This window comes from Nonomuraea sp. NPDC023979 (genome assembly GCF_040639085.1).
GTDB lineage: Bacteria > Actinomycetota > Actinomycetes > Streptosporangiales > Streptosporangiaceae > Nonomuraea > Nonomuraea ceibae.
On the sequence record NZ_JBEZZG010000015.1, the window covers coordinates 1 to 57,671 of the forward strand.

At 72.9% G+C, this 57,671-nt stretch carries 46 protein-coding genes (1 of these 46 running past the window's edge); 20 read left to right on the forward strand and 26 right to left on the reverse strand.

The window, feature by feature from the left end; translation table 11 throughout:
- Window positions 1-80 precede the first annotated feature (80 nt).
- The 3 genes from AB0G11_RS24975 to AB0G11_RS24985 all read right to left on the reverse strand — a co-directional run bounded on the left by AB0G11_RS24975 (window position 81) and on the right by AB0G11_RS24985 (window position 4,851).
- Complete coding sequence (locus tag AB0G11_RS24975; RefSeq protein WP_219510283.1) at window positions 81-1,751, reverse strand: RNA polymerase sigma factor; 1,671 nt, start codon at window positions 1,749-1,751, stop codon at window positions 81-83.
- 242 nt (window positions 1,752-1,993) lie between these two features.
- Window positions 1,994-4,087 carry a SpoIIE family protein phosphatase gene (locus AB0G11_RS24980; protein WP_219510284.1) on the reverse strand — a complete coding sequence of 698 codons (2,094 nt, stop codon included), beginning with the start codon at window positions 4,085-4,087 and terminating at the stop codon, window positions 1,994-1,996.
- A gap of 194 nt (window positions 4,088-4,281) precedes the next feature.
- A complete protein-coding gene (locus tag AB0G11_RS24985; protein ID WP_219510285.1) occupies window positions 4,282-4,851 on the reverse strand; it encodes an HhH-GPD-type base excision DNA repair protein in 570 nt (189 codons plus the stop codon).
- A gap of 153 nt (window positions 4,852-5,004) precedes the next feature.
- Between AB0G11_RS24985 and AB0G11_RS24990 the strand changes: the two genes are divergently transcribed.
- The 6 genes from AB0G11_RS24990 (at window position 5,005) to AB0G11_RS25015 (ending at window position 10,267) form a co-directional block, all read left to right on the forward strand.
- Entirely contained in the window at window positions 5,005-5,229 is a 225-nt protein-coding gene (locus AB0G11_RS24990; protein ID WP_219510286.1) for a hypothetical protein, read from the forward strand.
- Between the two features lie 123 nt (window positions 5,230-5,352).
- Complete coding sequence (locus tag AB0G11_RS24995; protein ID WP_219510304.1) at window positions 5,353-6,852, forward strand: hypothetical protein; 1,500 nt, start codon at window positions 5,353-5,355, stop codon at window positions 6,850-6,852.
- On the forward strand, window positions 6,852-7,610 hold the full coding sequence (locus tag AB0G11_RS25000) for a thioesterase family protein (RefSeq protein WP_357588528.1): 759 nt from the start codon (window positions 6,852-6,854) through the stop codon (window positions 7,608-7,610). Before AB0G11_RS24995 ends, AB0G11_RS25000 begins: the two co-directional genes overlap by 1 nt.
- 22 nt (window positions 7,611-7,632) lie before the next feature.
- Window positions 7,633-8,388, forward strand: a complete 756-nt coding sequence (locus AB0G11_RS25005; protein WP_219510288.1) for a 5-oxoprolinase subunit PxpA — start codon at window positions 7,633-7,635, stop codon at window positions 8,386-8,388.
- Window positions 8,389-8,776: 388 nt separating this feature from the next.
- Window positions 8,777-9,394 carry an allophanate hydrolase subunit 1 gene (locus tag AB0G11_RS25010; RefSeq protein ID WP_357588530.1) on the forward strand — a complete coding sequence of 206 codons (618 nt, stop codon included), beginning with the start codon at window positions 8,777-8,779 and terminating at the stop codon, window positions 9,392-9,394.
- 24 nt (window positions 9,395-9,418) lie between these two features.
- Window positions 9,419-10,267, forward strand: a complete 849-nt coding sequence (locus tag AB0G11_RS25015; RefSeq protein ID WP_357588532.1) for a biotin-dependent carboxyltransferase family protein — start codon at window positions 9,419-9,421, stop codon at window positions 10,265-10,267.
- Here AB0G11_RS25015 and AB0G11_RS25020 read toward each other — a convergent pair.
- The 9 genes from AB0G11_RS25020 to AB0G11_RS25060 form a co-directional block, all read right to left on the reverse strand.
- Window positions 10,257-11,087: a PhzF family phenazine biosynthesis protein gene (locus AB0G11_RS25020; RefSeq protein WP_357588534.1), complete on the reverse strand. Its 831-nt coding sequence runs from the start codon at window positions 11,085-11,087 to the stop codon at window positions 10,257-10,259. The genes AB0G11_RS25015 and AB0G11_RS25020 overlap by 11 nt on opposite strands.
- Window positions 11,088-11,100: 13 nt before the next feature.
- A complete protein-coding gene (locus AB0G11_RS25025) occupies window positions 11,101-12,648 on the reverse strand; it encodes a phospholipase D-like domain-containing protein (protein WP_357588536.1) in 1,548 nt (515 codons plus the stop codon).
- A gap of 9 nt (window positions 12,649-12,657) precedes the next feature.
- Entirely contained in the window at window positions 12,658-13,761 is a 1,104-nt protein-coding gene (locus AB0G11_RS25030) for a winged helix DNA-binding domain-containing protein (RefSeq protein ID WP_357588538.1), read from the reverse strand.
- Window positions 13,762-13,797: 36 nt separating this feature from the next.
- Window positions 13,798-15,483, reverse strand: a complete 1,686-nt coding sequence (locus AB0G11_RS25035) for an ABC transporter family substrate-binding protein (RefSeq protein WP_246646121.1) — start codon at window positions 15,481-15,483, stop codon at window positions 13,798-13,800.
- A gap of 11 nt (window positions 15,484-15,494) precedes the next feature.
- Window positions 15,495-17,522 (reverse strand): ABC transporter ATP-binding protein, encoded by a 2,028-nt coding sequence (locus AB0G11_RS25040; RefSeq protein WP_219510294.1) that lies wholly within the window; start codon window positions 17,520-17,522, stop codon window positions 15,495-15,497.
- The gene (locus AB0G11_RS25045; RefSeq protein ID WP_357588540.1) at window positions 17,519-18,424 is read right to left on the reverse strand and encodes an ABC transporter permease; all 906 of its coding nucleotides are present in this window, start codon (window positions 18,422-18,424) and stop codon (window positions 17,519-17,521) included. Before AB0G11_RS25045 ends, AB0G11_RS25040 begins: the two co-directional genes overlap by 4 nt.
- Entirely contained in the window at window positions 18,421-19,407 is a 987-nt protein-coding gene (locus tag AB0G11_RS25050; protein WP_219510296.1) for an ABC transporter permease, read from the reverse strand. Before AB0G11_RS25050 ends, AB0G11_RS25045 begins: the two co-directional genes overlap by 4 nt.
- A 126-nt stretch (window positions 19,408-19,533) precedes the next feature.
- Window positions 19,534-21,873 (reverse strand): AAA family ATPase, encoded by a 2,340-nt coding sequence (locus AB0G11_RS25055; protein ID WP_357588542.1) that lies wholly within the window; start codon window positions 21,871-21,873, stop codon window positions 19,534-19,536.
- A gap of 64 nt (window positions 21,874-21,937) precedes the next feature.
- On the reverse strand, window positions 21,938-22,834 hold the full coding sequence (locus tag AB0G11_RS25060; RefSeq protein WP_357588544.1) for a haloalkane dehalogenase: 897 nt from the start codon (window positions 22,832-22,834) through the stop codon (window positions 21,938-21,940).
- A 163-nt stretch (window positions 22,835-22,997) separates the two neighbouring features.
- Here AB0G11_RS25060 and AB0G11_RS25065 point away from each other — a divergent pair, with 163 nt between their 5' ends.
- Window positions 22,998-24,527 carry an MFS transporter gene (locus tag AB0G11_RS25065; RefSeq protein ID WP_219510300.1) on the forward strand — a complete coding sequence of 510 codons (1,530 nt, stop codon included), beginning with the start codon at window positions 22,998-23,000 and terminating at the stop codon, window positions 24,525-24,527.
- A 35-nt stretch (window positions 24,528-24,562) separates the two neighbouring features.
- Window positions 24,563-25,339, forward strand: a complete 777-nt coding sequence (locus AB0G11_RS25070) for a DoxX family membrane protein (RefSeq protein ID WP_357588546.1) — start codon at window positions 24,563-24,565, stop codon at window positions 25,337-25,339.
- Here the strand turns inward: AB0G11_RS25070 and AB0G11_RS25075 are convergent.
- The 3 genes from AB0G11_RS25075 to AB0G11_RS25085 form a co-directional block, all read right to left on the reverse strand.
- Entirely contained in the window at window positions 25,336-26,259 is a 924-nt protein-coding gene (locus tag AB0G11_RS25075) for a DMT family transporter (protein WP_308125900.1), read from the reverse strand. The two genes, AB0G11_RS25070 and AB0G11_RS25075, sit on opposite strands and share 4 nt — an antisense overlap.
- A gap of 100 nt (window positions 26,260-26,359) precedes the next feature.
- Window positions 26,360-26,611, reverse strand: coding sequence for a hypothetical protein (locus AB0G11_RS25080; RefSeq protein WP_219508345.1), 252 nt, complete (start codon window positions 26,609-26,611; stop codon window positions 26,360-26,362).
- A 72-nt stretch (window positions 26,612-26,683) separates the two neighbouring features.
- On the reverse strand, window positions 26,684-27,796 hold the full coding sequence (locus AB0G11_RS25085; protein WP_357588548.1) for an MFS transporter: 1,113 nt from the start codon (window positions 27,794-27,796) through the stop codon (window positions 26,684-26,686).
- 453 nt (window positions 27,797-28,249) lie between these two features.
- On the opposite strand from AB0G11_RS25085, the gene AB0G11_RS25090 reads away from it, so the two are divergent.
- Window positions 28,250-28,408: a hypothetical protein gene (locus AB0G11_RS25090; protein WP_357588550.1), complete on the forward strand. Its 159-nt coding sequence runs from the start codon at window positions 28,250-28,252 to the stop codon at window positions 28,406-28,408.
- Here AB0G11_RS25090 and AB0G11_RS25095 read toward each other — a convergent pair.
- Window positions 28,405-29,028: a pyridoxamine 5'-phosphate oxidase family protein gene (locus AB0G11_RS25095; protein ID WP_219508343.1), complete on the reverse strand. Its 624-nt coding sequence runs from the start codon at window positions 29,026-29,028 to the stop codon at window positions 28,405-28,407. The genes AB0G11_RS25090 and AB0G11_RS25095 overlap by 4 nt on opposite strands.
- A 48-nt stretch (window positions 29,029-29,076) precedes the next feature.
- On the reverse strand, window positions 29,077-30,174 hold the full coding sequence (locus AB0G11_RS25100; RefSeq protein WP_357588552.1) for a PrsW family intramembrane metalloprotease: 1,098 nt from the start codon (window positions 30,172-30,174) through the stop codon (window positions 29,077-29,079).
- 53 nt (window positions 30,175-30,227) lie between these two features.
- Between AB0G11_RS25100 and AB0G11_RS25105 the strand changes: the two genes are divergently transcribed.
- The 3 genes from AB0G11_RS25105 (at window position 30,228) to AB0G11_RS25115 (ending at window position 34,123) form a co-directional block, all read left to right on the forward strand.
- Entirely contained in the window at window positions 30,228-30,623 is a 396-nt protein-coding gene (locus AB0G11_RS25105) for an ester cyclase (protein ID WP_219508341.1), read from the forward strand.
- 77 nt (window positions 30,624-30,700) lie between these two features.
- Window positions 30,701-33,271 (forward strand): glycosyl hydrolase family 18 protein, encoded by a 2,571-nt coding sequence (locus AB0G11_RS25110; RefSeq protein ID WP_357588554.1) that lies wholly within the window; start codon window positions 30,701-30,703, stop codon window positions 33,269-33,271.
- 69 nt (window positions 33,272-33,340) lie between these two features.
- A complete protein-coding gene (locus AB0G11_RS25115; protein ID WP_357588556.1) occupies window positions 33,341-34,123 on the forward strand; it encodes a maleylpyruvate isomerase family mycothiol-dependent enzyme in 783 nt (260 codons plus the stop codon).
- Window positions 34,124-34,178: 55 nt separating this feature from the next.
- On the opposite strand, the gene AB0G11_RS25120 is transcribed toward AB0G11_RS25115, so the two are convergent.
- The 4 genes from AB0G11_RS25120 to AB0G11_RS25135 all read right to left on the reverse strand — a co-directional run bounded on the left by AB0G11_RS25120 (window position 34,179) and on the right by AB0G11_RS25135 (window position 38,701).
- The gene (locus AB0G11_RS25120; RefSeq protein WP_219508338.1) at window positions 34,179-36,992 is read right to left on the reverse strand and encodes a vitamin B12-dependent ribonucleotide reductase; all 2,814 of its coding nucleotides are present in this window, start codon (window positions 36,990-36,992) and stop codon (window positions 34,179-34,181) included.
- Window positions 36,989-37,444, reverse strand: coding sequence for a transcriptional regulator NrdR (nrdR, locus tag AB0G11_RS25125; RefSeq protein ID WP_219508337.1), 456 nt, complete (start codon window positions 37,442-37,444; stop codon window positions 36,989-36,991). Before nrdR ends, AB0G11_RS25120 begins: the two co-directional genes overlap by 4 nt.
- A 364-nt stretch (window positions 37,445-37,808) precedes the next feature.
- A complete protein-coding gene (locus AB0G11_RS25130) occupies window positions 37,809-38,156 on the reverse strand; it encodes a LysM peptidoglycan-binding domain-containing protein (RefSeq protein ID WP_357588558.1) in 348 nt (115 codons plus the stop codon).
- 326 nt (window positions 38,157-38,482) lie between these two features.
- Window positions 38,483-38,701, reverse strand: coding sequence for a hypothetical protein (locus AB0G11_RS25135; RefSeq protein WP_357588559.1), 219 nt, complete (start codon window positions 38,699-38,701; stop codon window positions 38,483-38,485).
- A gap of 674 nt (window positions 38,702-39,375) precedes the next feature.
- Between AB0G11_RS25135 and lexA the strand changes: the two genes are divergently transcribed.
- The 4 genes from lexA to AB0G11_RS25155 all read left to right on the forward strand — a co-directional run bounded on the left by lexA (window position 39,376) and on the right by AB0G11_RS25155 (window position 43,409).
- Window positions 39,376-40,083 carry a transcriptional repressor LexA gene (gene lexA / locus AB0G11_RS25140; RefSeq protein WP_357588561.1) on the forward strand — a complete coding sequence of 236 codons (708 nt, stop codon included), beginning with the start codon at window positions 39,376-39,378 and terminating at the stop codon, window positions 40,081-40,083.
- A 721-nt stretch (window positions 40,084-40,804) separates the two neighbouring features.
- Window positions 40,805-41,191, forward strand: coding sequence for a DoxX family protein (locus tag AB0G11_RS25145; protein ID WP_357588563.1), 387 nt, complete (start codon window positions 40,805-40,807; stop codon window positions 41,189-41,191).
- A 387-nt stretch (window positions 41,192-41,578) separates the two neighbouring features.
- Window positions 41,579-42,691: an aminotransferase class I/II-fold pyridoxal phosphate-dependent enzyme gene (locus tag AB0G11_RS25150; protein WP_357588565.1), complete on the forward strand. Its 1,113-nt coding sequence runs from the start codon at window positions 41,579-41,581 to the stop codon at window positions 42,689-42,691.
- A gap of 40 nt (window positions 42,692-42,731) precedes the next feature.
- Window positions 42,732-43,409 carry an NPCBM/NEW2 domain-containing protein gene (locus AB0G11_RS25155; protein WP_219508332.1) on the forward strand — a complete coding sequence of 226 codons (678 nt, stop codon included), beginning with the start codon at window positions 42,732-42,734 and terminating at the stop codon, window positions 43,407-43,409.
- A gap of 107 nt (window positions 43,410-43,516) precedes the next feature.
- On the opposite strand, the gene AB0G11_RS25160 is transcribed toward AB0G11_RS25155, so the two are convergent.
- The gene (locus AB0G11_RS25160; RefSeq protein WP_357588567.1) at window positions 43,517-46,672 is read right to left on the reverse strand and encodes a PDZ domain-containing protein; all 3,156 of its coding nucleotides are present in this window, start codon (window positions 46,670-46,672) and stop codon (window positions 43,517-43,519) included.
- A gap of 90 nt (window positions 46,673-46,762) precedes the next feature.
- Here AB0G11_RS25160 and AB0G11_RS25165 point away from each other — a divergent pair, with 90 nt between their 5' ends.
- Window positions 46,763-47,185, forward strand: a complete 423-nt coding sequence (locus AB0G11_RS25165) for a hypothetical protein (protein WP_357588569.1) — start codon at window positions 46,763-46,765, stop codon at window positions 47,183-47,185.
- A 50-nt stretch (window positions 47,186-47,235) separates the two neighbouring features.
- Entirely contained in the window at window positions 47,236-48,204 is a 969-nt protein-coding gene (locus AB0G11_RS25170; protein ID WP_357588571.1) for a TIGR03557 family F420-dependent LLM class oxidoreductase, read from the forward strand.
- Between the two features lie 3 nt (window positions 48,205-48,207).
- Here the strand turns inward: AB0G11_RS25170 and leuS are convergent, their stop codons facing one another.
- Window positions 48,208-50,661 carry a leucine--tRNA ligase gene (leuS, locus tag AB0G11_RS25175; protein WP_219508328.1) on the reverse strand — a complete coding sequence of 818 codons (2,454 nt, stop codon included), beginning with the start codon at window positions 50,659-50,661 and terminating at the stop codon, window positions 48,208-48,210.
- Window positions 50,662-51,108: 447 nt separating this feature from the next.
- Here leuS and AB0G11_RS25180 point away from each other — a divergent pair, with 447 nt between their 5' ends.
- On the forward strand, window positions 51,109-52,737 hold the full coding sequence (locus tag AB0G11_RS25180; protein ID WP_357588573.1) for a hypothetical protein: 1,629 nt from the start codon (window positions 51,109-51,111) through the stop codon (window positions 52,735-52,737).
- 9 nt (window positions 52,738-52,746) lie between these two features.
- On the opposite strand, the gene AB0G11_RS25185 is transcribed toward AB0G11_RS25180, so the two are convergent.
- Window positions 52,747-53,988, reverse strand: coding sequence for a cytochrome P450 (locus AB0G11_RS25185; RefSeq protein ID WP_357588575.1), 1,242 nt, complete (start codon window positions 53,986-53,988; stop codon window positions 52,747-52,749).
- Between the two features lie 229 nt (window positions 53,989-54,217).
- On the opposite strand from AB0G11_RS25185, the gene AB0G11_RS25190 reads away from it, so the two are divergent.
- Window positions 54,218-55,504 (forward strand): methyltransferase domain-containing protein, encoded by a 1,287-nt coding sequence (locus tag AB0G11_RS25190; protein WP_357588577.1) that lies wholly within the window; start codon window positions 54,218-54,220, stop codon window positions 55,502-55,504.
- On the opposite strand, the gene AB0G11_RS25195 is transcribed toward AB0G11_RS25190, so the two are convergent.
- Both AB0G11_RS25195 and AB0G11_RS25200 read right to left on the reverse strand, forming a co-directional pair.
- Window positions 55,461-56,303 (reverse strand): alpha/beta hydrolase, encoded by an 843-nt coding sequence (locus AB0G11_RS25195; RefSeq protein ID WP_219508324.1) that lies wholly within the window; start codon window positions 56,301-56,303, stop codon window positions 55,461-55,463. The genes AB0G11_RS25190 and AB0G11_RS25195 overlap by 44 nt on opposite strands.
- Window positions 56,304-56,306: 3 nt before the next feature.
- Window positions 56,307-57,671 carry the 3' portion of a GMC family oxidoreductase N-terminal domain-containing protein gene (locus tag AB0G11_RS25200; protein WP_219508323.1) on the reverse strand. It continues 177 nt past the right edge of the window, so the window shows 1,365 of its 1,542 coding nt (coding positions 178-1,542); the start codon falls outside the window, past its right edge; it ends in the stop codon at window positions 56,307-56,309.

The window sequence follows — 57,671 nt, forward strand, 5'->3', positions numbered from 1 at the left end:
TCCTTTCCTACACCAAACCCATAAACTCGTGGGGGGGGCCCCCGCGCGGGCCCCCACCCCCCTTTTCTCCGTGCTGGGACCTAGTCCAGGTAGTCGCGCAGGACCTGCGAGCGCGACGGGTGACGCAGCTTGGACATGGTCTTGGACTCGATCTGCCGGATGCGCTCGCGCGTCACCCCGTAGACCTTGCCGATCTCGTCCAGCGTCTTGGGCTGGCCGTCGGTGAGGCCGAACCGCATCGACACGACGCCCGCCTCGCGCTCCGACAGCGTGTCGAGAACGGAGTGGAGCTGCTCCTGCAGCAGCGTGAAGCTGACGGCGTCGGCCGGCACGATGGCCTCGGAGTCCTCGATGAGGTCACCGAACTCGCTGTCGCCCTCCTCACCCAGCGGGGTGTGCAGGGAGATCGGCTCGCGGCCGTACTTCTGGACCTCGACCACCTTCTCGGGGGTCATGTCCAGCTCGCGGGCGAGCTCTTCCGGCGTGGGCTCGCGGCCCAGGTCCTGCAGCATCTGCCGCTGGACGCGGGCCAGCTTGTTGATCACTTCGACCATGTGGACCGGGATGCGGATGGTCCGCGCCTGGTCGGCCATGGCCCTGGTGATCGCCTGCCGGATCCACCACGTGGCGTAGGTGGAGAACTTGTAGCCCTTGGTGTAGTCGAACTTCTCCACCGCGCGGATCAGGCCCAGGTTGCCCTCCTGGATCAGGTCCAGGAACAGCATGCCTCGGCCGGTGTAGCGCTTGGCCAGCGAGACCACCAGGCGGAGGTTGGCCTCCAGCAGGTGGTTCTTGGCCCGGCGGCCGTCCTCGGCGATCCACTCCAGCTCGGCGCGCACGTCGACCGGAAGGCCGTCGCTCTCGCCGCCCAGCTGCTCCTCGGCGAACAGGCCGGCCTCGATGCGCTTGGCCAGCTCGACCTCCTGCTCGGCGTTGAGCAGGGGGACCTTGCCGATCTGCTTGAGGTAGTCCTTGACCGGGTCGGCGGTGGCGCCGGCGGCGGCGACCTGCGCGACCGGGGCGTCATCGTCGTCGTCGGACAGGATGAGGACCTCGTCCTCGCTCTTCTCGGCGGTCACGGCGGCGGCCTCGGCGACGACCTTGGGCTCGTCGTCGGAGTCGTCGTCGTCGGAGTCGGCCTCGTCGGTGGAGTCGGCGTCGTCGGCGATCTCCTCGACGTCGATGTCCTCGAGGTCGTCCAGCTCCACGTCGCCGTCGAGCTCGATGTCCTCGTCGTCGTCGGCGTCGGCCTTGGGACCCTCGGGGCCCTTCGGCTTGTTGTCGGCAGGCCCAGCGCTGTCCGGCTTGGCCTTCTTGGCAGGCGCGGCCTTGGCGGGCGCGGCGGCCTTCTTGGCCGCCGGAGCGGCCTTCTTGGCGGGAGCCGGCTTCTTGGCCGCCGGCTCTGCTTCGGCGGTGCCCACGACCGCGGTCACGGTCTCGGGTTGCTGCTCTTTGGCGGCCGCCGCCGTCTTGGTCTTGACGGGCGCGGCGGTCTGGCGCTTTGCTGAGCCTCGAGACTTCTTCTTCGGCGCAGCCGAATCCGCGGCGGTCACCACCACGGTCACGCCCTCTTTGCTGAGGTTCCGCAAGAACGCGGCGGCGTGCGACATGGGGATGTCCGCCTCCTCGAAGGCCTGACGGACGTCCTCAGACTCGAGGAAACCCTGCGAGCGCCCACGCTCGAGCAGTCGCTGAATGACGGGCTCGTTCAGCTCTTGTGGCTTCGAGCGAGTCGAACTTGCAGGCGACACGAACACCTCTCGAACGAACGCGTGGCGACAATGGACCCAGATGCCCGCTGGGGGGCTGATGCCTCTCTCGGAGATCGGTGAGGCCGTGCGGATCGCGACGGACCTGTCCAGCATTCTGGCACGACCACGCACTCCATACGGCCACCTCCCGGCGGTTGACCTCCACCCTAGGCCGACCAAGAGAGTAGTGCGTACGTAAGCGCGCCACTGATATCCGAAAGCAACCCTTATGACTGTTTCATTCAGTCACTCTTCGTGGCGGGCGGCACGTGAATGGCCAGGGCGGTAACGTCATCATCTTGCTCATATCCCGACAACATCCGGTCGACCAGGAAGTCCAGCAACATGTGTGGACTTCTCACGACCTCAGGCGGCGCTTCGGTCACAACACTGCAAATCTCTGCGAGACCGGCATCCAGCCCGCGCTTCCGGTTCTCGACGAGGCCGTCGGAGTAGAGCACGGCGGTATGGCCGGGCGGCACCACGAACCGGAACTGCCTACGGCTGGTCGGCCAGCCTAGCGGGGTGCCCGGCTCCGCGTCGCAGAGGATCGCCGTGCCCTGCGGAGAAACCAGCACGGGCGGCGGGTGACCGGCCAGCGCCAGCGTGCCCTCGCCCGTCGACGGCTCGACGACCATGTAGGCCAGGGTGGTGACCTGCTCTTCCTCCTCGGTCGCGTCGAAGACCCGGTCCAGGCCGGTGAGAACGGCGGCGGGCGGCGGGTTGGTCAGCGCCAGCGCCCGCATGGCGTTGCGGATGCGGCCCATCCCGGCCGCCGCCTTGACGCCCTTGCCCATGACGTCGCCGACGACCGCGGCCACGCGGCCGTCCTGCAGCACGAACGCGTCGTACCAGTCGCCGCCGACCTGCACGTGGCGGCTGCCCGAGCGGAAGCGCTGGGCCAGCTCCAGGCCCCTGACCACCGGCAGGCGGTCGGGCAGCAGGCTGCGCTGCAGCGTCTCGGCGGTGCGGTGCTCGCGCTCGAACAGCGTGGCGCGCTCCACGGCCAGCGCGCACTGCCCGGCCAGCGCCTCCAGGAAGACGCCGTCCTCCTGGGAGATCTTCTGCGGCCGGGTGAAGGAGAACCGCAGCGCGCCCAGCGCCCGGCCCGCCGCCAGCAGCGGCAGCCCGACCCAGGCGCGCTCGTCGCTGCTGGCCAGGTAGTTGGTCAGCACCTGCTCGTCGCCGCCCGCCTCCAGCAGCTGGGCCTTCAGGCTCTCGGGCGACTCGGCGAACACCGGCCGCCGGCTGTTGACCGCCATCGTCATCACGCTGGAGCTCGACAGCGGGATCTCCTCGCCGGCGGCGCCGGACGCCTCGGGGACGCCCTCGCCGTTGATCAGCTTGAGCGCCGCCCGGTCGGTGTCGAGCAGCGCCACGGCCGACCGGTCGGCGGCCAGCGCCGTGCGGCCGACGTCGATGATGACCTGCACCACCTGCTCGACGGTGAGCGCCTCGGCCAGTATGGCGGTGGCGCCCTGGAGCCGGGCGGTGCGCAGCGCGGCGGCGCCGAGCTGGTCGGTCAGCCTGCCGCGCATCTCCTCGGCCTCGCGCTGCGGCGTGACGTCGGTGTTGGCGCCCACCCACTCCACGACCCTGCCGTGCCGGATGATCGGCACCGCGCGGACCTCGAAGTGGCGGTAGCCGCTGGCCCGGGTGCGCACGCGGTAGTTCCACTCGAACATGGTGCGGCCGCGCAGCGCCTCCTTCCAGGCCTCCTCGGTCTGCTGGCGCTCCTCCGGGTGGACCACGTCCAGCCAGCCGGCCGCCAGGTATTCCTCCAGGCCCTGGCCGGTGATGGCGCGCCACTGCGGGGCGTCCTCGACCACCGTGCCGGTCGGCGAGGTGATCCAGACGAGCTGCGACTGCGCCTCGACCAGCGAGCGGTAGCGCTCCTCGCTGCGGCGCAGGTCCTCCTCGACCAGGCGGCTCTCGGTCACGTCGAGCCCGGCCAGGGCGACGGCCTGCAGCGCGCCGTCGGCGTCGTGGACCGGCGAGAACGAGACCGACCAGTAGCGGGCCTCGCCGCCGGTCGCGCGCACCCGCACGGGCCGCTCGGAGACCGGCGCGTCGCTGCCGATGACGGCCTGGACGCCGTGCGTGATGAGCTGGCTGAGGTCGGCCGCGAGCGTCTCGGACGGCGCGCGTCCCAGCAGCCGCTCGGCGGGCACGCCGACGACCTCGGCGAACACGTCGTTGACCCGCAGGACGCGGGTCTGGGTGTCGAAGAAGGCAAAGGCGAACTCTGCCTCGGACAGCAGGCCCTCGAAGAGGGCGGAGTCTGAGACGTCCACATCCGACTCCCGGGGACGGGGAACGGAGGTCTCGGCGCTCATGGTCGGCACCTCCGTCGCGTGCCAGGGTCTCCCACGCGGCACATCTCCATAATCGTGTATCGGCGTAGCGCAGCTCCGGGCGACCGGATTCTGCAGTACATCATCTGCGATGGGCGGGCGCGGACGGAAGCCCCGGCCGCCATACGGTCAACGCATCCTGTCAAAATCGCTCCACGTTGCGCAGCAAGATCAGGCTACTCGGCCTTCGCCGCCCGCTTGGCCGCCTGCTTGGTGGCGCGCACTCTGCCCAGGCTGTCGGCGTCGACCACGTCCGCGACCGAACGGTAGGACCCCTGCTCGCCATAGGGGCCGGCCGCCTCGCGCCATCCTTGCGGCTGGACCCCGAGCTGCTTGCCCAGCAATGCCAAAAATATCTGGGCCTTCTGCTTGCCGTATCCCGGAAGGTCCATCAGTCGTTTGAGCAACTGCTTGCCGTCGGCTGCCTCGGTCCAGATGCGCTCGGGCTTGCCGTCGTAGTGCTCGACGAGGTAGGCGGCGAGCTGCTGGACGCGGGCCGCCATCGACTTGGGGTAGCGGTGGACCGCCGGTTTGGCGGCCAGGAGCGCGGTGAACGCCTCGGGGTCGCAGGCCGCGATCTCCTCGGCGGTGAGCTCGTGCCCGAGCCGTTCGGAGATGGTGTAAGGGCCCGTGAACGCCCACTCCATCGGCACCTGCTGATCGAGCAGCATGCCGACGAGCAGGGCGAGCGGACTGCGGCCGAGCAGTTCGTCGGCCTCCGCGCGCTGGGTGAGCTGGATGCGCATGGGAACAGCTTCGCACGAAAGCCGCTCCCGAGAAGCGAAGACAGCCGTCGTGGAGGCTTGACACCAGCCCGAGAAAAGATGAAATGAGAGCGCAAGTCACCTGCGTCCATTCCTGGGGGTTTGCCCTGGGGCATCCAGAGGAATCTCACACCTATGCTCGCTCTGGCCACACGCTTCCTCAAGGAGCCGGTCAGTCTCAGGCTGGCCGAGGAGTTCCTGACCGTGCCCGTGGACACCATCGACCGGTGCGTCGAGGACGTGTGCGTGTGCGCGCAGCACCTCGGCATCACCGCGACACCCGAGATCGTGGAGCGGATCGCCCGCGAGCACCTGCTCGCGATCGTCAACTCCGCGCCGCCGCCGCGCGCCCCTCGATAACATCGGAGTCACCGGGCCGCGTTCTGCGCACCGTTTCCGCCTGGAATGCGAGAGAGTGAGGGCGTGCGCCGACACCGACGAGACCCCCGGGAGAGCCCCCCGCCCGACGACGTGTTCAAGGAGATGGTGCAGGCGGCCCGCGAGCTGCTGGCCGTGCGCAGCCCGCTCGACGCGGAGCTGATGGTCTCCGACATGGTCGGGGCCTGGTGGGGCAGGAAGGTGCGGGGCGGCGACGTCGAGCAGGTGCTCGGTGAGGGGCTGGTCGACTACGCGGCCAAGGCCGGCACCCCCGCCTCGCTGACGCTGCTCATCTGCCTGGCCTACCTCGGCACCGCCCGCCAGGGCGCCAAGGCCGAGGGCGCGGCGCTGGCCATGATGGAGTCCGGCGTGGCCAGGCCCGGCTGGGCCGACCGGGTGGGCGCGGTCAAGCCCACCGGCTGCTACGTCTCCCGCGACGCCTACGGCGACCAGGACACCGTCATCTGCACCTTCGCCTACCGCTGGAACGAGGACTCCACCCCCCGCCACAACCAGGACCGGCACGCGCTGGTCATGGTCGTCGACCACAACATGTCCGGCATGGCGCGCGACGCCTGGGTGTCCTCCCACGTCGACAAGCTGCTGGAGCAGGCCAGGGCCGAGGCCGCGGGCAACCCGATGCTGCTGTTCGAGGAGATCGAGCCGCAGCAGGCCAGGGCGCTGCTCGAATCGGCGATGAAGGCCACCGGCGAGCCCAAGACGCCGCCGCCCGTCAGCGACAGCTACAGCGCCTACCACGCCTTCGCCCGCGCCCGCCTCAAGGCGCTGCCGCCCGGCCGCAAGCGGCCCGCCCCGCTGCACATCGAGGCCCCCTACAGCCGCGAGCGGCGGGCGATGCTCGCCGCCGAGTTCCTCGCCTCCGACGCCGCCGAGCACCTGTCGGACCCGTCGGCCGCCTCCCGGTGCGCCGACCACATCATCGACTACGGCTGCGAGCAGGACTTCGGCCGGCCGCTGCGGGTCAGCCCGACCAAGTGCGAGACGTTCCTGCTCGACTGGCTGCCGCGCAAGGTCATGCTCTCGCAGGCCGAGCAGGAGGCGATGCCGCACGCGCTGTCGGCCTGGGTGCGCTTCGCCGCCGCCCGCACCGGCCTGCCCGAGCAGGGGCTCAAGGCCACGCTCGACGCGGTGTGGGGGGCGATCGGCAAGTTCCCCGAGGCCTACCGCGACCCGACGTCGTTCGGCATCGACCGGCCGCTGCTGGAGCGCCTGCTGCCCGACGGCGACCTGTCGGCGCTGGCCAGGCGGGCGTTCGCGTTCCCGTTCCTGCAGGGCGTGCACAACGGCGTCGACCTCGACCGGCTCAACCCCGCCGACGCGGCCGACCGCCGTACCCTCCTGGAGATCGACCACGTCGGCGCGATCGACGAGGAGCACCTGGCGTGGCACGAGGAGATCGCCACCCGCCTGTGGGACGGCGACCCGCCGCAGCTGTGGGAGGCCGCCCAGCGGCTGCTCGACCTCGGCCACGACCGTCACGACGTGCTCCACGTGCTCATCGAGATCGCCGAGCGCATCGGCGGCGACCCCGAGGAGCTGGCCGCCGCGCTCGACGACATCGCCGACATCCCCGACGAGATCTGATGGCCATGTACACGCGGCTCGCGCCGGGCCGCTACCGCGCCTCCGAGCACACCCAGGGCCCGTGGGACCCGGCCACGCAGCACCTCGGGCCGGTGACGGCGCTGCTCGTGCACGAGCTGGCGCTCACCGCGCCCCGTCCCGGCCTCGACCTGGCGCGGCTGGCCGTCGACGTGCTCGGTCCCGTCCCCGTCGGCGACCTCGACGTACGCACCGACGTCGTGCGCGACGGCAAGCGCGTGCAGTGCCTGTCGGCGTCGGTGAGCGGCGGCGGCCGCGAGCACGTACGGGCCACCGCGTGGCGCATCCGCGAGGCCCCCACGCCCGCCACCCACGCCGCCGACCCGCCGCCCCTGCCCGGCCCGCAGGGCGAGTCGTGGATCTCGACCGGCTTCGGCTACGGGCGCGCCACCGAATGGCGCTTCGCCCGCGGCGGCCCCGACGAGCCCGGCCCCGCCACCGCGTGGGGCCGCTGCCGGGTGCCGCTGGTCGACGGCGAGGAGATCACGCCGATGGAGCGGCTGGCGCTGTTCGCCGACAGCGGCAACGGCATCAGCCTCGCCCTCGGCTTCGACACCCACCTGTTCGTGAACGTCGACCTGACAATCTCCCTGTTCCGCGCGCCCGCCGGCGAGTGGATCTGCCTCGACGCCGCCACCGCCATCGGCCCGTCCGGGCGCGGCCTCACCCGCTCCACCCTGTACGACCTCGACGGCGAAGTCGGCAGCGCGACTCAGACCTTGTTCGTCGCGCCGAGGTAGCCGCTCACGCCATGATGGGGTCATGGTGATGGACCTGAACGCGGACCTCGGCGAAGGCTTCGGCATCTGGCGGCTCGGCGACGACCTGGCGCTGCTCGACATCGTCACCAGCGCCAACGTCGCGTGCGGCTTCCACGCCGGCGACCCGGTGACCATCCGGCGCACCTGCGCCGCCGCCGTTGACCGGGGGGTGTCCATCGGGGCGCAGGTGTCCTACCGCGACCTGGCCCACTTCGGGCGCCGGGAGATGGAGGTCGAGCCTGAGGAGCTCTGCGCCGAGGTGCTCTACCAGCTCGCCGCCGTCGACGGCATCGCCCGCGCCATGGGCGGCCGCGTCTCGTACGTGAAGCCGCACGGCGCCCTCTACAACCGCATCTGCCGCGACCGGGAGCAGGCCGAGGCCGTCGTCGACGCCATCGCCGACTACGACCCGGCGCTGCCGGTGCTCACGCTGCCCGGCTCCGTGGTCCACACCGTCGCCGCCGCCGCGGGCGTCCCCACCGTCGCCGAGGCGTTCGCCGACCGCGCCTACACCGCCGACGGCGCCCTGCTCCCCCGCCGCCTGCCCGGCGCCGTGCTGCACGACGCCGCCGACGTCTCGGCCCGCGCCGTCCGCATGGCCCTGTCCGGGTCGGTCATCTCCGCCGACGGGGCCGAGGTCCCGGTCAAGGCCCGCTCCCTCTGCGTCCACGGCGACACGCCCGACGCCGTCCACCTCGCCCGCACCGTCCGCGACGACCTCCTGGCCGCCGGCGTCGTCCTCCAGGCCTTCGCATGACCGCCCCCACGCGGCCCCTGCCGCCCCGCCGCCTCCCTTCGCGCGAGCTCCCTCCCCGCGAGACGCCCTCCCCCCTCCGCCCGGCCCGCGAGACCCCCTCCCGCCGCCTCCCGCCCCGCCCCCTCCCCTCCCGCCAGACCCGCACCCCCAGTGGACACGCAAAGGCCACGCCCCTGCCGGACCACCGGAACGGCGCCCCCTTCCGGCAAGGGCCCCACCTCCCGGAGGTGGGGCACCGCGCTGCCAAGAGCGCGCCCCCGCTGGAGGGCGCTTGGCCTTCGGCGAGAGAGTGGGGGTCTGCCCAAGAGGACCGTGGCCCGGTCTGGCCGGGCGGCCTCGTGGGGGCGGCGGTGCGGAGGGGCGGGCGCAGTCGCCGGGAGGCGGGCGGGTGATTCGGCGGGTCGGGGAGCACGGGCTGCTCGTGGAGACGGGCGCGCTGGACGTGTCGCACCGGCTGGACGCCGCGCTGAGGGCCGAACGGCCGCCCGGGGTCGTGGAGGTGGTGCCGGGGCCTGAGACAGTCCTGGTGGTGGCTCCGGGGGCCGAGCAGGGCGGGTTGCAGGCGCGGCTGAGCGAGCTGCTGCGGCGGTGCGCGGCGGCCGGGGTGACGGAGGCGCCCGAGGAGAAGGACGTGGTCCGGGTGCCCGTCGTCTACGACGGGGCGGATCTGGAGTCGGTGGCCGAGCTGGCCGGGGTGCCGGTGGACGAGGTGGTGGCCCGGCACACGGGGCGGGAGCTGGTGGTGGGCTGGCTGGGGTTCGCGCCGGGGTTCGCGTATCTGACGGGGCTGGACCCGGTGCTGCACGTGCCCCGGCTGGCGACGCCGCGGACGTCGGTGCCCGCGGGGTCGGTGGCCGTGGCGGGGCCGTACTCGGCCGTGTATCCGGCGGCGTCGCCGGGCGGGTGGCGGCTGCTGGGCAGGACGGGGCTGCGGGTGTGGGACGTGACGGCGCGCCCGCCGTCGGCGTTCCGCCCGGGGACCCGCGTGCGCTTCGAGGCCGCATGATCGAGGTCCCATGATCGAGGCCGCATGATCGAGGTGCTCGGGTCCGGTCCGTACGCGACCGTGCAGGATCTGGGGCGCCGGGGGCTGGCGCATCTGGGGGTGCCGCGTTCGGGGGCGGCCGACGAGGCGAGCCTGCGGCTGGCGAACCGGCTCGTCGGCAACCCGGAGGTGCTGGCGGGGATCGAGGCGACGTTCGGCGGGCTGCGGCTGCGGTTCGGGCGGGGCGCGTGGGTGGCGCTGGCGGGCGCGCCGTGCCCGGTGCGGGGTCCCGCGCGGGCGGGCATGGGGGTTCCGTTCTGGGTGCCCGGGGGCGGCGAGCTGGCGCTGGGGGCGCCGGCGTGGGGGCTGCGGACGTACCTGGCGGTGCGCGGCGGGGTGGCGGTGGAGCCGGTGCTGGGCAGCCGGTCGACCGATTCGCTGTCGGGCCTGGGGCCGCCTCCGCTCGCGCCGGGGACGAGGCTGCCGATCGGCGACGCGGCGGATCGGGGCGGGATCGGGGTGGATCTGGCGCCGCTTCCGGGGCCGGGGCCGGCGGTGCTGCGGGTGCTGAGGGGCCCGCGTGACGACTGGTTCGCCGAAGGGGCGCTGGCGGCGCTGTGCGCGGCCCCGTACGCGGTGAGCCAGGACAGCAACCGGGTGGGGGTGCGGCTGCGCGGCGCGGAGCTGGCGCGCGGCCGGGAGGGGGAGCTGCCGAGCGAGGGCATGGTGGCGGGCGCGGTGCAGGTGCCGCCGAGCGGGCAGCCGATCGTCTTCCTGGCCGACCATCCGCCGACGGGCGGCTACCCGGTGATCGCGGTGGTGCGTGAGGCGGATCTGGGGGTGGCGGCGCAGCTGCGGCCCGGGGACGAGGTGCGCTTCCGCGTCACAGGCTGACGTGGCCGCTGACGCGGGTGGCGACCGAGCCGCCCACCCAGACGTCGTCGCCCTCGGCCGTGATGCGGACGCGGCCGGCGCGGCCGAGCGCGGTGCCCTGGCTGACCGTGTAGGGGGCGGTGACGCGGCCGGTGCGCAGGAGCCACTGGGCGACCGAGGCGTTGAGGCTGCCGGTCACCGGGTCCTCGGTCGTGCCGCCGTCGTGGGGGCAGAAGGCCCGCAGCTCGTACGCGTACGGCGACCCGGCGGGGTGCGGGCCCGCCACGCCGACGTCGACGGGCACCCGGCCGGGCCGCAGCGCGAGGACGGCGTCGGCGTCGCGGAGCAGGAGCGCGACCCAGCCGGGGCCGTTGTCGGCCCATTCGGCGTCGACGACGTCGTCCCTGGCGATGCCGAGCGCGGCGGCGAGGCCGGTCAGCAGCGTCTCGTCCACGGGGCCGGAGCGCAGCAGCGGCGGCGCGGCGAAGGCGAGGTCGCCGCGGTCGTCGCCGCGCACGCGGATCAGCCCGGCGCCGCATTCCTGGACGACGGTCCGCGAGTCGCGCGGGACGCCGCCCGCCTCCAGCCAGGCGTGGCAGGTGCCGAGCGTCGGATGCCCGGCGAACGGCAGCTCGGACGTGGTGGTGAAGATCCGTACCCGGTAGTCGGCGCGGGGGTCGGCGGGCGGCAGCAGGAACGTGGTCTCCGACAGGTTCGTCCAGTGGGCGAAGCGCTGCATCTCCTCGTCGGTCAGCCCGTCGGCATCGAGCACGACGGCGAGCGGGTTGCCGCCGTAGGGCGTCGAGGTGAACACGTCGACCTGGCGGAAGGGGCGCTGCATGCTCGCGAGTCTGTCAGAACCGCCGGGAGCGGCGCAGCGCCGGGGGCCGCCCGTCGGGGTCGACGGCGAGCCGGTAGAGCGGCTGGGCCAGCATCCTGCGCACGCGGCCGAGGCTGGGCTCGGGATGCGGGCGCAGCCGGCCGGGCGGCCTGGGCCCGCGACGGCCGCCGCGGTGCCAGGCGTCGAGCGCGCGGGCCGAGGCGGCGAACGCCTCGAACGCGTCGCGGGGGTCGCACAGGCCGGACGGGTCGCGGTCGAGGTGCTCGCCCGCAAGGAGCAGCCGCAGGTCGCGGGCGAATTTGCGGGCCCCGGCGGGCGGGCGCGGGTCGGGCTCCTCGTCGACGACGGCGCAGCTCAGCTCCGAGTCGTACGTCCACGAGCGCAGGTTGACGTTGTCGGAGCCGATCGAGGCCCACACGTCGTCGACCACGCACACCTTGGCGTGCACGTAGACGGGGGTGCCGGCGTGGTTCTCCAGGTCGTACACGCCGAGCCGGTCGCCGCCGGCGCGCCTGAGCCTGGCCAGCGCGTCGGCGCGGCCGATGAGGCTGGCCGGGGCGGCGAGCCAGCCGTCCTGGTCGGGGTGGCGCGGCACCACGATGATCATGCGGAGCCCGGGCTCCCGTTCGAGCGCGGCGGCGAACGGCTCGATCACCTCGGTGGACCACAGGTACTGGTCCTCCAGGTAGACCAGGGACCGGGCCCTGGCCAGCACCTTGTGGTAGGCCCTGGCGACGCTGCGCTCGCCCAGGGGCGCGAAGGGGTAGGCGGACCGCCGGTAGGGGTAGGTGCGCAGGAGCTGCACGGCGTGGGTGCCGGCCGGGGCGGGCGGCGGACCCGGGTCGGGCAGGGCGGGCACGTCGTCCATCCGCTCGACGTGGTCGCGCAGGCGGCGCAGCGGCTGGCGGGTCTCGGGGGCGGGGTCGTCCCAGCGCTCGCAGAAGACGGTCTCCACGTCGGCCACGGCGGGGCCGTGCACGGCCACCTGGGCGTCGTGCCAGGGCGGGGTGTCGCCGTAGACGTCCGGCATGGGCGCGGCCTGCGGGTCGCCGCGGTGCGCGGCGTCGTCGCGGCGGCTGTGGCACAGGTCGATGCCGCCGACGTAGGCGACGTCGGCGGCGGCGTCGCCGTCGTGGCGCAGGACGACGAACTTCTGGTGGTGCGAGCCGCCTGGGCGGACCCGGGTGTCGAGCAGGCACTGGCCGCCGGCGGCCTCGATGTCCTCGCCGAGGTGGCGGTTCTCCGCGGCGCTGAAGCGCAGCCGGTCGAGGTGGGAGCGCCAGATCAGGCCCCGGACGAGCGCTCCCCGGTGCGCCGCCGCGGCCATGGCGCTCGCCACGCCGGGGCCGTCGCCGGTCAGCCGCTCGTCGGGGTCGCCGCGCCAGTCGGCGAACAGCAGCAGGTCGCCCTTGCCGAGCCGGTCGAGCGCGGCCCGCAGGTCGGCGAAGTAGGCGGCGCCGTGGACGAGCGGGCGCACGAGGTTGCCGGTCGTCCAGGCGCCGAGCCTGGTGGCCGGGTTGCCCCGCTCCTCGCGGGTGAGGAACCACTCGTCGAGCCGCACCCCGCCCGGCTACCCGGCGGCGGCCCCGGCAATCAGCTTCTCGGCGCGGGAGACGGCGGCGGCGAGCGGATCACCGGGGACGGGCTCGAACAGGTCGGCGGTGACCCGGCCGGCCTTGGCCTCCCAGACGCCGGCGACGCGCCCCTGGTGGAGGACGACCGGGGAGATCCAGCCGGCCTGGCGGCTCACCCTGGCCTTGACGGCGGCCGGGACGAGCGGCTCCAGGGAGCGGGGCGCGCCGAGGATGTAGGGGTCGAAGCCGGGCAGCAGGTGGACCTCGTCCGCCGGCCGGGCGGCGGCCAGGTCGTCGAGGTGCTCGGTGAGCGCCAGCAGGGTGTGGCCGCCGGCCTCGACCTCGGTCAGCTCGCCGGCCAGGTCGCGGAACCAGCCCTTGAGCACGGCCTTCCTGGCGACGCCGCCGAACAGCCAGCCGTCGAGCATCTCCGGCGTGGCGGGGCCGTGGGCGGCCAGGAAGGCGCGGGCGATCCGCACGCCCGCCTCCTCCTGCGGCGGCAGCTCGGCCGGCCAGCCGGGCAGCCAGGCGCGGGGCGCGGTGAAGGTGACACGGCCGTCGCACGGCGGGCCGTAGCACAGCTCGCCGAGGCGGCTGAGCGGCTTGAGCAGCGCCCCCCAGCCGGAGGTGAGCGCCTCCCGCAGGTGGGCGTCGCCGGTCACCTCGACGACGGCGTCGACCAGCTCCTCCCTGGTCTTGGGCGTGTCGCCGAGCGCCTGCGGGACGGCCTCGACGATGGCGGCGATCTCGGCGGCGGTGACGCCGTGGCCGCGCTGCCAGGAGCCCTTCTCCCAGAACCGCAGCGTGCTCAGCGCCGCGCAGTAGCCGGGCAGCTCGTCGGCGGGCAGCAGGTGCAGGGTGCCGCGCATGACCCAGGTCTTGACCAGGGTGCGCTCGTCCCAGAGCGCCCGCTCGACCTCGCCGGGGTCGGGTGAGGCGGCGCGGACGGCGACCGCGTGCTGGGCGGAGGAGGCCACCTGGGCCTGCACCCCGCACAGCCGGCGGGCGATCTCCACGGCGCCCGGCCCGCCGGGGCCGCTCACGAACTGCCGGCGCAGCCGCCAGGCGAGGATCTGCGGCCAGCTCAGGTGGATCGTCACCCGGCCAGTTGTACACGGCCGGGCCGACAGTCCGCGTCAGCGGGTGTAGCCGATGTCCTGGTAGCGCAGCGTCTGGAACCCCCGGGCGCCCGCGTTGGCCAGGTTCTGCCGGGCGGCGACGAGCTGCGGCCGCTGGTAGAGGGGCAGCACGTTGACCTGCTGCCAGATGAGCCGGTCGGCGGTGTTGGCCTCGGCGCGGGCCTCGTCCGGGTCGAGGCTGCGGGCGGCGCGGGCCATGGCGGCGTCGATGTCGGCCGAGCCGGTGCGGCCGAAGTTGGCGTTCCACGTCTTGCCGTCGGCGGCGTGGGCGTAGACGCCGTAGCTGCTCGACACCGGGTACGGGGTGCCGATGTAGGCGAACGGCGCGAGGTCGAAGTCGCCGGGGATCACGTACTTGGCGAAGAAGTCGTCGCTGGGCACGGCCCGGATGGCGAGCTTCACCCCGATCGCGGCGAGCATGTTCTGCGCCAGCTCGCCCTCGGACTTGCTGATCTGCACGCCGGACGGCACCACGAAGGTGAGCTCCAGCGGACGGCCGTCCTTGTGCCGGACCGGGCCGGTGCGGCGGTCGAGCCGCCAGCCCGCCTCGTCGAGCAGCCGGGCGGCGCGTGCCGGGTCGTGGGCGCCGAGGTCGCCGGCGTTGTCGCGGTAGCCCTGCTGGGTGGTCATGAAGAAGTGGCTGTTGAGCGGGGTGCTCGGCCAGTCGAGGCCGCGCAGGTCGGAGCGGGCGATGGCCTCCCGGTCGAGGCCGAGCTGGACGGCCTGGCGGACGCGCAGGTCGCGGAGCGGCCCGCGTGAGCCGTTGAGCGTGAAGTGGCGGAAGTCGGGCGCGGCGGCCCGGCGGACCTCGGCGCCTGGCGTGGCGGCGGCGCGGGCGTGGTCGGGGGCGGACGGGCCGATGTCGGCCAGGTCGAGCTCGCCGTTGCCGAACATGCCGATGAGCGAGTCCTGCTCGGCCGCCCGGAAGACGATCCTGTCCAGTTTGGCCCGGTCGCCCCACCAGGCGTCGTCGCGCACGAGCGTGACGGTCTTGGCGGTCTGGTCGATGCCCTGGACCTTGAACGGCCCGGCGGTGACGGGGATGCGGTTGAGCCAGGCGGTGTTGAACGCCTCGGGCGTGGCGTTGGCGGAGGCGGGCAGCAGCGGCCCGAACAGCGCCCGCCAGTCGCCGAACGGCCGCGCGAACGTCACCACGACCTCGTGGTCGCCGCGGCCCCGCTCGACGCTCTCGATGTCCTGGTAGCCGGTGGAGGAGGCGATGTGAAAGGCCGGGTCGCCGCCGTCCAGCGCCTGCCACTGGGCGCGGAAGTCGGCCCAGGTGATGGGCCTGCCGTCGGACCATCGGGCGCGCGGGTTCAGCTCGTAGGTGACGACCTGCTTGGGCGTGGTGGCGGTGACCCGGGCGTCGATCAGGTAGGCGTGGTTGACGGAGATGCGCGCCCTGTCGTCCGACACGAACGGGCGCGGCAGCAGCGCGTCGGTGATGGCCGCCGCCACGGCGAGGTGGCCGTCGACGTGGTGCCTGTTCCACTGGGCGGGGAACTCGTTGACGCCCCAGCGCAGCGTGCCGCCGTCCTTGACCCGCTCGCGCGGCACGGGGTTGAGGTCGGACGCCTTGATCACCGCGTCTCCGGTGGGCCGGACGACCACGGCGCCGCCCCCGCCGCACGCCGCCAGCGCCAGCGCCGCGGTCGCGGCGGCCACGAAATGAGTTGCTTTCAACGGTACTCCTGTCAGACGACGGCGAGCTTCTCGGCGTAGTGGCAGGCGGCGGCCTGGTCCTCGCCGAGCGGCCGCACCTCGGGCTCGGTCTCGACGCACAGGCTGCGCTCCTCGGCCGTCAGCACGCCCCGGAAGGTCGGGCATCGGGTACGGAACCGGCATCCCGACGGCGGGTCGGCCGGGCTGGGCGGCTCGCCGTCGAGCAGGATGCGCTCGCGCGAGCGTTCGCGCACCGGGTCGGGCAGCGGGACCGCCGACAGCAGCGCCTGCGTGTACGGGTGCGCCGGGCTGGCGTAGACGGCCTCGGCGCGCCCGATCTCGGCGATCCTGCCGAGCTGCATGACGGCGACCCGGTCGGCCAGGTGGCGGACCACGGCCAGGTCGTGCGCGACGAACAGGTAGGACAGGCCCAGCCGGTCCTTCAGCGCGCCGAGCAGGTTGAGCACGCCCGCGCGGATCGACGTGTCGAGCGCGGAGACGGGCTCGTCCAGGACGAGCAGCCGGGGTTCGAGGGCGAGCGCGCGGGCGATGGCGACGCGCTGGCACTGGCCTCCGGACAGCTCGCGCGGGTGGCGGGCGGCGCAGGCGGGGTCGAGCCCGGCCAGGGCGAGCAGCTCGGCCACCCGGCCCTCGGGCGCGCCCCGGCGGTGGGCGCGCAGCGGCTCGGCGAGGATGTCGTGGACGGTCATGCGCGGGTCGAGCGAGGCCGCCGGGTCCTGGAAGACCACCTGCATGTCGCGCCGGATCGCGGCGCGCTGCGCGGGCGTGAGCCGGGCGGTGTCGCGGCCGAGGACGACGATGCGGCCCTCCTCGGGCCTGGCCAGCTCCAGGATCTGCGTCAGCGCCGTGGTCTTGCCCGACCCCGACTCGCCGACGAGGCCGAGCGTCTCGCCCTCGCGGATGTCGAAGCTGATCCCGGCCACGGCGTGCACGGTGCCGGTCCGCCGCCTGAACAGCGTGCCGCGCGTCAGCGGGTAGCGCTTGACCAGGCCCTCGACCTCCAGCACCGTGCGCGGGCGGCGGGTCACCGGCTCGCGCGGCGGCGCGGGCCGCTCGGCGCCGTCCCGGCGGACGTCGGCCCTGTGCACGTCGGCCCAGCGGATGCAGGCCGCCCGGTGCCCGGCCCCGACCTCGAACAGCGGCGGCTCCCGGTCGTCGCACGCCTCCACCCGCATCGGGCAGCGCGGCGCGAACGGGCAGCCCGGCGGCAGCCTGCCGGGCTCGGGCGGGCCGCCCTCGATAGGCACCAGCGGCCGCCTCCCGCCGCCGTCGACGCGCGGCACCGAGCCGAGCAGGCCCGCGGTGTACGGCATCCGCGTGCGGTAGTAGACGTCGTCCACGTCGCCGACCTCGACCGGGCGGCCCGCGTACATGACCAGGACGCGGTCGGCGAAGCCGGCGACCACGCCGAGGTCGTGGGTGATCAGGACGATGGCGGCGCCGGTCCGGCGCTGCGCCTTCTTGAGCACCTCCAGCACCTGGGCCTGGACGGTGACGTCGAGCGCGGTCGTGGGCTCGTCGCAGATGATCACGTCGGGGTCGTTGGCGACGGCCATGGCGATGAGCGCGCGCTGGCGCATCCCGCCGGAGAACTCGTGCGGGAAGGCGAGCGCGCGGCGGGCCGGGTCGGGGATGCCGACGAGGTCGAGCAGGTCGACGGCCTTGACGGCGGCCTGCTCGCGGGTGACCCGGTGGTGGGCGCGCACCGCCTCGGCGATCTGGTCGCCGACCCGGTAGACGGGCGTGAGCGCCGACAGCGGGTCCTGGAACACCATCGACACGGACCGGCCCCGTACGCGGGCCAGCTCGCGCTCGGAGGCGCCGACGAGCTCGCGGCCGTGCAGCCGCACCGAGCCGGCGACCTTGGCCTCGGGCGGCAGCAGGCCGAGCACGGCGGCGGCGGCCACGGACTTGCCCGCGCCGGACTCGCCGACGATGCCGAGCACCTCGCCGGCACGCACCTCGTAGCTGAGGCCGCGCACGACGGGCACGTCGCCGAAGGCGACCTCCAGGCCGTCGACCTCCAGGACCGGGCTCATCGCGGCCCCTTCGCGGCGGGGTCGAAGGCGTCGCGCAGCGCGTCGCCGGCCAGGTTGACCGCGAGCACGGTGACGACGAGCAGCCCGGCGGCGAACCAGAACGTCCACGGCGCGTAGATCGCGGTCCGGGAGCCGTCGGCGATGACCGTGCCGAGCGACACGTCGGGCGGCTGGATGCCGAGGCCGAAGTACGACAGGGACGTCTCGGCGAGGATGGCGGCGCTGACGTTGACGGTGGCGTCCACGATGAGCAGGGACGACAGGTTGGGCAGCACGTGCGAGAAGATGATCTTCACGGGCGGGACGCCGAGGTAGCGGGCGGCCCGGACGAACTCGCGCTGCCTGAGCGAGATCGTCATCCCCCGGACGATCTTGGCGGTGACCATCCACAGGAACAGCGCCAGCACGATCACGAACAGCGGCCACTGCCCCGCCCCGAACAACGGCGACATGATCGCCAGGACGAGGAAGGCGGGCAGCGCGAGCAGCAGGTCGGCGGCCCAGCCGAGCACCCGGTCGGTCCAGCCGCCGAAGTAGCCGGCGAACGCCCCCGCGAGCGCGGCCAGCGCGGTCGACACCAAGGCGGCGAGCAGGCCGACGATCAGCGACCGCCGCAGCCCGCACAGCGTGACCGCGTACACGTCGGCGCCGGTCTGCAGGGTGCCGAACCAGTGCCGGGGCGACGGCGGCGCCAGGAACGCGGTGAAGTCCTTGTCCGCGGGGGACCACGGGGTGAGCAGCGGCCCGGCGAACGCGAGCGCGAACATCAGCGCCAGCACCGCGACTCCGGCCCGCCCCTGCCGGGAGGCAAGGAAGCGCAGCGCCAGCACGCGCCCGCGGGACGGCGGCGCGGCCACTGCCGGGCCGAGTTCGCCGGCGACCTCCTCCTCCGAGAGCGTCATCCCGCCCTCACCCGGGGATCGAGCGCGGCGTGCAGCAGGTCGGCGGCCAGCGACGCGCACAGCACGGCCAGCGCGGCCAGGCACGAGATCGCCGCGACGGTGTTGACGTCGTTGGTGAAGACGGCGCTGATCAGCCGCTCCCCCAGCCCGTGCCAGCCGAAGATCTTCTCGGTGAAGGCGGCGCCGGTGAGCAGCGTGCCGAACACGAAGGCGAAGTAGGTCGCGACCGGGATGAGCGCGGTGCGCAGCCCGTGGCGGACCAGCGCCCGCCGCCTGCTCAGCCCCTTCGCCCTGGCGGTGCGCAGGTAGTCGGCGCCGAGCACGTCGAGCATCAGGTTGCGCTGGTAGCGGCTGAAGACCGCGATCAGGCCGAGCGACAGCGTCACGGTCGGCAGGATCAGGTGCTGGAGCCGGTCGAGCAGCCCCGCCCAGAGCCCGGCGTCGAGCCCGGCGGACCGCTCACCGCCCACCAGGAGGACCCGGCGGCCGAACAGGTGGTCGTTGGCCCAGGTGCCGCCCAGGATCGCCACGTTCGCCAGCACCACGACGGGGATCGCCAGCAGCAGGTAGGCCAGGCCCGCCGACAGCCGGTCGAACCAGCCGTACTGCCTGGCCGCCGCGGCGGCCCCGGCGGCGACGCCGAGCACGCTGCCGCACACCAGCCCGAGCAGGACCAGCCGCAGCGTGACACCGGCCCGCCGCCGCAGGTCGTCGCCGACCGGCGAGCCCGTCACGCTCCTGCCGAAGTCGCCGCGCAGCACCCCGCCCGCCCAGGTCAGGTAGCGCTCGAACAGCGGCGTGCGGTCGTTCAGGTTGAGCGCGGCGAGCTGGGCGTCGACGGCGGCGGGCGGCGGCTGCGGGGTGCGCCCGGCGTAGTTGGCGCGCGGGTCGAGGGCGGCGGCGGCCAGCAGGTAGGCGAGGCTGGCGGCGACGGCGGCCAGCACGACCGAGCCGAGCAGCCTGCGGGCCAGGAACCCCGCCATCGTCCCCCCTTACGAACGGCGTGTGGCCATCGTGCTACATTCCGCGACCATCCGGGCGCAGGCACATGTCAAGGGGGCGTCTGGTTAACGTCCGGAAAGCCCTGGTCAGACCCCTCGGCGGGGCGGTCAGCGGCCGGAGAGCTCGTCGACCGCGGTGCGGACGTCGTCGCTGGTGATCGTGGTGAGGTCGGCGGAGCTGGCCGACTCGCCGCGCGAGGCCAGCGCGGCCAGCCGCACGTCGCGGCGCATGGCCGCGCGCTCGAACAGCGACCTGGCGAAGCGGCCGTTGCCGAGCCCGTCGATCAGCCGCTCGCCGCACACCCAGGTGAACACCTCGTCGAGGTCGCCCAGCGCCTCCTCGTCGAACCGGTCGCCCGCCTGCTCGGCCAGCAGCACGGCGATCTCCGACAGCTCGCGCGGCGCGTAGCTGGGGAAGGTCACCCGCTGGTTGAACCGGCTGGCCAGGCCGGGGTTGGAGGCCAGGAAGACGTCCATCTCGCGCTGGTAGCCGGCCAGCACGATGACGAGCCGGTCGCGGTCGTCCTCGGCCCGCTTGAGCAGCGTCTGCACGGCCTCGGCGCCGAACGCGTCGCCGCCCGAGTAACCGGGATTGACCAGGCTGTAGGCCTCGTCGATGAACAGCACGCCGCCGAGCGCCCGGTCGACCAGCTCGTTCGTCTTGATCGCCGTCGCGCCCAGGTGCTGGCCGACCAGGTCGGCGCGGTGCGCCTCGACCACGTCGGGCCGGGCCAGCAGGCCGAGCGCGGCGAACACCCGGCCCACGACGCGGGCGACGGTCGTCTTGCCGGTGCCGGGCGGGCCGACGAACACGAAGTGGCGCATCTGCGGCGGCGTCGGCAGCCCGCGCTCCTGGCGCATCCGGGCCACCTGGAGCTGGGCGGCGATCGCGTGCACCTGCCGCTTGACCGGGGCCAGCCCGGCCATCCTGTCGAGGTCGGCCAGCGCCTCCTCCAGCGTGGGCGTGGCCACGTAGCCGCGGAAGCGGGCCGTCAGCTCGTCGAACGCCTTGGTCACGTCGGCGGTCGTGGTCGTCACCAGGTCCTCGGTGGTCGGAGTGCCGCCCGCGCCGACCACGCGCACGTCACGGGCCTGGGCGGCGGCCTCGACCAGGCTGCGCGCGAACCGGGCGTTGCCCAGCTCGTCGACCAGGCCGCGCCGCTGCACGTCCTCGAACATGCCGAGCAGCGCCGCCCTGGCCTCCGGGCGCATGGTGTCGCCGCGCTGCCGCTGGAGCAGCTCGGTGATCTCGGCCAGCTCCCCGGCGGAGTAGGTGGGGAAGCGCACACGCGTGGCGAAGCGGCTGGCCAGGCCGGGGTTGCTGGACAGGAACGCGGTCATCTCCTGCTCGTAGCCGGCCAGGATGATGATCAGCCGGTCGCGGTCGTCCTCGGCCCGCTTGAGCAGCGTCTGCACGGCTTCCGCGCCGAACCGGTCGGGCTGGCCGTCGGAGGAGTTGATCAGGCCGTACGCCTCGTCGATGAACAGCACGCCGCCGAGCGCCCGGTCGACCAGCTCGTTCGTCTTGATCGCCGTCGCGCCCAGGAACTCGCCGACCAGGTCGGCCCGCTGCCCCTCGACCACGTACGGGGTCTCCAGCAGGCCGAACGCGTAGAAGATCTTCGCGAGGGTACGGGCCACGCTGGTCTTGCCGGTGCCGGGCGGGCCCAGGAAGACGAAGTGGCGGGTGGGACGCCCGGCCGTGTAGCCCGCCTCGGCGCGCAGCCGGGACGCCTCGATGGAGGCGGCGATCGAGCGGACCTGCTCCTTGACCGGGGCCAGCCCGATCATGCCGTCGAGCTCGGCCAGCGCCTCCTCGACGGAGATCTGCGGCAGCGCGGGCGCCTTGTCGGCCACCGGCTCCGGCCTGCCCTCGCGCGCCCGTACGCGGACCTGCTCCTCGGCGGTCAGCTCGGACCTGGCGCGGCGGGCCAGCAGGAAGCGGTAGCCGAGCACGGCGGCGGCGGCGCCGTAGGCGACCCAGACGGCCAGGCTCTCGGAGACCAGCGAGACGGCGGCGGCCAGCGCCCCGGCGGGCACCAGCGCCAGCAGCGCCGTCACCCAGGGCGCCACCCACCGGATCAGGTGCGCCCCCGCGGCCACCGGCAGCGCCAGCAGCAGGAGCAGCGTCGCGGTGAACGGTGCCTGAAACAGCACTTCGAATACGGGCAGCAGGCACGCCCATGCGGCCACCACCAGCAGCGTCGCGGCAGCGCGCGGGAAGTGCAGCGCCAGCGCGACGAAAGAGAGCACCGCAAACGTGATCAAGAAGGTCTTGTCCGGCGCGCCACCGAGCGCCACCGACAGACCGACGGAGCCCACCAGGACGACCACGTACATCACCCGGCGGGCGGCCGGCGGAAGCCGGAAATAGCGCACGCGCACCTGTTCGAACAGATCCCGCACCGCGGCCCGCCCCGCCGCCCGGGTCCTGCTGGACTCCTGCATCACGCCTCCCCGGTCCGCCCCTGGTTATACCGCACCGGGCCGTCGATTGGGCGGACCTGACACGCTAGGTGGAGCTGACGAAAGCGGCGATGTGCCGGCCGAGTTCGGCGCCCGCGTCCTCCTGGAGGAAGTGGCCGGCGCCCGTGATGACCGGATGGGCGCGGCCGGCCGCCCCCGGCATGGACCGGCGCAGGACGGGCGCCATCCCGGCGGTGATCGGGTCGCCGTCGGAGAAGGCGACGAGAAAGGGCCGGTCAAGCGTGGTGAGGACCTGCCAGGCGGCGCGGTTGGCGGCCGAGGCGGGGTTGTCCGGCGCGTACGGCACGAGGCCGGGCATCGCCCGTGGGCCCGCTTTGTACGACTCGTCCGGGAAGGGGGCGTCGTAGGCGGCGCGTACCTTCGGCGGCAGTTTCGTGGCGCAGCCCGATTGGACGAACCTGGCGATGTCCAGCTCCGGCGCGGACGCCACCGCGTCCTTGAACCGGTGCCACACCTCCGGCATGGGATTGTCACCCGTCGGCAACCCCGTGTTGGCGGCGACGATCCTGGCCACGCGTCCGGGGTGCTCGGCGGCCAGGCGCAGGCCGATCAGCCCGCCCCAGTCCTGGCCGACGAGGGTGACGCCGGTCAGGCCGAGCGCGTCGTACAGCAGGGCGCGCGTCCACTCGACGTGCCGGGCGTAGCTGTGGTCGCCCTGTTCGGCCGGTTTGTCGGAGCGGCCGAAGCCGATGAGGTCCGGCGCGATCGCGCGCAGCCCGGCGGCGGCCAGCTCGCGCATCACGTCGCGGTAGAGGTACGACCAGGACGGCTCGCCGTGCAGGAGCACCACCGGCTCCCCGTCGGCGGGACCCGCCTCGGCGTAGGCCATCCGCAGTCCGTCGCCCACGTCGGCGTAGCGGGCCTCGTACGGGAATCCGGGCAGATCGGCGAATCGGTCGTGGGGGGTGCGGAGGATTCGCATAGAACAAGATTCTATGCAGCGGCCCCAGCGCCGCCCAGGGATCGGGCCGCGAACGGTATTCCGGATCAACCGATACCGCTACACCCATCGGGTGACATGGCCTAAGCTGCCACGCAAGTTCATGCGGGCCCGCTTGCGCACGGATCGGCCTGCAAGGAGGTCCATGACCGTCACCCAGGCCGCGCCCCTCGCCCGCCGCGCCGACCACGAACCCCGGGACAACCGCTGGGCCGTCCTGGTCCTGCTCTGCCTGAGCCTGCTGCTGATCACGGTCGACGCCACCGTCCTGCACATCGCGGTCCCCGCGCTCACCGCCGCCCTGGAGCCGTCGGCGGTGCAACTGCTGTGGATCGTGGACGTCTACTCGCTGGTCGTGGCCCCGCTGCTGATCATGTTCGGCTCGCTCGGCGACCGCTACGGGCGCAAGCGGCTGGTGCTGGCGGGGTTCGTGCTGTTCGGCCTGGCCTCGGCCGCGGCGGCCCTGTCGACCACGCCGCTGGCGCTCATCCTGTCCAGGGCGGCGCTCGGCGTCGGCGGCGCGATGATCATGCCGGCCACGCTGTCGCTGATCCGCCAGGTGTTCACCGACCGGCGCGAGCGGACGATCGCGCTCGGCGTGTGGAGCGCCGTGGCCGCCGCGGGGGCGGCCGTGGGCCCGCTGGTCGGCGGCCTGCTCGTCGGCTGGTGGTGGGGCGCGGTCTTCCTGGTCAACGTGCCGATCCTGCTCGTGCTGCTGCCCGCCGCCGTGCGCCTGCTGCCGGAGTCGCGCGGGCGCGCCGGTCACCCGTGGGACGCGCCCAGCGCCGCGCTGTCGGTGCTGGGCATCCTGGCGCTGGCGTTCGGGCTAAAGGAGGCGGGCTCGGGCAGCCTGATGCCGTTCGGCGCGGCCGTGGCGGTGTTCCTGACCGGGGTGGCGCTGCTGGTGTGGTTCGTCAGGCGGCAGACCCGGCTGGCCGCGCCGCTGCTGGAGGTCGGCCTGTTCCGGCGGCGGGCGTTCACCACCGGGGTCGCCGGGGTGCTGCTGGGCGTGTTCGCGCTGGTGGGGCTGCAGCTCATGCTGGCGCAGTACCTGCAGCTCGTGCTGGGCGACAGCGAGATCCGGGCGGCGCTGCGGATGCTGCCGCTGGTCGTCTCGGCCGTCGCCGGCGGGCTGGCGGCGGCGCACCTCCTGCCCCGCCTCGGCATGCGCGCCACGATGAGCGGCGGCCTCGGCCTCGTCGCGCTCTCCCTGACCCCGACGCTGACCTGGGGCGTCGAGAGCCATCCGGTCATGCTGGCCTGCTGCTTCGTGGGCATCGGGTTCGGCGTCCAGGTCGCGCTGCTGGCCGCGTCCGACACGATCATGTCGGCGGCCCCCGAGTCCCAGGCGGGCGGCGCCGCCGCGATCGAGGAGACCGCCTACGAGCTGGGCGCCGGTCTCGGCGTCGCCGTGCTCGGCACGATCACCACCATCGTGTACGCCCCCGCGCTGCCGGCCGTGCCCGGCGTCCCCGGTGCGGACATGGACCAGGCCAGGCAGTCGCTCGCCGGCGCCGCCCACGTGGCCGACCGGGTCGGCGGCAGCGCCGGCCACGCGCTGCTCGACGCGGCCCGCTGGGCCTTCGTCAACGCCCTGCACACGACCGTGGTCGTGAGCGTCGTCCTGCTCAGCCTGACCGCCGTCGCCGTGGCCATGCTGCTGCGCCGTGATTGAGGTGTGTGATGTCCCGATTAGGGCAGACAACAACCGTGAGACAGGCCCTCCGTGATCTCGCCGCGCTCGTCGCCCGTGTGGGCGTGGGCGGCATCTTCTTCGCCAACGGCTGGCGCAAGCTGGAGATCGGCCTGGCCCAGACCGGGATCCAGTTCCAGTCGCAGGGCGCCCCCGCACCGCGGGCCTGGGCCACGATCACCATGATGACCGAGCTGATCGGCGGTGCGCTGCTGATCGCCGGGTTGTTGGTGTCGGTGATGGGGCTGATCCTGTTCGCCGAGGCCGTGGCCGTGCTGACGGTCGCGCCGCCGCTCAACCCGATCACGGTCAACGAGCTCATCCTGCTGGGGGCGACCTCGCTGCTGCTCGCCGTGGTGGGCGCGGGGCGGCTCTCGGTGGACCACATGGTGGTGATCCGGCGCAGGGAGTCGGAGGCGGCCGGCGAGTTCGCGGCCGACCAGGAGGCCGACGCGGTCATCGCCAGCCTGCGCGACCCTGACGCCCCGCCGCGCCCGTCCACCCCCTCGCACCCGACCACTCCATCGCGCCCGGCCACCGCGCCGGAGCAGGCCGACGACCCCGCGCCGCCGCCCAGGACACCGCCCAGGACGCCGCCCGCCGCCAAGGGCGCGCCGGCGGCCAGGGGCAAGCCCTCGGCCGAGCCCGCGCCGGACGACACGGCTCCGCACCCGCGACCCGGCCGCACGAACCCCGATCCCGCCGGTGAGCCCGGCTCCTCCCCCGGCGACACGCTGGTGGCCGGGCGGAAGAAGCCGCCGACGCGGGGCCGCCGGACGACCTCGGCCGACTAGGCGGCCGGCGCCGGGGCGCGCTTCTTGAGCGGCCTGATCACGCCCTGGGTGAGCGCGATGGCCGCCAGGATGATCAGCGCCCCGACCGGCTGGTTCCACGTCAGGCCTTCGTCCAGCACGAGCACGCCCGACAGCGCCGCGAACACCGGCAGCAGGTACGTGACGGTCGAGGTCGTGGTCACCCCGGCCTGCTTCTGCACCCAGTAGAGCAGCAGGTACGCCACCCCGGTGCCGAGCCCGCCGAGCGCCAGCAGGCTCCACCAGACGTCCGCGGTCACGTCGGTGTCGACCAGCGGCACCCCGGCCAGCAGCGTGATCACCCCGAGCTGCGCGGTCCCGCTGAGGAGCTGCCCGGTGGCCAGCACGACCGGCGGCTCGCTGCGCCGCCCGGTGACGAACCGCCCCAGGTACGCGCCCCCGATCCCGTAGCACAGGGCAGCTCCGAAGCAGGCGAGGCTGCCGCCGAGCTGCCCGCCGCTGATCGGCTGCCACACGCCCAGCACCACCATCACGCCCGCGAACCCGGCGCCGAGCCCGGCCATCCGCCCGGCGGTCGGCTTCTCGGCCCGCAGCAGCAGCGTGAAGGCCAGGGTGCACAGCGGCGTGGTCGCGTTCCAGATCGACGCGACGACGGAGGACACGTACTGCTCCCCGTAGGCGAACAGCGTGAACGGGAGCGTGGTCAGCACCACGGACGCGACCTGGAAGTGGCCCCACAGCCGGGGGTCGCGCGGCAGCGCGCGGCGGCTGACGGCCAGCGCGGCGAGCAGCACGGCGGCGCCGACGGCCATCCGCCCGAACGACACCTGCAGCGGATGCAGCTCGGTGACGGCGACCTTGATGAAGAAGAAGCTGTTCCCCCAGACGGCCGCCAGCACCAGGAACGCCGGCAGCCACCTCCCTGCTCCGTTGCCGCGCACCCGCGCCCTCCCTGTCATCAGAACCAGGAGGAGCGTAACGACCCACACAGATCCAAAACGATAGGGATATTTCCCTATTTATGGTCGCGCCACAGCGCCCTCAGGCACTGGCGCCGGCCATGACGCGGTCGACGATGCCGCGGGTGCCTTCCTGACGGGCGCAGTGGGCGCAGCAGTACCAGTGCTCGCCGGACTGGACGCCGTGGCCGATGACCTTGGTGCCGCAGTGCTCGCAGATCGGCGCCATGGCCTGGATCGCGCACTGGAAGGAGTCGAACGTGTGCACCGCGCCCTGGGCGTGCACCTCGAAGGACATGTCGTAGTCGTTGCCGCAGTTCTCGCAGACGGCCATGGTGATCCCCCTTGATCTCGGAGCGCCGGTGGCATTCCGCGCTCAAGGGTTTCCTCTCCCCGATGCGGCGCCCTATTCAGGACCCTGGGAAGCGACGGCCAGGACGACCAGCGGCAGCGCCAGCAGCCCGATGGCCGCGAGCGCGGCGGGCAGGCCGAGCCAGGCGGCGAGCGCGGCCATGAGCAGCGGGCTGACCACGAAGCCGGTGTAGGAGATGGCCGACAGGGCGGAGACCTGCGTGCCGGTGGGGTCGCCGGCTGCGGCGCGGCTGAGCATGGCGGGCACCACCGGGCCCAGTGCCAGCCCGGTCAGCGCGAACCCCGCCAGCGACAGGGCGGGCGTCCCGGCCAGGCCCGCCAGCGCGATGCCGCCGCCTCCGCCGAGGCCCGCCACCAGGTAGAGGACGCGCTCCGGCAGGCGCGGGAGGGCGTGCACGAGGAGCCGGCCGGCGGTGAGCGCGGCCATGTAGGCGGCGGGTGCGGCGCCGGCCAGCAGCGGCGAGGCGCCCTGGTGGGTCTCCAGCAGCAGCGCCGACCACTGCTCGACGGCGTTCTCGACGGCGAGCACCCCGGCCGCGAGCACGCCGAGCACGACCGCCGCCGTCCAGCGCCGCCGGTGCCCGTCGCCGCCGGAGGGGGCCGGGCCGCGGCCGGGCGGCAGGGCGAGCGCCGTCGCCGCCGCGGCCAGCATGATCGCGGCGGCGGTCACCAGCACCGCCGTCGTCCCGGCGCCGAGGTCGCGGGCCAGGCCGGTGGCGGGCGCGGCGACGATGACCGCGACGGGGAAGGCGGCGTGCACCGGCTGGAAGAGCCCGCGCCCGCTCTCGCGCTCGGCCCGGCCGGTGGCCAGGTTGAGCGCGATGTCCAGCGCGCCGCTCGTCGCGCCGACCGCGAGCAGCGCCGCCGCGAGCTGGGCGGGCGTGTCGACCCGGCCGACGGCCAGCACGCTCAGCGCGAACAGGGCCGAGCACAGCGCCAGCGCGCCCCGCTCGCGCCCCCGGGCCAGCCGCCCGGCCAGCGCCATCGCCGGGATCGCGCCCACCGGCGTGGCCGCCAGCGCCAGCCCGAGGCCGGCCGTGGACGTGCCGAGGTGCTCCTTGACCGCGGGCAGCAGCGCCGACCAGGACCCCCAGAAGACGCCCCAGGCCGCGCACACGGCGACGAGCGGCGGGAGCGGATTTCTCATCCCCTGGATTGTCACATCCGGCCGCCCGGAACCGTCATCGTGCACGAACCCGCCCGATTCCGGAGGTGTGCGCTGACCCAGCGGCCCTCTCCGCCTGCGCGCCGCCCGGCAGCCCCTAGAAAGGGGCGCGGACCCGCAAATGCCTTGAGCGGCCCCGCAAGCGGGCGCTAGGTTGTCGGCAACCACCCGTCAAGCGGCACGGCGCACACTCGCGCTGTGACCACCGGGGAAGGGGCCGACGATGCGACGAGTGCGGATCAGCAAGCCGGCGAGCAGCCGGCGCCCGGACCAGAACACGGATCAGAACGCGGACCAGAACACGGACGCCGACCTGCGGACTCCGTCAGGCCGCCGACTTCCCTACTGACACACCGCTTACACCCGTCTTACAGAGGTATCTGTAGATAACATAGGTAACAAGAACATCACGGGGGGCTCACGTTGAAGAGGCTAGTGGCAGTGCCGCCGCGCGTCGCCAGGCACAAGATCCGCGACATCGGCTCGGCAGGCCGCCGCCATGTCCAGGGACGCGATCCCAAGGTCGTCGACCTGCGCGCCTACACGGGCCGCAACGTGATCCGCTTCCCCGGCGGCCCGGCTCCGGCCGCCTAGCCGTAGAGCTTCTTGGTGTAGGAGGCCTCCGCGTAGTAGGACTCCAGCTCGGCCAGCGACTCCTGCGTCACCTGCACCTCCTTGACGAGGGCGGCGTGGGAGGGCAGCGGGTCGGGGCCCCACTGCTCGGGCTTCCACAGGGCGCTGCGCATGAGCGCCTTGGCGCAGTGGAAGAAGATCTGCTCGATCTCCACGACGAGCGCCAGCTTCGGCCGGTGTCCCTTGACGATCATCTCGTCGAAGAACGGCGCCTCGCGGATCAGCCGGGCCCGGCCGTTGACGCGCAGCGTCTCGTTGCGGCCCGGCAGGAAGAAGATCAGCCCGGCGTGCGGGTTGGACAGGATGTTGCGGAACCCGTCGGCCCTGCGGTTGCCGGGGCGATCGGGGATGGCGATCGTGCTGTCGTCGATCACATACGTGAATCCGGCGGGGTCGCCCTTGGGCGAGACGTCGCAGTTGCCGTCGGCGTCGGAGGTGGCGATCAGGCAGAACGGTGAGGCCGCCAGCCACTGGCGGTCACGTTCGTGCAGGCGGGTGCGCTCCTTGGTGGCCGCTCGCGGCATCACCTCGCCCAGCAGCTCGCGCAGCTCGTCCTCAGACCGGATCTCCGCCCAGCTCATCTGTTCTCCCTTCGGGGGCCGGCGACCATTGTCGCAGGGCCCCTCACATCACCAGCGGCGGGCCGCCGCCATCGCGTTGAGCAGCGGGTCGCGCTCGGCGGCGAACCGGTCGGGCGGCGGGTGCTCCCGTTCGGCGCGCAGGTGGAGCATGACGAGCTCGGTGGCCGCCTGCTGGTAGTCGCTCATCGCGCGGCCGAGCCCGGCGGCCCTGGCCTGGCGGCGGGCGGTCCGGCGGGCCGGGATGCTGGTCAGCATGCGGATGTCGGCGTCGGTGACCAGCCCGGTCCGCTCGTAGCCGGGCAGGTAGGCGCCCATCCGGGCGACCAGGTGGCGGCGCTCGCGCGCGGTGATCCCGATCAGCGCGACGAGCGCCACCATGATCACCAGGTACGCGCCGCCGAGCCAGGCGAGTGAGCCCGTGACGGCCGCGCCGTTCCAGAGCCCGTGCAGGAAGACCGCGCCGAGGTAGCCGAGCGGGATCGCGGCGTAGCGGGCGGCGTTGCGCCGGGTCAGCGCGTACGCGACCCCGACCCCGATGAGCGAGGTGTAGATGGGGTGCCCGAGGGGGTCGATCAGCCCGCGGATCACGAAGAGCTGGAGGGCCGCGCCGACGCCCTCCTCGCCGAACGCCGTCAGGTAGTAGCCGACGTTCTCCACGGCGGCGAATCCGAGTCCGGCCATGGACGCGTACACGATGCCGTCGGTCAGCCCGTCGATCTCCCGGCGGCGGCGCAGGAGCAGCACCAGCGCCGCGCCCTTGAGCGCCTCCTCGATCACCGGCGCGAGGAAGACGGCGCCCATCGCGTCGACGGTCTGCGTGCCGTAGCCGGCGCGGGCGAACAGCGCCTGCCCGGCCACGGTGAGCGCGATCGCGATCACCACGGCCACGCCGGCGCCCCAGGCGAAGGCGAAGGCGAGGTGGAGCTTGGGCTCGGGCTCCAGCCGGTCGAGGGAGAGCACGGCCGCCAGCAGCACGGGCAGCGGCGCCACGGCCAGCACGGCCGACAGGCCGAACCCGGCGGGACCGCCGGCCACCAGCAGCACCACGAGCACGCCGAGCGCCAGCAGGCTGGAGATCACCAGGGCGATGATCAAAGCTTTGCTGGGACGCTGGGCGAGCATGACGGAGCGTGTCGGAACGGTCATGCACCCACTATGGCGGGCCCGGTTGCCGTTCACTTGCGGGGTAGTGAGTGGTCATGAGGATGTTGTATGAGCGTTGGCTGCTGGAGATGTGGAACGGCGATTTCGAGCTCGCCCACGAGCTGGTCACCCCGGACTTCGCCGGGCACTGGCCGGGCCGGGAGGTGCGCGGCCCGGCGGAGCTGGTGGAGGTGCTGCGACAGGGGCACGAGCCGTTCGGCGACGTGTCCGTCACGCTCGACGTGGGGCCGGTGGTGGACGGCGACCTGGTGGCGGCCAGGTGGACGTTCGCCGGCTCCTACCGGGGCGGCATGCCGGGCGCGTCGGCGGCGCCGGGCACCCGGATCGCCTTCAGCGGCCACGATCTCCTGCGGGCCGAGGGCGGCCGGTTCGCCGAATACTGGATCATCTCCGACGTCCAGACTTTCGCCAGGCTGCTCGGCATGGGCTGACCCCTTGCCAGACGGGTCAGAGAGGCTTACGATCCGCGTAATTGTTAGGAAACTTTCCTTAAAGAAGGGTTCCGTACGTGCGCCGATTAGCCGCCCCCCTGATCGCCGTGCTCGTGATCGTCGCCCTGTGCGCTCTTCCCGCGCAGGCAGCGAGCCGCCTCGTCGCCGTCTTCTCCCTCTCCGGCACCACCGGGACGTTCGTCGTCAGCAACCCCGGCACGACCTCCGTCACCGGCTGGTCGATCGTCTTCGACCTGCCCGCCGGGGTCACCGCGAGCAGCCCCCAGAACGCCACCCTCCGCCAGACCGGCACGAAGGTGACGCTCACCCCCGCCTACTACATCAACACCATCCAGCCGGGCCGCAACACCGAGCCGTTCAGCCCCAAGTTCTCGCTGAGCGCGGCCGCCCAGCCCGCCAACTGCACGATCAACCGGGCCAACTGCGACGGCACCGGTGAGGAACCGCCCGCCCCGCCGCCGGTCAGCGCCACGTACGAGGTCACCGGCAGCTCGGCCAAGTTCGTCGTCGCCAACAACGGCACCGCCGCGCTGAACGGCTGGTCCATCGTCTTCGACCTGCCCGAGGGCGTCACCGCGAGCAACGCGCAGAACGGCTCGCTCAGCCAGACCGGCCGCACGGTGACCCTCACCCCCGCCCACTACAACACCAACGTCGCGGCGGGCGGCACCACCGAGCCCTACAGCCCGGCGTTCACCGTCAGCAGGTCAGGCGCCGAGCCGACGAGCTGCCGCATCAACGACGTGAACTGCGACGGCACCCCCGACGCGCCGCCCGGCGCGCCCGGCAACCTGCGCTCCCCGGTCAAGACGACCAAGACCGTCTCCCTGGCCTGGGACGCCGCCACCCCCGGCAGCCTGCCGATCACCGGGTACGAGGTCTACAACGGCACGGAGCGGGCCACCACGGTCACCGGCACCACCGCGACCATCACCGGCCTGACCCCCAACACCTCCTACACGTTCACCGTCAAGGCCAAGGACCGCAAAGGCACGCTCTCGCCGGCCTCCTCGCCGGTGACCGTGCGGACCAACAACCCGGCGGACGACACCCAGGCGCCCACCGCCCCGGGCAACCTCCGCAGCACCGGCAAGACCTCCTCCAGCGTCACGCTCGCCTGGAACGCCGCCACGGACAACTCCGGCGTGGCCAGCTACGAGGTCTACACCGGCACCACCCTGGCGACCACCGTCACCGGGACCACCGCGACGGTCTCCGGGCTGTCGCCGTCCACCAAGTACACGTTCACGGTCAAGGCCAGGGACCTGTACGACAACATGTCGCCGGCCAGCGCCGCCGTCGAGGTGACCACCGCGGACATCGTCGAGAACGGGCACGCCCGCGTCGGCTACTTCGTCCAGTGGGGCATCTACGGCCGCCAGTACTTCGTGCGCAACCTCGACACGAGCGGGGCCGCGGCCAAGCTCACCCACATCAACTACGCCTTCGCCAACATCGACCCGGTCAACCTGACCTGTCTGCAGGGCGTCACCAAGGGCACCACGCAGAACCCGCAGGACCCCAACCAGGGTGACGGCGCCGGTGACGCCGAGGCCGACTACGGCAGGCCGTTCAGCTCGGCGCAGTCGGTGGACGGGGTGGCCGACACCGGATGGGAGAAGCTGCGCGGCAACTTCAACCAGCTCAAGAAGCTCAAGGCCAAGCACCCGCACCTGAAGGTGCTCATCTCGCTGGGCGGGTGGACGTACTCGAAGTACTTCTCCGACGTCGCGGCCACGGACGCGGCGCGCAAGAAGTTCGTCTCGTCCTGCATCGACATCTACATCAAGGGCAACCTGCCCGTGTACAACGCGGCGGGCGGTCCGGGGACCGGGGCCGGCATCTTCGACGGCATCGACCTCGACTGGGAGTGGCCGGGCGCCGAGGGGCACCCGGGCAACCACATCAGCCCGCAGGACAAGGAGAACAACACGCTGCTGATCGCCGAGTTCAGGCGGCAGCTCGACGCGCTCACCCAGACCACGGGCAAGCGTTACGACCTGACGGCCTTCACCCCGGCGGACCCGGTCAAGATCGAGGCCGGCTGGGACCTCCCCGAAGTCGCGAAATATCTGGACATCTTCAACGTCCAGGGCTACGACTTCCACGGGGCCGGCAGCGACAACTCCTGGGAGCCGAACCGAACCGGCCACCAGGGCAACCTCTACCTCGACGCCGACAGCCCGTACAACCCGGACTTCAGCGTGGAGAAGGCCGTCGACGTCTACCTGGACGCGGGGGTCAACCCGAGGAAGATCACCATCGGGCTCGCCTACTACGGCCGCGGCTGGCAGCAGGTCGCCGACGGCGGCAAGTTCGGCGAGTGGCAGTCGGCCGTCGGGGCCGCTCCCGGCCAGTTCCAGGAGGAGGCCGGCACCCGCGGCTACAGCAACCTGCTCGCCTCGGTGCCCGGCTGCACGGTCAGGCACGACGAGGCCGCGGTCGCCACCTACTGCTACACCGGCAACAACGGGCAGTGGTGGAGCTTCGACGACGTCTGGTCGATCCAGAAGAAGACCGCCTGGCTCAAGAGCAAGGGCCTGCTCGGCGCGATGGTGTGGGAGATGTCGGGCGACACCGCCTCCGGCACCCTCACCAACGCGCTGGACGCCGGCCTGCGCCAGTAGAAGCGTGCCGGTGGCGGGTGAATTCCGGGCACCCGCCACCGGCCGTCCGCTCGTGCGAGAGTCGGAGGCATGGACCACCTCGCGCACTTCCGCAAGGAGACCACCGCCTTCGCCGCCGCCGCCCGCTCAGCCGGTGCCGCCCTGGTGCGGACCTGCCCCGGCTGGGCGGTGGCCGACCTCGTCCGGCACTTGGGCGGCGTGCACCGCCACGTCGCCCACCTGATCGCGAACCGGCTCACCGAGCCGCCGGCCTCGCCCGGCCCGGCCGTCCTCGCCCTGCCCGCCGACACCACCGGCTGGCCCAGGCCCGGCCACACCCCCACGACCGGCCCGCTGCCGGACAGCCTGGTCACCTGGTTCGCCGAGGGCGCCGCCGCCCTGGCCGGGCAGTTCGCGAGCGCCGGGCCCGGCACCCGGGTGTGGACGTGGTCGCAGGACCAGAGCGTCGGCTTCTGGCTCCGCATGCAGGCCATCGAGGCCGCCGTCCACCGCTGGGACGCCGAGGACGCCGCCGCCCCCGCCACCGCCCGGCCCGTGGACGGCTCGCTGGCGGCCGACGCGATCGGACAGACCTTCGAGGTCATGGCCCCGCTGCGCCGGGCGATGGCGCAGGCTCCGCCGGGCACGGGCGAGACGTACGCCTTCCGCCGCGGCGACGGGCCCGGCACGTGGACGGTCCGCTTCGACGGCGACGACGTGCGCCTCACCGAGGGGCCCGCCGACGTGGAGCTCAGCGGCACGGCCTCGGACCTGATGCTCTGGCTGTGGCAGCGCGTCAGCGCCGACCGGCTCGCGGTGCGCGGCGACCGGGCCCTGCTCGAGCGCTACTTCACCCTCGTCCCGCCGCTCTGAGCGCCCGCGCCCGCATGGGCCGGGGACCCGGGCGCGCCCGGATCCCCGGATGTCGTCAGCTGCAGCCGCTGGTGGAGCCGCAGCCCTCGCAGACGTAGCAGCTGCCCGCCGGGCGCATCTTGGTGCCGCACGTCATGCAGAGCGGGGCGTCGGCCGTGAAGCGCTGGTGGCTCTCCAGCGTCAGCTCCTTGGACGGCTCCGGCTTCGGCTTCTCCTCGATGGGCGCCGACTGGGCCAGCGCCTCGCGGTCGACCGTCTCCTGCAGCGCCGCCGGGTCCTCGCCGCGCTGCTGCGCCGCCCGCTCGGCCGCCGAGAAGATGCCCAGCGCCGCCCGCTCCTCGTAGGGCAGGTGGTCGAGCGCCAGGCGGCGGAAGATGTAGTCCATCACCGACGTGGCCATCCGGATGTCCGGGTCGTCCGTCATGCCCGCCGGCTCGAACCGCATGTTGACGAACTTGCTCATGTACGTCTCCAGCGGCACCCCGTACTGGAGACCGATGGAGATCGCCACCGAGAAGGCGTCCATGACGCCCGCCAGCGTGGAGCCCTGCTTGGACATCTTGAGGAAGACCTCGCCCAGCCCGTCGTCCGGGTAGGACGAAGCGGTCATGTAGCCCTTGGCGCCGCCGACCGTGAAGCGGGTCGTGGTGCTCGGCCGCTGGTTGGGCATCCGGCGCCGGGTCGGCCGGTTGACCTCGATGACCTTGACCTCGGGCTCGGCGTCCGGCTTGGCCTCGTCCTTCTTGGTGCCGCCGGCCGACAGCGGCTGGCCGACCTTGCAGTTGTCGCGGTAGACGGCCAGGGCCTTGAGACCGAGCCGCCAGCCCTCCATGTAGACCTGCTCGATGTCGTCGATCGAGGCCGACTCGGGCAGGTTGACGGTCTTGGAGATGGCGCCCGACAGGAACGGCTGCGTGGCGGCCATCATCCGCACGTGGCCCATGGGCGCGATCGCCCGCTCGCCCATCGCGCAGTCGAACACCTCGTAGTGCTCGTGCCGCAGGCCGGGGGCGTCGACGACGTGGCCGTGCTCGGCGATGTACTCGACGATGGCCTCGATCTGCTCCTGCTGGTAGCCGAGCTGCCGCAGCGCACGCGGGATCGTCTGGTTGACGATCTGCATGGAGCCGCCGCCGACCAGCTTCTTGAACTTGACCAGCGCCAGGTCCGGCTCGATGCCGGTGGTGTCGCAGTCCATCATCAGGCCGATGGTGCCCGTCGGGGCCAGCAGGCTGGCCTGGGCGTTGCGGTAGCCGTTCTTCTCGCCGACCTTGAGGCACTCCGACCACTGGCGGGTCGCCTCGGCGTGGATCTTGGCGTCCATCGAGCCGATCGTGCGCAGCCCGTCGTTGGCGGAGGCGTGCTTGCGCATCACGCGCTTGTGCGGCTCGGCGTTGCGGGCGTAGCCGTCGTACGCGCCCACGACCCCGGCCAGCTCGGCGCTGCGGCGGTAGGACACGCCGGTCATCAGCGACGTGATCGCCCCGGCCACCGCCCGGCCGCCGTCGGAGTCGTACGCGTGGCCGGTCGCCATCAGCAGCGCGCCCAGGTTGGCGTAGCCGATGCCGAGCTGGCGGTAGGCGCGGGTGGTCTCGCCGATCTTCTCCGTCGGGAAGTCGGCGAAGCAGATCGAGATGTCCATCGCGGTGATGATCAGCTCGGTCAGCTTGACGAAGTTCGCGACGTCGAAGGAGTTGTCGTCCTTCAGGAACTTCAGCAGGTTGATGCTGGCCAGGTTGCAGGAGGAGTTGTCCAGGTGGACGTACTCGCTGCACGGGTTGGAGGCGGTGATGCGACCGGTCTCGGGGGTGGTGTGCCAGTCGTTGATCGTGTCGTCGTACTGCACGCCCGGGTCGGCGCACTCCCACGCGGCCTTGGCCATCTTGCGGAACAGGTCGCGGGCGTCGACGGTCTCGATCACCTCGCCGCTGAGGCGGGCGCGCAGCCCGAACTCGCCGCCCTTCTCCACCGCGCGCATGAACTCGTCGGAGACGCGCACCGAGTTGTTGGCGTTCTGGTACTGGACGGAGACGATGTCCTTGCCGCCCAGGTCCATGTCGAACCCGGCGTCGCGCAGCGCGCGGACCTTGTCCTCCTCGCGCGCCTTGGTCTCGATGAACTCCTCGATGTCGGGGTGGTCCACGTCGAGCACGACCATCTTGGCGGCCCGGCGGGTGGCGCCGCCGGACTTGATCGTGCCGGCGCTCGCGTCGGCGCCGCGCATGAACGACACGGGGCCGCTGGCGGTGCCGCCGCTGGAGAGCAGCTCCTTGGACGAGCGGATGCGCGACAGGTTGACGCCCGATCCGGAACCGCCCTTGAAGATCACGCCCTCTTCCTTGTACCACTCCAGGATCGACTCCATCTGGTCGTCCACGGAGAGGATGAAGCACGCCGACACCTGCTGCGGCGACTGGGTGCCCACGTTGAACCAGACCGGCGAGTTGAAGGCGAACACCTGGTGGATCAGGGCGTGCTTCAGCTCGTGGTCGAAGATCTCGGCGTCCTCGTCGGTGGCGAAGTAGCCGTGCTCGACGCCCGTGCGCGTGTAGACGCCCACGACGCGGTCCACGAGCTGGCGCAGGCTGAACTCGCGCTGCGGGGTGCCGACGGCGCCGCGGAAGTACTTGGTCGTCACGATGTTGGCGGCGTTGACCGACCAGAACTCGGGGAACTCGACTCCCCGCTGCTCGAAGTTGACCGAGCCGTCGCGCCAGTTGGTCATGACGACGTCACGGCGCTCCCACGTCACGTCGTCGTACGGATGCACGCCGGGCTTGGTGAAGATCCGCTTCATCTTCAGGCCCTTGCGCGGGCGCTTTCCACCGTTTCCTCCGCGCGTGACTGAACCGCTGGCCGTCTCCGTCATGACTCCCCCTTCTCCGCCTTCAACTGAGAGATCTCGGCTTCGAAGTCCGCCAGGCTTTCGAAACCGCGATATACCGATGCGAAACGCAAATAGGCCACCTCGTCGAGCGCGCGCAGCGGCCCGAGGATCGCCAGCCCCACCTCGTTGGAGGGGATCTCCGCCGCACCCTTGGCGCGGATGGCCTCCTCCACGCTCTGGCCGAGCTGGGCCAGCGAGTCCTCGCTCACCGGCCTGCCCTGGCAGGCCCGCCGCACGCCCGCGACGACCTTGTCCCTGGAGAAGGGCTCGGTCACCCCGCTGCGTTTGCTCACCATGAGGAGTACGGTCTCCTGGGTGGTGAAGCGTCGCCCGCAGTCGGGGCACGTGCGACGGCGTCTGATCGCCGCGCCGTCCTCCGTGGAGCGGCTGTCGATGACCCTCGTGTCGGGGTGGCGACAGAACGGACAATGCACGCGCGTACGCCTCCTCGGACCCCGGGTCACCACATGCGCCGAACCCGCGCCCCGGTACGCTCGCGCACACTCCACGGCTGTCCGTGGAGCGGTCGCGTAAACACAAGGTGTGGTGAACTACATCGGTGTAACTACTAGATGTTGTGGTCCAACCGTAGAAGCGCGCGACCATGAACGCAAGTTGAGCGACCCCCCGCCGCGGAAGTCGCTGATCAGGCGCGGCACTGCCGCCCTCCCCGGGCGTGTCGCCCCGGCGGTGTCACATCCGTCACCGCAGCGGTCCCCTGTCACGCCGTTTGCGCCCCCGCTCGCGCGTGAACCAGCGTCACACCGCTTCCCCCGTGTGACGCTCTCACCCCTCAGTTCACGGCGACGCCGGCACGTACAACTTGGTGCCCGTCCGGATGAGCGAATCGGGCAACCCGTTGAGCCGCCGGATCTCCGCCACGATCGCCATCGGGTCCTCGCCCTCCCCGGCCATGGCATCGGCGATCGTCCAGATCGTGTCGCCACGCTGCACCTCGATCCACGGCGCGCCGACCTGGGCCGGGGTCGCGGGCTCGGCCTCCGCCATGCTCGCCGCCCGCGTCCCCAGCCAGAACCCGGCCAGCGACAGCAGCGCCACCCCCATCACCAGCACCGCCCTCCCCCGCCGCGTCAACCGCACCGGCACCCTCTCCCCCTGCCGCGCCGCCTTGCCTCCTGGCCGCACCGCTTTGCCTCCTGGCCGCACCGCCTTGCCTCCCCGCCGTACCGCTTTGCCTCCCCGCCGTGCCGCCTTGCCTCCCTGTCGCGCTGAAGCCTTGTCCCCGCACTGCGCCGACGCCTCGCTCCCCCACCACGCCGAAGCCTTGCCCGCTCGCCTCACCTGCGCCCTGCGCCCTCGCCGCCCCGGAGCCGCGTCCCCCTGCCGCCCCGGCACGCTCTTCTCCCCGGAGCGCCACGCCGCCCCGTCCGCCGAGCGTCGCGCGGCACCCTTGCCCGAGCCCTGCACGAGCACCATGCCCGGCCGCCCCGGGGACGCCGCGCCCTCCGACTTCACGAGCCGCACCGGTGCACCGCCGCGCCGCCGCGCCGCCCGTACGCCTCCTCGAACCCTTCGACCCTCTCGGCCCGTACGGTCCGTCCCGTCGGCCCCCACCTCGGCCCGGGGCGGCGGCACCAGCCACAGCCGAGGCCGCTCCCCAGCGCCCCCGCCCGCACGCCCACCCGCGCGCTCGCCCGCGCCAGGCCCGCCCGCACCACGACCCGCCGCACCGGGGTCGTCCGCGCCCCGTCCCGCCACGCCAGGCCCGCCCGCGCCCCGTCCCGCCGCGCCGGGGTCGCCTACGCCACGCCCCCGCGCTTGCCCACGCTCCCCCATGCCACGACTCCCTGCCGATCCGCGCTCCCCAGCGCCACCACCCGCGGAGCCGGTCACGCCACGGCTCCCCGAACCTCCCGCCGAACGGCCGGCGCGCCGAATGCCCTCCCCGTCCCCGTATGACCGCCCAGCGCCTCCCCCGCGAGTTCTCGAACGCCCGCTCACCTTCCCCCTCGCCCGTCCCCCGGCCTCCCCGCCCCCTGCCTCCGCGTCGCCGCCCCTGGATTCCCCGTGCGCCCGGGCGGGGCGTCTGTCCTGGGTGGCGTCGGCGATGAGGGTGAGATGATTGACGTCGTCGCTGGTCGCGTCTGTGATTGTGGTCGTTCGCACGATTGACCTCCCGCCGTCGCGGCCCGCGAAACGGGCCACATAAAGATCGGCATATCGAACACGATGTCGATCGAACTCCCGTACGATGTTGTACACCACGCCGCGACCGATTTCGAGGAAGACTCGAACAATTGTTTGAAGATGATCTTCAAGAGCGATACGGTCGCTGTGTGCGACATCAAGACCACGGACCGGGAGGGGCGCCGGTAAGGCGGCCCGCCGGGCGAGGAGGCAGAGCATGAGCGAGCGGGACGAGGCAAACGGGGTCACCGACCTCGCGGTGCGCCGACGTGACTCCCTGGGGCTGACCCCGAGGCAGCGCAAGATCCTTGAGGTGATCCGCGACTCGGTGCAGCAGCGCGGCTATCCGCCGTCCATGCGCGAGATCGGCGAAGCCGTGCAGTTGACGAGCACGTCCAGCGTGTCGCACCAGTTGACCGCCCTGCAGCGCAAGGGCTATCTGCGGCGTGACCCACACCGCCCGCGCGCGCTTGAGGTCCGCCTGCCGGGCGAGCCGGTGCTCTGGGTCGACCCCGACGCCTCCAACGACGAGTCGCCCGTCAGCCGGCCCACCGCCGCCTACGTCCCGCTCGTGGGCCGCATCGCCGCCGGTGGCCCAATCCTCGCCGAGGAGAGCGTCGAGGACGTCTTCGCGCTGCCCAAGCAGCTTGTCGGCGAGGGCACGCTGTTCCTCCTCCAGGTCGCCGGTGACTCGATGATCGACGCCGCCATCGCCGACGGCGACTGGGTCGTGGTCCGCCAGCAGCCGGTCGCCGAGAGCGGCGACATCGTGGCCGCCATGATCGAGGGCGAGGCCACGGTCAAGACGTTCAAGCGCAAGGACGGCCACGTCTGGCTGGTGCCGCACAACCCCAACTACGAGCCCATCCCGGGCGACGAGGCCAGCGTCCTGGGCAAGGTCGTAGCGGTCCTGCGCCGCCTCTGACCTTCGACGCCGGCCCGGGCCTACCCTCTTGCCCGAGCCGGTCGCCACGAGCCCCCTCCCGGCGTGCCCGCGGATGCCCCCTCCTGCATCCGCGGCACGCACGCTTTCCGCTGCCTCTGTACGCCCCGGCTCACCCCTGGCCCCCACCTACCGACGACGGAGCCAGCCCGGCCCCAGGTGCGGCCCAGGCCCGCCCCTGCCCTTCGCCCGCGGCCCCCGTCCCAGTCGCCGCCCCATCCCTCGGTCCCGGCCTCAGGCGCCGCCCACGCCAGACGCGGCCCCGGCCCAAGGCGCGGGCCCCGGCCCAAGGCGCGGCCCCGGCCTCAGTCGCCGCCCCGGGGTCCCCGCCGCAGGCCCAGCCCCAGCCGCCGCCGCAGGCCCAGTCCGGCCGCCGCACGTGCCACTGCCGCACGCACCCCATGCCGCACGCTGCCGCCGCCGCACGGTGCCCCTGCCGACCCTCATGCCCTCCCCCTCACGCGCTCTCTCCTCGTGCCCTCTCTCCTCCGATTCCCCGGCCTGTGCTCCAGCCTGAAGTCCGGCGGGAGATGAGCGTGGTCCTCGTACTAGGGGGCACCTCGCGGCTGCCTGTGCCCATCCCTGTGCGGCTTCTCTCGTTCGGACCGGCGGGCGTGTGCTCGGGGGTGGTGCATCTAGGTGCACCCTGGTCCGGTAGGCAGGGCGATTCCGCGTCCCACAGGGGCTTCGTAGCGTCGGTTGCATGGACAAGAGCAAGGTGGGCGGGTTCGCTCTGTGGGTGCTGCAGGTGGTCGCGGCGGGCTGGTTCGTGATGGGGGCGTTGGCGAAGTTCGCCGGGGCGGAGCCTGCGGCGTCGACGTTCGAGGCGATCGGCTGGGGGGACTGGTTCCGGCAGCTGGTCGGGGTGCTGGAGGTGGCGGGGGCCGTGGCGCTGCTGGTGCCGGCGCTGGCGGGGCTCGCGGGGCTGGCGTTCGTGGGGCTGATGGCGGGGGCCGTCGTGACGGAGGCGTTCGTGTCCGGGGGCAGTGTGGTGCTGCCGTTGGCGCTCCTCGTGGTGAGCGGTGTGATCGCGTGGGGGCGGCGGCGGAGTACGGCGCGGCTGCTGCGCCGTCTCACCTCGGCGAGGTGAGACGGCGCCCCGCGCCGTAGAGGCCGCTGGGCACGGTCAAGGCCGCTGGGGGTGCTTTCAAGGCTGCTGGGCGCGGTGAAGACTGCTGGGGGTGGTGAAGGACGCTGGGTGAAGTAGCCCCTGGTCCGCCGCTGGGCGAGGTGGAGGCCTCTGGGCGAGGGGAAGGCCGAGGCGGCCGCCCTTGGCGACGTGAGGCGCGAGAAGGCCGGTCGGCCTGAGGGGACGGACCGGCTCGATGGACGGACCGGCTCAGTGGACGGACCGGCTCGATGGACGGACCGGCTCAGTGGACGGACCGGCTCGGTGGACGGACCAGCTCGGTGGACGGACCAGCCCGGCGGACGGACCAGCCCGGCGGACGAATCCGGATGTTTCTACACTGATCGGGTGAGCAACGCATTCGTGGGCAAGGACTTCAAGGCATCCAATGACGGACTGAAGTGGGCGAAGGCCGCCCCGGGGGTGATTCCCGCCTGGGTGGCCGACATGGACCTCCGCACGGCCCCGGCGGTGCGTGAGGCGCTGCGGCGGCGGGCCGACGGGGACCTGGGCTACCCGGTGTGGCTGGACAGCCCGCAGTGCGAGCCGCTGGCGGAGGCGTTCGCGGAGCGGATGGCCGCACGGTTCGGCTGGGCGGCGGACGCGGGATCGGTGCGCACGTACTCCGACCTGAACCAGGCCCTGCAGGTGCTCCTGCACGTCTGCACCGAGCGGGGTGACGCGGTGGCGCTGCACACTCCGGCCTATCACCCGTTCCTGGGCACGCTGGAGTCGATGGGCCGGCCGCTGCGGCCGGTGCCGATGGTGGCGGACGGGGATTCGTGGCGGTTCGAGGTGCCGGATCTGGCGGGATGCCGGGTGCTGCTGCTGGTCAATCCGCACAATCCGACCGGCAGGGTGTTCACCCGGGCGGAGCTGGAGGAGCTGGCGGAGCACGCGGAGCGGCACGACCTGCTGGTGATCTCGGACGAGATCCACGCCGACCTGGTGTACGAGCCGCACCGGCACATCCCGTTCGCGACGATCCTGCCGAACCGTACCGTGACGCTGACGTCGGCCACGAAGGCGTTCAACCTGGGCGGGATCCGCTGCTCGGTGGCGCACGTGGGCGCGCCGGCGGCGCGTAAGGCGCTGGACGCGCAGCCGGAGTTCGTGTTCGGGTCGCCGAGCGTGTTCGGCGTGGAGGCGACGGTCGCGGCGTGGAGGCACGGCGACGCGTGGCTGGAGGAGACGCGGGCGCTGCTGGACCACAACCGGCACCTGATCGCGTCCGGCCTGCCGGAGGGCGTCACGTACCGGGTGCCGGAGGCCACCTATCTGGCGTGGCTGGGTTACGACCGGCCGGGGATGGCGGAGGTGCTGGAGCGGGAGGCCCGGGTGCTGCTGAGTGACGGGACGGCGTTCGGGCCGGGCGGGGAGACGTTCGTCCGGCTGAACTTCGCGACCGGCCGGCCCGTTCTGGAGGAGATCCTGCGTAGGATCGGCTCGGTGACGGTATGATCGTCATTCCTCACTCCGCGTAACCCCCAGCCGAGGATGAATGACGACAGAGCCACGCGACGACGACGACCCCGCGGTCAAAGCCGCGCGCGAGGGGCGCAACGGGCAGATCCTGGCCGCGGTGATCACCGCGTTGGCGGGCGTGGTCGTGGCCTACATGACCTACCTGGCCGGTAAGGACGAGGGGGCCAGCCAGGCGGCGCAGGTGACGCCGTCGCCGGCGGCCACGGTGACGATCACCGCGACGGCGACCATCACGGAGCCGGCGGGCACGTCGCCGGAGCCGGGCCGGTCGGCGCTCACGGAGGGCGCCCTCCTCTTGTCGAGCCTGACCCCGACCGAGTCCGCGCCGATCAAGGGCACGCAGCGGATCGGCGGGCACACCTACCGGCACAGCCTCGGCTTCGCGACCGACTGCGGGACGAACATGGCGACGACGGTCTTCCCGCTCGGCAAGGGCTACCAGCGGTTCGAGGCCACGGTGGGGCTCGCCGAGGCCGAGGACAGTGAGCAGGCGGTGACGTTCACGGTCTTCGCCGACCGGGACGAGGACGGCCAGCCCGACTCCGACGAGGAGGTCGGCTCGGTCGCCGCCCAGCTCAAGCGGCCGGCGACGATGGACGTGACCCTCGACGGGGCGAGCGTCGTGATCCTGCGGACGGAGGCCGAGACCTGCTTCACCTCGACCGCCGTGTGGGGCGACCCTCGGGTGTCGTGAGGGCCGCCGTGTGGGGCGACCCTCGCGTGTCGTGAGGGCCGCCGGGCAGGGCGACCGTCGGGCGTCGTCGTGAAACCGGCCGTACGGGGCGCCCCGCATGCCTCGGGTCAGGGCAGAGGCGGCAGGTCCGGGGCGGTGGCCGCCGGGGTCTCCTCCAGCGCGGCGAGCGCGAGCTCGACGGCCTTCTCCAGTTGCGGGTCGCGCCCGGCGACGCGGTCCTGCGGGGTGATGACGACCTCGATGTCGGGGTCGACGCCGTGGTTCTCCACCCCCCACCCGGGCCCTTCGAGCCAGAACGAGTAGCGCGGCTGCGTGACGGCGGTGCCGTCGACCAGCGAGTAGCGGGAGTCGATGCCGATCACGCCGCCCCAGGTGCGGACGCCGACGAGCGGGCCGATGGCGCGGTTCTTGATCCCGGCGCTGACGATGTCGCCGTCGGATCCGGCGTACTCGTCGGTGACGGCGACGACGGGGCCGCGCGGCGAGTCCTCGGGGTAGCGCATCGGCTGGTTGCCGCGCACCTGGATCCAGCCGGTGACCCGGCGTGACAGCTTCTCCAGCACGAGCTCGGAGACGTGCCCGCCGCCGTTCTCGCGCACGTCCACGACCAAACCCTCGCGGGCCATCTCCGTCCGCAGGTCGCGGTGGAACTGCGCCCACCCGGCGGCGACCATGTCGGGCACGTGCAGGTAGCCGAGCCGGCCGCCGGACGCCTCGCGGACGTAGGCGCGCCGGTTCTCCACCCAGTCGTGGTAGCGCAGCCGGAGCTCGTCGGCGATGGGCGTCACCACGACCTTGCGCGGCTCGCCGCCGGTGCCGGCCCGTACGGTGAGCTCGACGGGGTGGCCCGCCGTGCCCGCGAGCAGGGGCAGCGGGCCGCGCGCCGGGTCGACGGGCCGGCCGTTGACTGCGACGATCGCGTCACCTGCGCGGACGGCGACGCCGGGCGCGAGCAGCGGCGAGCGGGCGTCGTGGTCGGAGGTCTCGCCCGGCAGGATGCGAGCGACGCGCCAGGTGCCGTCGTCGTCGCGGGACAGGTCGGCGCCGAGCAGGCCCTGGCGGCGGCGCGGGTCGACGGGGGCGCCGTTGGCGATGGCGTAGGCGTGGGAGGTGCCGAGCTCGCCCTGCACCTCCCAGAGCAGGTCGACCAGCTCGGAGTGGGAGCCGATCCGCTCGACCAGCGGCTCGTAGCGGTCGAGCACGGCCTGCCAGTCGACGCCGTTCATGTCGGCGCGCCAGAAGTGGTCGCGCATGAGCCGCCCGGCCTCGCGGTAGCCCTGCCGCCATTCGGCGACGGGGTCGAGCTGGACGGAGACCCGGTCGAGGTCGATGGTGACGACGTCGTCGCCGTCTCCGGCCGGGCGGGTCTGGAGGCCGTTCTTGCCGTTGAGGACGAGGCGGGTACCGTCGCCGCTCACCTCGAAGGCGCGGATCTCCTTGCCGAGCTCGGACTTGGCGCGCTTGGCCAGGTCGTAGCGCTCCAGGACGACCTCGCCGGTCTGCTCGGTGCCGTCGCCGAGCTGGCCGGACAGCGGGTGGCGCAGCCAGAGCAGCGCGTCCTTGGCGGTGCGCAGGTTGCTGTAGCGGGCGGCGGGCACCGGGACGGGCACGACGCGGGAGGCGAGCCCTTCGGGGTCGACCTCGGTGCGCGGCGGTGTGTCGTCCTTGTCCTTCTTCTTCTCCTCCGGCGTGGGGTGGTCGTCCTCGCCGTTGAAGCCGCGCCCCTGGAGGCTCGGGTCGAACGGGGAGGGCGTGCCGGCGCGCAGCGGCACCAGGTACGGCCGGCAGCCGGCGGGGAACGACAGGTCGAAGACGTGCGCGTCGTAGACCGGGTCGAAGGTGCGCACCGACAGGAACGCCAGGTGCTTGCCGTCCTTGGTGAAGACGGGGTCGTAGTCGGCGAAGCGGAGCGGCGTGACCTCGATGACGGAGGTGCCGTCGAGGCGGCCCATCTTGATCTGCGAGAGCGGGTTGTGGTGCGGGTGCACCCAGGCGAGCCAGGCGGAGTCGGGCGAGAACGTCAGCCCGCTGATGTCGCCGTAGCCGGTGCGGTCGAGCTCGCGCAGGTCGCCGGTCTCCAGGTCGGCGACGAGGAGCCGGCCGTCGTGGGTGGCGACGGCGGCGTGCTTGCCGTCGGGGGCGGCCTCCAGTTCGAGGACGCGGCCGAGCTCGCCGGCGGCCAGGGTGCGGATCTCGCCGCCGGGCGTGCCGATCTCCAGGCCGTCCTCGCCGGTGGCGTCGGAGACCCAGATCGCGCGGCCGTCGGAGCCGAGGGCGCGCGGCAGGCGGACGCGGACGCCGGGCTCGACGCGCAGCGCGCCGGCGGGGCCGTCGCGGTGGGTGAGCCAGTGGGCGGTGCCGCGGATCTCGACGGCGCTCGCACGCCCGGACGTGTCGGGTGAGAAGCCGCCGACGCGGGCGGGGGCGGGCCGCCGGGCGCGGGCCGGCCGGGGGCCGCCGAGGCGGATGTCGAGCGGGTACGGCTCGGCGTCCAGGCTTTCCAGCAGCCACAGGTCGCCGGCGTGGGAGTAGACGACGCGCTCGCCGTCGGTGGCGGCGTGGCGGGCGTAGAACGCGTCGTGTGAGCTGTGGCGGCGCAGGTCGGAGCCGTCGGGCAGGGCGGAGTAGAGGTTGCCGGTGCCGTCGGTGTCGGCGAGGAAGGCGATGCGGTCGCCGATCCACATGGCGGCCCAGTGCTGGGCGGCGCTGTCGGCGAACAGCCGGGTGAACTCGCCGGTGCCGTCGGCGTCGATCCAGATCTTGCCCGCGGTGCCGCCCCGGTAGCGCTTCCAGGCGGACGGCTCGCGCCACATCGGCGACACGGTGACCACGCGATCGCCGCTGGTGGACAGGTCGCTCACCCAGCCGTACGGCAGGCGGGTGGCGGGGCCGCCGTCGAGCGGGATCTCGTACGCCCACGTCCTGTTGCGCCCGCCCTGGCCGGTGGCGCTGATCGCGCGGGGCCTGCCGTCGTCGCTCCAGCCGCGCGCCTGCGTGGAGGCGGAGCCCCAGTGGGTGAGCCGCTCGCCCTCGCCGCCGTCGAGCTCGGCCGCGAACACCTCGGGGGCGCCTTCGCGGGTGCTGGTCCAGGCGATGCGGCTGCCGTCGGGGGAGAAACGCGGGGCCGAGACGGGGGTCCGGTCGGCGGTGAACCGCCAGGCCCGGCCGCCGGTCACGGGGGCGAGCCAGACATCGTCGTCGGCGACGAAGGTGACGAGGTCACCGTTTAGGTGCGGGAATCTCAGGTAAGCGCCAGTTGTCACAGCTGAACACTAATGCGCAGCCCATCGAACCGTAGAGGATAATTTCCGCGCTCAGCGGACAGCCGCGCACGTCAGGGGCAGGAGCACGGCATGAGACTCTGCGCACGCGCTCACCAGATGCCGCCCAGGATCGCCGCCGGGGCGATCATCCTGAACTCCGGCCTGTCCAAGGCGCACGCCGACGAACAGACCGCCGCCGGGGTGCACGGGATGGCGACCGTCCCGTATCCGTTCCTGGGCAAGCTGGAGCCGCAGCGGTTCGTCAAGCTGCTGTCGAAGGCCGAGATCGCGCTCGGCGCCGCCCTGCTGCTGCCCGTGGTGCCGTCGCTGCTGGCCGGGGTGGCGCTGACCGGGTTCGCGGGCGGGCTGATCGGGCTCTACCTGAAGACGCCGGGCCTGCGCCAGGAGGGCAGCCTGCGCCCGTCGCAGGAGGGCATCGGCATCGTCAAGGACATCTGGCTGCTGGGCATCGGGCTCGGCCTGGTGGTGGAGGAGCTGGCGGACCATCATTGATCTCCACCGGCCGGTAACTAGCCTGTACGAAGCCGGGTAGTCCGGACATCATGGCAGAATTCGGCTACACCCTGATGTGCGAGCAGACGCCCGCCCGGCAGCTCGTCGACTTCGCCGCCCGGGCCGAGCAGGCGGGCTTCGACTACGCGGTCATCTCCGACCACTACTTCCCGTGGGTCGAGGAGATGGGCCATTCACCGTACGCCTGGTCGGTGCTCGGCGCCGCGGCCCAGGCCACCGCCCGGCTGCCGCTCATGACGTACGTGACCTGCCCGATCATGCGTTACCACCCGGCGGTGGTGGCGCAGAAGGCGGCCACGATGGGCGTGCTGAGCGGCGGCCGGTTCACGCTCGGCCTCGGCGCGGGCGAGAACCTCAACGAGCACGTCATCGGCGAGGGCTGGCCGTCCGCCGACGTGCGCCACCGCATGCTGCGTGAGGCCGTGCAGATCATCCGCGAGCTGTTCGGCGGCGGCTACGTCACCTACCAGGGCGAGTTCTACGACGTCGACTCGGCCAAGCTGTACGACCTGCCCGAGGAGCCGGTGCCGATCGCGATCGCCGCCTCGGGCTCCAGCTCGGCGCGGCTCGCCGCCGAGTACGGGGACATCCTGGTCATCAACGACCCGATGCCCGAGGTGGTCAGCGCGTTCGCCGACGCCGGAGGCTCGGGCAAGCCGGTGTACGGGCAGCTCGCGCTCTCCTACGACACCGACGCCGAGGCGGCCAAGGAACGCGCGCACCGGCTGTGGCGCTGGTCGGGCGTCGGCGGCTGGAAGGTCATGGCCGAGCTGCCCGGCCCGGTCAACTTCGCGGCCGCCGCCTCGACCGTACGCCCCGACGACGTCGCGCAGAGCGTGCCGTGCGGCAACGACGTGGACGCGGTCGTGGAGGCGGTGCGCGCCTATCTCGACGGCGGCTACACCCACGTCGCGCTCGTGCAGATCGGCGCCGACCAGCAGGAGCCCTTCTTCGCCTGGGCGGAGAAGGACCTCCTGCCGGCCCTGCGCCGGCTGTGAGCGTCAGGGGACGATGTTGACCAGCTTGGGCGCCCGGACGATCACCTTGCGCGGGGTGCCCTGGAGGTAGCCCTGGACCTTCTCGGAGGCCAGGGCCAGCTCGCGCAGCTCGTCCTCGGAGATGCCGGGCGGGACCTCCAGCCGCTCGCGCACCTTGCCCGCGACCTGCACGACGCAGGTGACCGACTCCTGGACGAGCAGCGCCGGGTCGGCGACCGGCCAGCCTGCCTTGGCGACGGTGCCGCCGGTGTGGCCCAGCCGCTCCCAGCCCTCCTCGGCGGTGTAGGGGGCGACCAGCGACAGCATGACGGCCAGCGCCTCGGCGGCCTCGCGCACCGCCGGGTCGGCGGCGCCGGGGCCGGAGTCGATCGCCCGGCGGGCGGCCGTGGTCAGCTCCATCATGCGCGCCACCGCGACGTTGAAGCGGTAGGACTCGACCAGCTTGGTGACCTCGTCGATGGTCCGGTGGGTGATCTTGCGCAGCTCCAGGTCGCCGCCCTCGAAGGAGACGCCCGGCTCGCTGGCCGTCTCGTCCATCACCCGGAAGGCGCGGGCCAGGAACTTCTGCGACGCCGCCGGCGACACGTCGGCCCAGTCGATGTCGTCCTCCGGCGGGCCGGCGAACACCATCGTCAGGCGGACCGCGTCGACGCCGTAGTCGTCGATCTGCTGGCCCAGGTCGACGCCGTTGCCCAGGGACTTCGACATCGCCTTGCCGCCGTTGATCACCTGGCCCTGGTTGAGCAGCCGCAGGAACGGCTCGGTGAAGCTCACCATGCCCATGTCGTGCAGGACCTTGGTGAAGAAGCGCGAGTAGAGCAGGTGCAGCACCGCGTGCTCGACACCGCCCACGTACTGGTCGATGGGGCCCCACTTGCGGACCTGCTCGACGTCGAACGGGCCCTCGGTGTAGCCGGGCGAGCAGTAGCGCAGGAAGTACCAGGACGAGTCGACGAAGGTGTCCATGGTGTCGGTGTCGCGCTTGGCCGGGCCGCCGCACTTGGGGCACTCGACGTTGACCCAGTCGGTGGCGCTGGCCAGCGGGGAGACGCCCTTGGGCGACAGCGCCTCGCCGCGCAGGTCGGGCAGCGTGACCGGCAGCTGGTCGTCGGGGACGGGCACCTCGCCGCAGTCGCCGCAGTGGATGATCGGGATCGGCGTGCCCCAGAACCGCTGCCGCGACAGCAGCCAGTCGCGCAGCCGGAAGTTGACCGCGCCTGCGCCCTTGCCGTCGACCTCCAGGATCTCGATGATCTTGGCGATGGCCTCGGCCTTGGTCAGGCCGTCGAGCGGGCCGGAGTTGACCAGCCGGCCCTCGCCGGGCGTGGCCTCGCCGGTCTCGCCGGGGTCGGCCAGCCCGGTGTGCACGACGACCTTGACCGGCAGCCCGAACTTGCGGGCGAAGTCGAGGTCGCGCTGGTCGTGGGCGGGCACGGCCATGATGGCGCCGTGGCCGTAGTCGGACAGCACGTAGTCGGCGGCCCAGACGGGGATGCGCTCGCCGTTGACCGGGTTGATCGCGTGGCGGCCCAGGAAGACGCCGGTCTTCTCCTTGTCGGTGGACAGCCGCTCGATGTCGCTCAGCTTGGCGACCTCGGCGCGGTAGGCCTCGAACGCGGGGCGCTGCTCGTCGGTGACGATCTCGTCGGCCAGCGCGGCGTCGACCGCGACCACGAAGAACGTGGCGCCGAACAGCGTGTCGGGGCGCGTGGTGTAGACGTGCACGGGCTCGTCGCGGCCCTCGATCTGGAACAGCACGTCGGCGCCCTCGGAGCGGCCGATCCAGTTGCGCTGCATGGTCATGACGCGCTCGGGCCAGCCGCCTTCGAGCTGGTCCATGTCGTCCAGCAGGCGCTGCGCGTAGTCAGTGATCTTGAAGTACCACTGCGTCAGCTCGCGCCTGACGACGTCCGCGCCGCACCGCTCGCACTTGCCGGCCACGACCTGCTCGTTGGCCAGCACGGTCTGGTCGTTGGGGCACCAGTTGACCAGGCCGCCCTTGCGGTAGGCCAGGCCGCGCTCGAAGAAGCGGTTGAACAGCCACTGGTTCCAGTGGAAGTAGTCGGCGTCGCTGGTGTGCAGGCGGCGCGACCAGTCGAAGGAGATGCCGTAGCGCTTGAACGAGTTGGCCTGCGTCTCGATGTTGGCGTAGGTCCACTCCGCGGGGTGGGCGTTGCGCTTGATCGCGGCGTTCTCGGCGGGCAGGCCGAAGGAGTCCCAGCCGATGGGGTGCAGGACGTTGTAGCCGCGCTGGAACCAGTAGCGCGCGACCACGTCGGCGATCGCGAACACCTCGCCGTGGCCCATGTGAAGGTCGCCGGAGGGGTAGGGGAACATGTCGAGCATGTAGCGCCGCTCGCGCGGGTCGGCGGCGTCCTCGCTCGCCCGGAACGGGTCCAGCTCCTCCCATCGCTGCTGCCATTTGGCCTGCAGCGCCTGCGGGTCGTACTCACTCACGGCGGTTGTCCTTCTGATTGACTCGGACCCATAGAAAAACCCCTCGTATGCAGGACGAGGGGCAGCCGCGACGGCGAGATCTTCAGGGCCGTCGCGGCCCGCTAAGAAGCAGGGTCGCGGAACGCATAGGTCAAGCCTAGCGCACCTCTTCAACCGAATGCAGGCGCTCAAGCGGCGCGGGCGGGCACAATGGAGCCTTCAGGCCGGTGAGACCTGATGGTGATAGATCCGTTGTGACCTCATATGTCCCATTAGAATACTCTCGTCGCCGTGGTGCATTCAGCTGAGCCGGAACGACCGGAGGCCGACCTGCCCCAGCAGGATCCGCCGACCGATCCGCACGGCTTCGCCCGTTTCCCTGCGAAGCCGGCTGGGTCTCCTGGAAAATCCCATGAGATCATGCACAGCACGTCGAATCCGGACATAACCACAGGAGGGCCGGCAGCAATGGCAACGGAGCATTCCGGAGCACCTCACCTGCCACCGTCCTGGCCCGAGGCCCCGCGCGAGGATGTCCCGACCTCCTGGCCCGAAACGCCTCCGGCGGCCCAGCAGCCGCCCACCGCCTGGCCCGAGGCTCCCCCCGCCGCCGCATGGCCCGAGCCGCCCGGCCGGTCGTCGCAGCCCGAGCAGTTCTCCTGGGCCGACGCCACCCGGCCCGAGGCCCAGCCCGCCCGGCGCGACGCCGAGCCGGTGCCGACGTCCTGGCCCACCACCAGACAGCCCTCCTCCGGGCAGCACACCGCTGGGCAGCACACCGCTGGGCAGCCCGCGGACCCGGCGCCCGCGTGGTCGGAGCCGCCCGCCGCGCAGCCCGGCGCCTGGGCGAACCTCAGCTCCCCGGCCCCCTGGCCGCCGCAGGACTCCGCCGCGCCCCGCCACCAGTCCCCCTCGCCGCTGGACACCCCGTACAGCGCGCCCCCGCCCGACCAGCCGGTGGTGCCGACCTCGCAGGCCGCCGACGAGCGCACGATGACGTACTCCCAGGTCCAGGCGCAGGGCCACGCACACCCGCAGGGCCACGGACAGACCCCCGGGCACACGCAATCCCCCGGACACACGCAGCCTCCCGGGCACGGGCAGCCGCACGCCGCGCCCGTCGCCGAGCCGCAGCAGCAGCAGCCGCCGATCCAGCCCCTCGACCAGGCGCACGACCCGCACCAGCAGCCGGGCGAGCACCAGGCGCAGCACGGCAGGCCGGGCGCGAACCTGAGCCGCGACCCGTCCGACCCGGACCGCCCGTTCGTCACGGCCGGCCAGATCAGCGGCTCGCGCACCCCTCCCCCCGAGCGCCAGCAGCAGCTCTGGGACACCGTCTTCGGCGATGACTACAACGAGATGGGCGAGCCCGAGACCCTGGAGGAGGGCAAGCCCATCTGGATCTACGCGCTGGCAGGCTCGGTCGCGATCGCGCTGGTCGCGGGCCTGCTCTGGGCGTTCCTCGCCGGTCCGCTCGCCGGGGCGAAGGAGACGCCGCCCGTCGCGCAGGAGACCACGAAGACGCCGCCGCCCGGACCGCAGAAGACCACCTCGACGATCCCCCGCCTGCCGAAGTTCCCGGGCAAGGCGTCGGGCGTGACGGGCACGCTGCCCGACGCCGCCGCCGGCATCTCCGTCCCGCGCCTCGGCGGCACCTGGCGGCTGGACGAGCGGCCCACGGTGAAGGGCACGTACGGCTTCGAGACCCGCCAGTACGCGATGGTCGGCACCAACCTGGCCGCGCAGGTGCTCACCGGGCCGCTCCCGGAGCGGCTGGCCTCGTCCTACGCCAAGCCGGGCGAGCTGGAGCCGGCGATCAAGGCGGTCGTGGTCGACGCGCGCAAGCGCCTGTTCGAGATGCCCAACCGGGTCAAGAAGATCGCCCAGCAGGAGCTGACCGTGGGCGACGCCAAGGGCATGCTCATCGCGTACGCGCTCACGTCCGCGAGCGAGAAGGCCACGATCGTCACGGCCGCGCTCGACACGGGCGCCGAGCTGCCGGCCGTCGTCTACATGTCGGTCCCGGAGGAGGGCGAGAACCTGCGCCCCGACCTCAACACCGTGATCAACCGGCTGAAGGTGACCGCCCAGGGGTAGGCCCGGACGCTAGAAGGCGCACTCCATGTGCTTGATCCCGTTGATGAAGCTGGAGTGCAGCCGGTCCGGCGTGCCGCCCTCGATGCCGGGGACGCGGCGCAGCAGCTCGCGGAACATCACCGTGATCTCGCGGCGGGCCAGGTGGGCGCCCAGGCAGAAGTGCGGGCCCGGGCCGCCGAAGCCGACGTGCGGGTTCGGGTGGCGGGTGATGTCGAACCGCTCCGGGTCCTCGAACACCGCCGGGTCGCGGTTGGCCGCCCAGTAGTAGAGGACGGCCTTCTCGCCCTTGCGGTAGAGGTGGCCGTTCATCGTGTGGTCGCGGGTGACCTTGCGGCGCATGAAGTTGACCGGCGAGGCGAGGCGGACGATCTCCTCGACGGCCGTGCCGGTGTAGGCCTCCGGGTCGCTCAGCCACAGCGCGCGCTGGTCGGGGTTCGTGGTGAGCAGGCGCAGGCCGTGCGAGATCGCGTTGCGGGTGGTCTCGTTGCCGGCCACGACGAGCAGGATGAAGAACGAGCCGAGCTCCTGAAGGGTGAGCTGCTCGCCGTCGATGTTGGCGTTGACCAGGGACGAGGTCAGGTCGTTCGTCGGGTGTTCGGCGCGGTGCGCGGCCAGGTCCTGGACGAGCTGCTGCAGCTCCATGCCTGCGGTGAGCAGCTTCTCGGCGAGCTGGCCGAGGTCGGGGCCGGTGTATTCGGGGTCGAAGCCGCCGAGGATGATGTTCGACCGGTCGAAGACGAACCCGTAGTCGCGCTCCGGGATGCCCATCATGTCGCAGATGATCTTCAGGGGCAGCCGGGCGGCGACCTCGGTGACGAAGTCGCAGCCGGGACCCTTGGCCAGCAGGTCGTCGACGATCTTGACGGCCGCCGACTCCACGTCGGTCTCGAACTGCTTGATCATCTTCGGCGTGAACGCGCGCGAGACGATCCGGCGCAGGCGGGCGTGCCGGGGATCGTCCATGTTGATCATCGACCCGAAGTACTCGGCGAACTCGGCCGGCATGTCCGGGATGTTCGTCGCGCCGCCCTCCCCCGACGAGAACACCTCCGGGGTGCGGCTGGCCTCGAGGATGTCCGCGTGCCGGACCAGGGCGTAGTAGCCGGGGCCCTTCGGGGCGAACGAGATCTCCGGCTCCTCGAAGAAGGCCGGGCTGTCCAGGCGGCGCAGCCGGTCGAACGCCTCCCGGCGCTCGCCCATGGGCCTGGCCCAGAAATCGCGGTCGGACAGGTCGAAGTCAACGACGCTCATGGGGCCATCATTCGAGCCTCGATACCGGTACGTCAATGCTTTCGACGTACACCGTACGTACGTGGCCGGAAAATGTGTGGCGAGCCGGGCCGGACGGTGGCTACGGTGACCGGCATGACGTTCTTCTTCCTCCTCGGCTAGCGATCCGCCGGCGGGTCGCGGATGACCCACCGCCGGCGATGCGGGACGGCCGGCCGCCGTCCCGGGTCGCTCCATGGGAGAAGGACACGTGCACACCCTTGCCGTGGCCAGGGCGGTGCATGGCATCGAACCCCTGGTCGCAGCTGAGATCCACCGTTCCCGGCTCGGCTCCGTCCGCGGGTTGCGCCATCGCGAGGTCTGGTTCGACACGGCCGACCCCGGCCCCGGGCTGCTGGGGCTGCGGACGGCCGACGACGTGCTGCTGGTGGCGGCCGTGGTGGACGGGGTCGGCCACGGCCGCCTCGCCCTGCGCCGCCTGGCGGCCGCCGCCCGCGCCCTCCGCGCCCTGCCGCCCCGCCCGCTCCCGCACCGGGACGCGGCCGGGGTCGAGGTGTCGGCCACGTTCGTCGGGCGGCGCGCCTACACGCGCCACGACATCGAGGACGCGGTCGGGGCCGAGCTGGGCCGCCGGCTGCGGCTGCCCTACCACTCGCGCGCCGGCGGCGCCGTGCCGCCCGCCGGATGCCTGGCGTTCCGGGTGACGATCCAGGGCGAGCGCGCCGTCATCGGACTGCGCCTGGCGGCCCGGCCCCTGCACCGCCGGCCGTACAAGCTCGGGTCCGTGCCGGGCAGCCTGCACCCGCCGCTCGCCGCCGCCATGGCGGCCCTCGCCCGCCTCGACGGCGCCCGCACCGTGCTCGACCCCTGCTGCGGCGCCGGCACCACCCTCCTCGAGGCCGCCGCCCTCGCCCCCCACGCCCGCTTCCTCGGCCTGGACCACAACCCCGCCGCCATCACGGCCGCCACCACCAACGCCACCCACCTGCACACCGCCCCAACGCTCCCCCTCGCCCCCGCGTACAGTGCGGGCACCCCTGAGGCGGGCACCCACCCAACGCCCACCGTCACCCGCGTCCCGGCGGAGGGGCGCACCGCCGCCGGGGTCGTCTCCAGGGCAGACGGGCCCGTGGCCGGGGCGGGCTACTCCCGTGCGCGCGGCGCAGGCTGGGCGGGCGGGGCGGGGCTTCTGGTTGGCGGGGCCGGTGGTGTCGCTTCCGGTGGGTTCTGGTGGGGGGTGGCGGACGGGGGGCGCGTTCCGCTGGGGGACGGGGTGGTGGATCGGGTGCTGGTGAACCCGCCGTGGGGGCGTCAGGTCGCGGCGGGCGGGCTGCTGGCCGGGGATCCCGGGAGGCTGTGGCGGGAGGTGCGGCGGGTGCTGGCGGCGGACGGGCTGGTGGTGGCGCTGGTGCACGACGGGGTCCCGGACGGCTTCACCGTACGGGAGAGGGTGCGGGTGAGTTTGTCGGGCCGGCACCCGGAGCTGGTCGTGCTCAGCCCCGGGCGGGCCCGAGCCAGGACAGGACGAGGTCGTTGACGGCCGCCGGGCGCTCCAGGTGGAGGAAGTGCCCGGCGCCGGCGACGGGTTCGGCGCGGGAGCCGGGCGGCAGCGCGGCGGCGGCGTCCTTGACCAGGTCGGCGCCGATGCAGCCGTCGCGTTCGCCGTGGAGGTAGAGGATCGGCGTGGCGGCGGCGGCTCCGGCGGCGGGGTGGCGGCCGGAGGGCGGGGCGGCGCCGAGCATGGCCCGGTAGTAGCCGATGGCGGCCGACAGGTGGGCGGGGTCGCCGATGCTGCGGCGGACGAGCTCCAGGTCGTGGGTGGCGTCGTAGCCGGGTGACCAGTCGGCCCAGAGCCCTTCGAGGAACCCGGGCGCCGACGCGGCGGTCTCGGCCAGTCCGGTCTGGAAGAGGAACACGTAGAACGACCGTTTGAGCTGCTCGTAGTGCAGGAAGGCGGCGCGGAGGACGGCGGGCGGCGGGACGGCGAGGGTGACGGCGGCGCGGAAGCGGTCGGCGGTGGCGTACACGGGGACGGCGCCCCAGTCGTGGCCGACGATGACGGCCGAGTCGTCGCCGCCGAGCCGCTCGTGCAGGGCGAGGGCGTCGGCGGCGAGCGCGTCGCCGTCGTAGGCGGCGTCGGCGGGGATCTCCGTGGGCGCGTAGCCGCGCATGAACGGCGCGACGGCGCGGTAGCCACGGGCGGCGAGCGCGGGCACGAGGTGACGCCAGGTGTGTGCGGTGTCGGGGAAGCCGTGCAGGCAGAGCGCGAGCGGCCCGTCCCCGGCGGTGAGGTACGCGAACTCCACCCCGTTGGCGTGGATCGTCCGGATCTCCACGGGTCAGCCTGCCGCGATGAGGTCGGCCGCCTTCTCGCCGATCATGATGGCGGGGGCGTGGGTGTGTCCGCGGTTGAGCGTCGGCATGATCGACACGTCGGCGACCCGGAGCCCGTCGAGGCCGCGCACGCGCAGTTGCGGGTCCACGACGGCGTCCTCGTCGGCACCCATCCGGCAGCTGCCGACCGGGTGGTAGAGGGTCTCGCCGCGCTCGCGCACCCATTGGGCCAGCTCGTCGTCGGTCTCGGGCGCGGTGTAGGGGGGCATCGGGCCGCCGGCGTACGGCTTCATGGCGGCGCTGGCGAACACCTGCTTGGCCACCTTGAGCCCGGCGACGAGCCGTTTCACGTCGGCTTCCTTGGTCAGGTAGCCGGGGTCGACGAGGACTTCGCGGCCGTTGAGCCCGATGCGGCCCCGGCTCTCGGGCTGGAGCAGGATGACGCCGACGGTCAGGCCGTGGCCGGTGGGCGGGGTGAGGCCGTGGTCGATGAACGGGCCGGGCGCGAAGATCAGCTCGATGTCGGGGGCGGGCTCGGCGGGCGTGGTGCGGATGAACGCGACGGCCTCGCCGACGTTCGTGGTGAGCATGCCGGAGCGCAGCACGATGTAGCGGAGCAGGTTGCCCAGCGACTCGGCCTTGGTCAGCGTGACCGGCTGCTTGCAGGCGACGAACACGCCGGACGACAGGTGGTCCTGGAGGTTCTTGCCCACTTCGGGCAGTTCGTGGACGACGGCGATCCCGGCGTCGCGCAGTTCGTCGGCGGCGCCGACGCCGGAGCGCATGAGCAGGTAGGGGGAGCCGATGGCGCCCGCCGACAGGATGACCTCCCGCCGGGCCCTGACCTGGGCGCCGCCGCTGTGCTCGATGCCGACGGCGCGCCTGCCGTCGAAGACGACGCGGTTCACGTCCGCCTCGGTGATCAGGGTGAGGTTGGGGCGTTTGAGCGCGGGGCGCAGGTAGCCGTCGGCGGCGCTCCAGCGGCGGCCGCGGTCCTGGTTGACGGGGGTGGGGCCGTAGCCGTCGTTGACGTGGCCGTTGATCTCGTCGGCGCGCCGCAGGCCGAGCTCGTCGCACGCTCTGAGGAAGGCGGCGGTGGTGACGTTGGGGCTGCGCAGCTCGGAGATGAACAGCGGCCCGTCGGTGCCGTAGACGCCGCCGTGGTTGCTGCCGACCCGGCGCTCGGCGCGTTTGAAGTAGGGCAGCACGTCCTCGTACGTCCAGCCGGGCACGCCCCACTGGTCGTAGTCGAGCGCGCAGCCGCGCACCCACATCTGGGCGTTGATCGACGAGGAGCCGCCGAGGACCCGGCCGCGCGGCCAGTAGAGCTCACGCCCGGCCATCTCACTCTGCTTGGCCGTGGTGTAGTC

Bases quoted from the DNA above. Each gene is read 5' to 3' on its own strand.
- AB0G11_RS24980 (WP_219510284.1), bottom strand. From the start codon at position 4,087: ATGAGCGCCGAGACCTCCGTTCCCCGTCCCCGGGAGTCGGATGTGGAC.
- AB0G11_RS24985 (WP_219510285.1), bottom strand. From the start codon at position 4,851: ATGCGCATCCAGCTCACCCAGCGCGCGGAGGCCGACGAACTGCTCGGC.
- AB0G11_RS24990 (WP_219510286.1), top strand. From the start codon at position 5,005: ATGCTCGCTCTGGCCACACGCTTCCTCAAGGAGCCGGTCAGTCTCAGG.
- AB0G11_RS24995 (WP_219510304.1), top strand. From the start codon at position 5,353: ATGGTGCAGGCGGCCCGCGAGCTGCTGGCCGTGCGCAGCCCGCTCGAC.
- AB0G11_RS25000 (WP_357588528.1), top strand. From the start codon at position 6,852: ATGGCCATGTACACGCGGCTCGCGCCGGGCCGCTACCGCGCCTCCGAG.
- AB0G11_RS25005 (WP_219510288.1), top strand. From the start codon at position 7,633: ATGGTGATGGACCTGAACGCGGACCTCGGCGAAGGCTTCGGCATCTGG.
- AB0G11_RS25015 (WP_357588532.1), top strand. From the start codon at position 9,419: ATGATCGAGGTGCTCGGGTCCGGTCCGTACGCGACCGTGCAGGATCTG.
- AB0G11_RS25020 (WP_357588534.1), bottom strand. From the start codon at position 11,087: ATGCAGCGCCCCTTCCGCCAGGTCGACGTGTTCACCTCGACGCCCTAC.
- AB0G11_RS25040 (WP_219510294.1), bottom strand. From the start codon at position 17,522: ATGAGCCCGGTCCTGGAGGTCGACGGCCTGGAGGTCGCCTTCGGCGAC.
- AB0G11_RS25045 (WP_357588540.1), bottom strand. From the start codon at position 18,424: ATGACGCTCTCGGAGGAGGAGGTCGCCGGCGAACTCGGCCCGGCAGTG.
- AB0G11_RS25050 (WP_219510296.1), bottom strand. From the start codon at position 19,407: ATGGCGGGGTTCCTGGCCCGCAGGCTGCTCGGCTCGGTCGTGCTGGCC.
- AB0G11_RS25055 (WP_357588542.1), bottom strand. From the start codon at position 21,873: ATGCAGGAGTCCAGCAGGACCCGGGCGGCGGGGCGGGCCGCGGTGCGG.
- AB0G11_RS25060 (WP_357588544.1), bottom strand. From the start codon at position 22,834: ATGCGAATCCTCCGCACCCCCCACGACCGATTCGCCGATCTGCCCGGA.
- AB0G11_RS25065 (WP_219510300.1), top strand. From the start codon at position 22,998: ATGACCGTCACCCAGGCCGCGCCCCTCGCCCGCCGCGCCGACCACGAA.
- AB0G11_RS25080 (WP_219508345.1), bottom strand. From the start codon at position 26,611: ATGGCCGTCTGCGAGAACTGCGGCAACGACTACGACATGTCCTTCGAG.
- AB0G11_RS25085 (WP_357588548.1), bottom strand. From the start codon at position 27,796: ATGAGAAATCCGCTCCCGCCGCTCGTCGCCGTGTGCGCGGCCTGGGGC.
- AB0G11_RS25095 (WP_219508343.1), bottom strand. From the start codon at position 29,028: ATGAGCTGGGCGGAGATCCGGTCTGAGGACGAGCTGCGCGAGCTGCTG.
- AB0G11_RS25100 (WP_357588552.1), bottom strand. From the start codon at position 30,174: ATGACCGTTCCGACACGCTCCGTCATGCTCGCCCAGCGTCCCAGCAAA.
- AB0G11_RS25105 (WP_219508341.1), top strand. From the start codon at position 30,228: ATGAGGATGTTGTATGAGCGTTGGCTGCTGGAGATGTGGAACGGCGAT.
- AB0G11_RS25115 (WP_357588556.1), top strand. From the start codon at position 33,341: ATGGACCACCTCGCGCACTTCCGCAAGGAGACCACCGCCTTCGCCGCC.
- AB0G11_RS25120 (WP_219508338.1), bottom strand. From the start codon at position 36,992: ATGACGGAGACGGCCAGCGGTTCAGTCACGCGCGGAGGAAACGGTGGA.
- lexA (WP_357588561.1), top strand. From the start codon at position 39,376: ATGAGCGAGCGGGACGAGGCAAACGGGGTCACCGACCTCGCGGTGCGC.
- AB0G11_RS25145 (WP_357588563.1), top strand. From the start codon at position 40,805: ATGGACAAGAGCAAGGTGGGCGGGTTCGCTCTGTGGGTGCTGCAGGTG.
- AB0G11_RS25155 (WP_219508332.1), top strand. From the start codon at position 42,732: ATGACGACAGAGCCACGCGACGACGACGACCCCGCGGTCAAAGCCGCG.
- AB0G11_RS25165 (WP_357588569.1), top strand. From the start codon at position 46,763: ATGAGACTCTGCGCACGCGCTCACCAGATGCCGCCCAGGATCGCCGCC.
- AB0G11_RS25170 (WP_357588571.1), top strand. From the start codon at position 47,236: ATGGCAGAATTCGGCTACACCCTGATGTGCGAGCAGACGCCCGCCCGG.
- AB0G11_RS25180 (WP_357588573.1), top strand. From the start codon at position 51,109: ATGGCAACGGAGCATTCCGGAGCACCTCACCTGCCACCGTCCTGGCCC.
- AB0G11_RS25185 (WP_357588575.1), bottom strand. From the start codon at position 53,988: ATGAGCGTCGTTGACTTCGACCTGTCCGACCGCGATTTCTGGGCCAGG.